This window comes from Bacillus sp. 37MA (assembly GCF_000372765.1).
GTDB lineage: Bacteria > Bacillota > Bacilli > Bacillales > Domibacillaceae > Domibacillus > Domibacillus aminovorans.
This window is the reverse complement of sequence record NZ_KB889752.1, coordinates 2118849-2176519: the sequence shown is the minus strand read 5'-3', so window position 1 is coordinate 2176519 and position 57671 is coordinate 2118849. Positions and strand designations below refer to the sequence as shown.

The following is a 57671-nucleotide window of genomic DNA, read 5'->3' as shown; positions in this document are numbered from 1 at the left end:
GGTATGGAAGGTCGTGATCCGTATGAAGATTACATCACGATTAATAATGAATTGAAAGAATACAATCTCCGTTTGACGGAGCGTCCGGAAATTATTGTCGCCAATAAAATGGACATGCCGGATGCGGAAGAAAATTTAGCGGCATTTAAGAAAAAAGTTGATCCAGATGCAGTTATTTTTCCGATTTCAGCGTTAACACAAAACGGTTTGCGTGATCTATTGTTTGCCATTGCTGATAAAGTGGATGAAACACCGGAATTCCCACTTGATTACGAAGAAGAAGATTTGTCCGTAAACCGTGTTGTATACCGCCACGAAAAACAGGAAGCGGAATTTATTATCACTCGTGGCCTGGATGGTGCATTCGAATTGACAGGCAGCAAAATTGAAAAGCTGTTTAAAATGACCGATTTTTCGCGTGAAGAATCGATTCGCCGATTTGCGCGGCAACTCCGTTCGATGGGGGTCGATGATGCTTTGCGTGAACGTGGAGCAAAACATGGTGAGATCGTACGTCTCATGGACTATGAGTTTGAATTTATTGACTAACAGCTGACAGCGGTTTGGAAAATGGGGGATGGACTTGGGGAAAAAAGAGCAAAATGAAAAATTTTATCTCGTACGTGAAGATGTGCTTCCAGAAGCGATGAAAAAAACGCTCGACGCAAAAGAGCTGATTGAGCGAAAAAAAGCCGATTCAGTATGGGAAGCTGTTCAGAAAGTGGACTTGAGTCGGAGCGCTTTTTACAAATACCGCGATACGGTGTTTCCTTTTCATACGATTGTTAAAGAACGGATTATTACGCTGTTTTTTTATCTGGAAGACCGGTCCGGTACCCTATCTGAACTGCTGGCGGTTGTGGCGGGCTGCGGTGGAAACATCTTGACGATACATCAGACTATTCCACTGCAGGGGCGCGCAAACGTAACGATTTCTTTAAATGTTACCGATATGAAAGTGGGGCTCGATGAACTGCTAGTCCGCTTGAAAAAACTTGAATTTGTCGATACGGTGGAAGTACTCGGTTCGGGTGCTTAACGTGTTTTAACAGAGACTATAGGAGTGAATGGTTTGAGAAAGATTGCTTTTTTAGGACCAGCAGCGACATTTACTGATATCGCTGTGTCAGATGCGTTTCCAGATGATGAACGTATTCCATGTGTTACAATTCCGGAATGTATGGATTTTGTGTTAGAAGGAAAAGCGGATCTGGCTGTCGTACCAATTGAAAATGCACTTGAAGGCACAGTCAATATGACGATTGATCATCTTTTTCATGAAGCAGATTTGACGATTGTCGGAGAGTTGACAGCGCCGATTCAGCAGCACTTACTCGTGCATCCTGATCATGCGCCACAATGGAAAGAGGTAGGACGTGTGCTGTCGCATCCGCATGCCATTGCACAATGTCATAAATTTTTGAACCGTGAATTATATGGAATCCCGACTCAACAAATGACATCAACGGCCGCCGCCGCGAAATATGTAAACGAACATCCAGAGCAATGTATTGCAGCTATTGCGAATTCATTGTCGGCAGAAGAGTATGGTCTTGTTGTCGTACAGACGGATATTCATGATTATCATTTTAACCATACACGTTTTCTTGTATTGTCGAAAACACATGAAGAATTGACATTTCCTTTGCCGCAAACGGGTGGGAAAACGACGATCGTTGTGACGCTGCCGACAGACCGACCGGGTTCGCTACATCAAGTGCTGGCGACGTTTGCATGGCGTAACTTAAACTTAGAAAAAATCGAGTCGCGGCCGCTTAAAACGGGTCTCGGTAACTATTTTTTCATCATCGATGTCGCACAGCGAATCGATGATGTGCTCGTTCCAGGCGCATTCGCTGAAATGGAAGCACTTGGCTGTAAAGTACAAGTGCTTGGCAGCTACTACGGATATGAAGTAGGACAAACTCCAAGTAAAATATAAAATAAGACTGCCTGGGAAAAGGCAGTCTTATTTTATATTTTACTCCAGCAAAAGCCCTGCTTTATCCAGCACCTGTTCTGCTTCATCAAGTGTCGCTTCATCTTTTGCAGAAATGGTGTGCAAGTGAACGCCGCTTGTTAGTTCAGACAAATAAGCAGCGTTCGTTTCGTTAATTTTTTCTAAAAAGTGGAGGGCTTCTTTTCGGTTTGATACCATAATGGAAGCCGTTAAATCTCCGTAAACAGGATGTTCAATTTTTACATCTTTCACAAGAACGCCAAGATCGACAAGCAGAAGTAGTTCTTCCTCTGTCTTGTCCGGTGGATGAACACAGGCGACAATTCGTTCATACCCGGTTTCTTCTTGGTTAGTTAAGTACAAATATCCTTGGCTTGTTGCCATAATCGGAACACCGCTTGCTTTTAATAATGTGATATCACCAACGATTACTTGACGGCTTACGCTTGCTTTTTTAGCTAACTCACTGCCAGTCAGAGGTTTATTTTCATGTTGAAGCCAGTTTAAGAGCAACGAACGCCGCTCTTCACCAGCGAGTTTCTTTTTATCTGTCATCCGTTATCCCTCCACTAGTATCATATCATAGCCGCCTCCGTTGCGACATGAGCGAGTGATCGGGCGAGTTCCAGCACTTCTTCTTCTGTCGTCCCGTAGCCAAGTGAAATACGGAAAAACTGCCGTGCTTCATCGATTGACAGGGCCATTGCGATAGCTGCTTTCGTCCCTGCAGCAGCAGATGTATCGCATGCGCTTCCAGTCGAAATATATATATTTTTTGCATTTAATGAGAGCATAACGAGCTGACCTTCTATGCCAGGAATACACATCCCAATTACACCAGGAAACTGTTCTGCTTCATCAGCTTCAATCCATTTACAAACCGTTCCATTCAGTTCTTTTTTTAACAAGTTTCTTAAATGGGCAAGATGTTTCAGGTCAATCGGAAATTGGGAAGCTTCGGCAAAGGCAGCGATCGCAGGGGTGTCTACTGTACCGCCTCTTACTCCTTTTTCATGTGTTAGTCCAGGAAAGACCGGTGTGATTAAACAATGCGGTGACAGATAAATAGCACCGCATCCTTTAGGGCCGCCAATTTTATGAGCTGAAAATGTCATTGCATCGGCTTCAATCCCCGTTACATCTATTTTCCCGAAAGATTGTACACAATCTGTATGAAATAAAATCCCGTGTTTTTTTGCCAACTTGGCGATTTGTTTAACAGGCTGAATGGTGCCGATTTCAGGATTAATGTGTTGAATGGAAATGAGTACTGTATCAGGACGAATGGCTGCTAAAACATCTTCTGCGGAAATAACGCCTTTTTCATTCATCGGCAATTTTGTTACTTCGAATCCTTCAGCTTCAAGTAACGCCATGGCAGAATGAACGGATGTATGTTCTGCCATCGATGTGATCACATGCATTCCTTTTCGATTTCTAGCCATCGATAAAATGGACAGTATGTTTCCTTCAGTGCCGCTTCCTGTGAAGTAAATCCCGTCTGCCGGCACACCCGCTTTTTTGGCAATTTGTTCACGGCATCGCTGCAACAATAAATGAGCTTTCGTTCCTTCATCATGAGGACTGGATGTGTTTCCAGGAAAATGCATTGCTGCTTCTATATAAACGTCAATGGCTTCTTTTCGCATTGGTGAAGTAGCTGCATAGTCAAAATACATTATTTACACTTCTCTCTATCGTAAATTTAATCTTGTCATATTGTTTATTTTATGTGAAGATAGGTGTCAAGACAACTGTAAAGTGAGGGTAAGCGATGAAATTTACGTCACAGGTCGTCATTATTGGATCAGGCATTGCCGCTTTGCAGGCAGCCAAACATTTAGCATCGCAATTAAATGTGATTATTATCACAAAGTCAACGATAAGGGATAGCAATTCGTATTATGCACAGGGAGGCATCGCAGCTGTGATGTCTACAAATGATACGTACCGTTCTCATATAGAAGATACATTAAAGGCAGGGGAACATCATCATAACTTGTCTGCTGTCGAACAACTTGTAGAAGAAGGGGCACGAAGCGTACAACAGCTTTTAAAGGGGGGATTTCCAGCAGACCGCCATTCAACGGGCACGCTTTCTCTCGGTTTAGAAGGAGCACATAGTGAACATCGGATTGTTCATTCTGGCGGTGACGCGACTGGAAAAATGACAATCGAGCATTTATTAAAGTCTATGCCGGATAATGTACGCATTGTGGAACAAGAAATGGCATTTGAACTTATTGTGTCAAATGAAAGATGCACCGGTGTGAAAACGAAAACGATTGACGGCACGATACACACATATGAAGCGGATCATATAGTGCTGGCAACGGGCGGAGCAGGAGCGCTCTATCCATTTACCTCAAATAGGAAAACGTTAACAGGTGACGGGATTGCGCTTGCTTACCGCGCAGGTGCAGTCGTGACAGATATGGAGTTTGTTCAGTTTCATCCGACTCTTTTATATATAAATGGTGAAGCAAAAGGGCTTGTGTCAGAAGCGGTTCGCGGAGCAGGAGCAGTACTTGTAGATGAAAGTGGACGCCATATTATGGAAGGAATTCATCCGATGAAAGATCTTGCTCCCCGGCACATTACCGCGTTTGAACTATACAAAGCACGCAAAAACGGTCATGATGTGCTTCTCGATATTTCCATGATTGATCATTTCGAGAAGAGCTTCCCAACCATAACCGCTCTGTGTATTAAAAATGGAATTGATATAAAAGACGGATTCATCCCCGTTGCACCAGGCAGCCATTTTTTAATGGGCGGAGTAAAGGCGGATTCGCAAGGGAAAACGTCCATTAATGGTTTATATGCAATTGGTGAAACAGCCTGTACGGGTGTACACGGAGCAAATAGGCTTGCAAGTAACTCCCTTTTAGAAGGAATCGCTTTTGGAAAACGAATGGCGGCGTATATATTGTCTTGTGATCAAAACGTGCAGGTCAAAAAGAGGGCCGCGATTGCTTTTCCATTAACTGTTCCACCGCTTTTTGAAATAGATGAATTGCAAGCGATGATGATGGACAACGTAGGTATTACTCGAACGAAAGAAGGGCTTAATCGTATAGTAGATTGTTTGAAGGTTGTGGAAAATACAAACGGAGATATAAGTCACTTATCCGTTTCAGAAATAGAACGATTGTTTATGCATACGACAGCGTATTTAATTGCAAGGTCAGCACTTGAGCGAACTGAGACGCGAGGTGCCCATATTCGAGCAGATTTTCCGGAAGCGAGAGAACAGTGGGGGCAAAGCTGGGTGACATTTGAAAAAGGAAAAATATCGGTGAGGAGTGGAGAACATGAATGGAATCAAACTCGATCAACTGCTTACAGCATTTTTTATTGAAGATATTGGCGATCGGGATGTATCAGGAGAAAGCATCTTTTCTGAAGAGGAGATGGGATCATTTACATTTACAGCGAAAGAAGCTGGTATTTTTTGCGGACGGGCTATCATTGAAAGAGGATTTCGGTTAGTCGATGAACATGTAACGGTGTCGGTTTTGAAAAAAGATGGCGACGTTGTGAGGCAAGGTGAAGTGATTGCTCGTATTCAAGGTTCATTGCGCGCGCTGCTTTCTGGGGAACGGGTCATATTAAATCTTGTGCAGCGAATGTCAGGCATCGCGACAGCAGCGGCGCAGGCAGTGAAAGAAACAGAAGGAACGAATGCGCGCGTCTGTGATACGAGAAAAACGGTGCCTGGATTGCGCATGATAGAGAAATACGCAGTGAGAACAGGGGGTGCTTTTAATCATCGCACCGGTTTATACGATGCTGTTATGTTAAAAGATAATCATATTGCTTTTGCTGGAAGCATTTCGAGTGCTGTAGAAAAAGCACGTTCTGCTTGCGGCCATACGATGAAAATTGAAGTGGAAATTGAAACGAAAGAGCAGCTGATAGAAGCAGTGGAAGCGGGCGCGGATATTGTCATGTTTGATAACTGCACGCCTGAACAGATCAAATCATGGCTGCCGATTGTACCGGCGCATATTGCAACAGAAGCATCCGGGGGGATTACGATTGAAAATATACGCGACTATGCGTTAACGGGTGTTGGCTGGATTTCTCTCGGTGCATTAACGCATTCAGTGAAAGCACTTGATATAAGTGCACGAGTGGACATGAAAGGGGCTGTTTTAAATGGCATTAAATGAACTGTTAAAGACGAATGAAGGAATGCTTCCGGAAATATACCGGCATATGGAGCGGGGGGCAATGGAACAGCGGGTGCGCGAGATTAAACAAGAACTTGGCTCTGCCCTGTTCATTCCAGGTCACCATTATCAAAAGGATGAAGTGATTCAATTTGCCGATGCAATTGGGGATTCATTGCAGTTAGCACAAGTGTCGGCGGCGAACCAGGCAGCAGAGCACATTGTCTTTTGCGGCGTGCATTTTATGGCAGAAACGGCTGATATTTTAACGAATGACGACCAAACGGTCTATTTGCCTGATATGCGTGCGGGCTGCTCGATGGCGGATATGGCAGATATTTATCAAACTGAACGGGCTTGGACGACTCTCCAGCAAACATTCGGTGATACGATCATTCCGCTCACGTACGTGAATTCAACCGCTGCTATTAAAGCATTTACCGGAAGAAATGGCGGTTCATGCGTTACATCATCGAATGCGCGCTCGATGGTAGAATGGGCATTTACGCAAAAACAACGTATTTTATTTTTGCCGGATCAGCATCTTGGCCGGAATACGGCATTTGACATCGGTGTGCCGCTTGACCATATGGCGGTTTGGAATCCGATCACAGATACGCTTGAATATGACGGAGATATCGCGAATGTTCAAGTTATTTTGTGGAAAGGACATTGCTCTGTTCACGAAAACTTTACCGTTTCCAATATTGAAGAACTACGCCGGACGAGACCGGACATGAACATCATTGTGCATCCGGAATGCCGCCGGGAAGTGGTGGCATTATCTGATGATAATGGGTCCACGAAATACATTATTGACGTAATCGAAAAGGCGGAACCTGGTACGTCCTGGGCGATCGGAACAGAAATGAATCTAGTGAAACGGATTATTGCGAATCATCCTGATAAAGACATTATCTCGCTGAATCCAAATATGTGTCCATGTTTGACGATGAACCGAATTGATTTGCCACATTTGCTCTGGTCGCTAGAAACAATTAAGGCAGGTAAAAAAGGCAATATTATTAAAGTAGACGAGAAAACAGCATTACAGGCAAAGATGTCACTTGACCGGATGCTGGCACGGGCAAACTGACATTTTTTCGGCACAGCAGGGTACCGGGCGCATACAATATGTTGAATGCTCATTGAGGAGGGAAACAATGAAAATCCATATTGTTCAGCGCGGTGACACACTCTGGTCGATTTCTGAAAAGCACGGTGTTTCGTATGAAGAAGTAAAGAAGCTAAACGCTCATCTGGCAAATCCGGATATGATTGTACCGGGTATGAAAATTAAACTGCCTGATACTGTCAGTCATAAGGGCGGCGAGCGTCCATATAAGGGCAGTGAGCGTCCATATAAGGGCAGTGAGCGTCCATATAATGGTAGCGAGCATCCATATTCGAACGAGAAACCGAATGGCCGTCCGCCGCTACTAGAATCGGAAATGGACGAGATGAAGGAACCAAAGATGCCATCGATGCCGATTCCGCCGATGTCAGAATCGCCAATGCCATCGATGCCGATGCCAGAATCGCCAATGCCATCGATTCCGCCGATGCCGGAATCGAAACTGCCGGTACCGCCGATGCCGGAATCGACACTGCCGGTACCGCCGATGCCAGAATCGCCAATGCCATATCCATCGATGCCAGAATCGCCAATGCCATATCCATCGATGCCATGTCCGCCGATGCCAGAACAGTGGATGACACAACCCGTTCCAGCACCATCTCCTGCTGAACATGGATATGAACAGGGATATGAGCACGAAATGATGATGCCATGTCCACCAATGCCATGCTATTTTTACCCGATGCCTTTTCCGATGCCTCATGCAATGCCTTATGCAATGCCTCAAATGCCTCATGCAATGCCTTATGCAATGCCTCAAATGCCTCATGCAATGCCTTATATGCATGAGATGGAAACAGAGCAAGAAGAAAATGAAATGAAAGAAAATGAAATGAATGAAAATGAAATGAATGAAAATGAAATGAATGAACATGGATTTCCGCATATGATGCCGCATTGTCCGTACTGCAATCGATGAAGTGAAACGTAATGGTGAAGACGCGCAATATGTGCGTCTTTCTTTCATATGAACAAATGAAAAAGACCAAGAAGGGAATGCTACCTTTAATCAGAATTTTAAAAGGGGGCAGTGAAGTGAAAACGCTATTTGCCGAATTAACATTTGACGAAACGAAAATTTCAGGTGATATTCAATCTAAATTAAAAAGTGCTCTTTTGAAACACGGGATAAACGTTATCGCTGTAACAGATAAACAGCTAGAGGGTACGCTCCGAGAAAGCGAAATGGATAAAAAAGACGGCATTCAAGTGCAGTCTGATTTGAACTCAGCAGGTGCAGGCGGCATGGTTTCACCTTAATAGAGAAGAGAAGTCGATCAGCATCATGCTGATCGACTTTTTTAGTGTAAACAATCAATATGTATGGATTATTGGTTTGTCTTGATTGATTTTGAATTAATTTGATTGAAAATGATTGTTTTCTTATAAAAGCGGTTGTATAATGAAGGAAACAAAAAGAACAGGGGAATGAAGGCAATGTTGACGGAAGAACGTCATTTGACCATTTTAAACCTTTTAAAAGAAAAAGAAGTAGTCAAAATTCATGAATTGACTGAATTGACAGGTGCCTCAGAGTCGACAATACGCAGGGACTTGACCGATTTAGAAGATAAGGGTCTACTTAGACGTGTTCATGGCGGTGCAGCGAAAGTATCAAGAAAACGCACAGAACCGTCGATGAACGAAAAAACGAACCGATTTTATGAAGAGAAAAGTGTGGCTGGCCGTCTTGCTGCATCCCTCATCGAGGACGATGATTGTATTTTCATTGATGCGGGCACAACGACATTAGCCATTATTCCTTACATTCAAGCAAAAAATATTGTGGTTGTGACGAATGGATTTGATCATTTGCGACTGCTTGCTGAACGGGGAATTGAAGCATATGGTACAGGCGGCAGGCTGAAAGAATCGACAAAAGCATTAACTGGCACCGGTGCTGTTCACAGTTTGCAGCAATATTGGTTTGATAAAGCATTTCTTGGCGTAAACGGCATTCACATGGTGGCTGGCTACACAACGCCGGATCCGGAAGAAGCAATAGTTAAGAGAGAAGCACTAAAACGAGCACAGCAGCCTTTTATTGTAACCGATGCATCGAAATTTCAGGAAAGCACGTTCGCCTATATAGCAAAATTGGAAGACGCGGTCATTGTGACAGGTAAAATAACTGATAAAATGAGGCGGATGTTTGCAGAAAAAACGGACATTAAGGAGTCGTTAATATGATTTACACGTGTACGTTAAATCCAGCCGTCGACTATGTTGTGCGAGTGGAGGATTTTCAAGCAGGCGGCTTGAATCGATCGGAGAGTGCCGATTTATATGCGGGTGGGAAAGGGATCAACGTGTCACGCCTATTGAAGAGGCTTGGCAGCGATACGTGTGCTATCGGATTTGCGGGCGGATTTATAGGCGATTTTATTAAAAGTGAACTTGACCGTGAAGGTGTTTTCCACCGATTTACATCCGTTCATGGCGTCACACGTATTAACGTGAAACTAAAATCAGGTACCGAAACAGAAATTAATGGACCGGCTCCGTCTATTTCGGAAGAAGAGGCGAATCGACTAGTGCAGTTGACGGGAGAGTTGACAGAGCATGATTGGTTTCATATCGGCGGCAGCGTACCATCGTCCCTTCCAGCAGATTATGTAGGTACATTAATGGACACCGCACGCAAAAAAGGAGCACGTGTTGTCGTGGATACGAGCGGTGCGGCATTAAAAGCTTTACTGCCATACAACCCTTTTTTTATTAAACCAAATCATCACGAGTTGAGCGAACTATTTAATACAGATGTTAATACGAAGGAAGAAGCGGCATTTATTGCGAAAAAATTAGTCGATGGCGGTATTGAAAATGTTATCGTTTCTATGGGCGGTGATGGAGCGGTTTTTGTTAACAATGAATCAATTTATTTTGCCGTATCACCAAAAGGAACGGTGAAAAATACAGTCGGGGCAGGCGATTCAATGGTTGCCGCGTTTATGGCGAAAATTGATGCTGGACTTGCACCGCATGAAGCATTTCACTGGGCAGTTGCAGCCGGCAGTGCGACGGCCTTTTCTGATGATCTATGTACGAAAGAAGAGGTAGAAGATGTCTATAGCCATGTGAAAATTGTAAACGTAGAATAGGAGGGACGGTCAAAATGAAAATCACTGATTTGTTGAAAAAAGATACGATGATCCTGGACCTTTCAGCGACAGATAAAGTTTCTGTCATTGATGAGCTCGCAGCGAAATTAGATCAAGCAGGCCGCTTGAATGACCGTGTCATTTTTAAAGAAGCGATTTTAGCGCGCGAGGCACAAAGTACAACCGGTGTCGGCGAAAGTATTGCGATTCCACATGCGAAAACAGCTGCTGTTAAAGAAGCGGCGGTCGCATTCGGTCGTTCAAAAGCAGGTATTGACTATGAATCACTTGATGGACAGCCGGCACATCTATTCTTTATGATTGCAGCTCCAGATGGCGCAAATGAAGCACATCTTGAAACATTATCAAGCCTTTCTTCTTTCTTAATGGACCCTGAATTCCGTCAAGTATTGATGAACGCGCGTACAGAAGAAGATATCATCCGTGCATTTGAATCGAGTGAAGATGCGCCTGTTGAAGAAGAAACAGCCGCACCTGTTCAATCGGGTGCACCGTCTGTTCTCGCTGTGACAGCCTGTCCAACTGGGATCGCACATACTTATATGGCAGCGGATGCATTAAGGGCAAAAGCGAAAGAAAAAAATATTCATTTTAAAGTGGAAACAAATGGGTCAAGTGGTGTGAAAAATGCGCTGACAGCCGATGAAATTGCGAACGCAACAGCGATCATCGTGGCGGCGGACAAGCAAGTGGAGATGGAACGCTTTAAAGGTAAGCATGTCATTCAAGTACCGGTCGCACAAGGGATACGCAATCCAGATGGACTTCTTGACCGCGCTGTAAAGCAAGATGCGCCTGTGTTTCAAGGGGGAGGCGGCTCATCGTCAGCTGATTCATCCGGTGGCAACTCAGCGGGAAACGCTTTTTATAAACATTTGATGAGCGGCATATCTATGATGCTTCCGTTCGTTGTCGGCGGCGGTATTTTAATTGCCCTTTCTTTTGCATTTGGTATTGATGCGGTGAATCCAGATGATCCATCCTACAATGCGTTTGCGAAAGCACTTTCTGACATAGGCGGTGGCAGTGCCTTTGCGCTTATGATTCCAGTATTAGCAGGCTTCATTGCGATGAGTATAGCGGATCGTCCAGGTCTCGCGCCTGGGATGGTCGGCGGTATTTTAGCGGCAAGTGGCGGTTCTGGATTCCTCGGCGGTTTAATTGCCGGTTTCCTTGCTGGTTATGCCGTTGTAGGTTTCAAGAAATTGTTTAGCGGTCTTCCGCAGTCACTTGACGGAATAAAACCGGTTCTCTTGTATCCGCTTTTCGGTATTTTTATTACGGGTATCATTATGATTTATATCATTAACGGTCCGGTTGGTGCATTGAATACATGGTTGGTCGAAGTACTAGGTAATATGGGTACAAGCAACCTTGTTCTTCTTGGTATTGTTCTTGGCGGTATGATGGCTGTTGATATGGGCGGACCAGTGAACAAAGCGGCGTTCACATTCGGTATTGCGATGATCGATGCAGGAAACTACGCACCACACGCAGCGATTATGGCTGGTGGTATGGTTCCGCCATTAGGTATTGCTCTTGCAACCACATTTTTTAAATCAAGATTTACAACACAAGAAAAAGAAGCGGGTAAAACAAACTATATTATGGGACTTTCATTCATTACGGAAGGGGCGATTCCATTCGCGGCGAAAGATCCGGCACGTGTCCTCCCGTCAGCGATTGTCGGATCAGCTATAGCTGGAGCGCTGACGATGATGTTTGGCATCGGGCTTCCAGCACCGCATGGCGGACTTTTCGTCTTCCCGATTGTGCAAGGTAACCCATTTCTTTATCTCGCGGCCGTTATAATCGGATCTCTAGTTACAGCTGTACTGCTTGGTATCTTGAAAAAACCAATTAAGTAAGTAATGATGGAATGGGACGGTTCAACAATACGTTGAACCGTCTTTTTTATGGAAAAATGCAAGTGAAAAAGATAGTATTAAAAGAAAAGAGAAACGGGGAGAAAACGTGGGAAACTTACATGAGAAGCGAATTGCGATTACGGGTTCAAGAAAAATGGATGAAATGTGTACGATGGTTGAAAAAAAAGGCGGCATCCCGCTTGAGCGTCCGTTGCAGGAAACGATTAAATGTACACCGGAAGAAATGAAAGCAGCCATTGAGTCTGTTACGCAAAAAGGGACGGACTGGAGCATATTCACAACAGGAATTGGTACTAATACGTTATTTGAGGCAGCTGACTCACTCGGATTGCTTGATGAATTAACACAAGTCGTTGGAGCCTCACGTATTGCCAGTCGTGGATATAAAACGGTGCAAGCGTTGAAGAAGTATGGATTTACATCTGAAATTGTTGATGGGGATGGAACAAATGCTGGATTGCTTCACGCGCTTCAGGATGTTTCATTTAGCGGTCATAATGTTTTTTTGCAGCTGCATGGCGAACCTGTCCCTGCTCTTGAAAATACATTGGCCGAAAAAGGAGCAGATGTATCACGCGCATTGCCCTATAAAACGACTGTTCCGAATCCAGCGATTGTCACACAGCTTGTCGATGAGGTAATTGCAGGTGAGATCGAAGCGGTACTATTTACTGCTACCCCGCAAGTACGCGTGCTGTTTCAAGAGGCGGAAAAACGCCATTTGTCAACTGATTTGGCAAAAGCATTTAACGAAATAGCCGTTGCTGGATCAGTTGGAAAAGTGACGACAGGTACGTTAAATGAGTATGGGATCACGCGTGTCGTCGCACCAGAGCGTGAACGGATGGGAGCATTAATTGTGGCCATCGACGAGTATTACAAAACTAACTGAATATTCACGGAACGGACGTTCCTTTTTTAGTTCGTGTATGGTATGATAGAATGAACGAATCGTGTTTAAAGGAGACAAAAAATTGTACGAGTACATAAAAGGTACTATTTCATTCATTGGACCAGAATACATTGTGATTGAAAACAACGGAATTGGATACCGGCTGTTAACGCCAAATCCATTTGCATTTTCAAAATACGAACAAACGACTGTGACTGTTTATGTGTATCATCACGTGCGGGAAGATGCGCAGCTTTTGTTTGGTTTTATGATATCGGAGGAAAAGCGGTTGTTTGAAAAGCTGATCAGCGTATCTGGCATCGGACCAAAAGGAGCGCTTGCGGTACTTGCATCAGGTGAGCCGTCACATGTAGTCGGTGCCATTGAACGGGAAGACGAACCGTATTTAATAAAGTTTCCGGGTATCGGGAAAAAAACAGCACGCCAGATGATTCTTGATTTAAAAGGGAAACTGGATGGTGTGACAAGTGATACGCTTTCAGGTTTATTTCAGCCTGAAAAAGAAGCGGTTGCCGCGGCGTCCGGTAATATAGAGTTGGAAGAAGCTCTTCTCGCACTGGAAGCACTCGGCTATTCTGTGCGGGAAATTAACCGTATTTCCGCACGCCTTGAAAAAGAAGAGGCCATGCCAACGGATGAATACATTCGAAAAGGGCTGCAGATGCTGCTTGGATAAAAAGGGGGTTCTTTCCATATGATAGGGGATAATCGTGTACTCTCAGGTGATGCCGGAGCTGATGAACGGTTTGAAGAGCAGTCGCTCCGTCCGCAGACACTGAATCAATATATCGGACAGGATCAAGTGAAACAAAACTTGTCCATTTTTATCGAAGCTGCTTTAAAGAGAGAAGAAACACTGGATCACGTGTTATTATACGGACCGCCGGGACTCGGAAAAACGACGATGGCTGCCGTCATCGCGAACGAAATGGGTGCTGGATTCCGAACAACATCGGGACCGGCGATTGAACGACCAGGGGATCTAGCCGCTGTATTAACGGCTCTTGCACCAGGCGATGTGCTGTTTATTGATGAAATTCATCGCCTGCCGCGCTCAATAGAAGAAGTGCTGTATCCGGCGATGGAAGATTTTTGTCTTGATATTGTGATTGGTAAAGGACCGGAAGCACGCTCTGTTCGCCTTGATTTGCCGCCGTTTACGCTTATCGGTGCAACGACGCGTGCAGGTGCCCTGTCTGCACCGCTTAGGGATCGGTTTGGCGTTCATTCACGGCTCGAATATTACACGACGGAACAGCTGACAGATGTCGTGCTGCGGACAGCTGATATATTTGGAACAACGATCGAAGCAGATGGAGCAGAAGAACTGGCACGCCGCTCACGAGGTACGCCGCGAATAGCGAACCGTTTATTAAAACGTGTACGTGACTATGCGGAAGTACGCGGTGATGGGAATATTACGCTTGAAAAAGCAAATGAAGCACTTGAGCTGCTGCAAGTCGACCGGCTCGGACTTGATCATATTGACCATAAACTGCTCACGACCATTCTTAGCCGTTTTAAAGGTGGTCCAGTCGGGCTTGATACACTTGCGGCAAGCATCGGTGAAGAATCAACGACGATTGAAGATGTGTATGAACCGTATTTATTACAAATTGGCTTTTTACAAAGAACGCCGCGTGGGCGCGCTGCGCTGCCGGCTGCCTATGAACATTTTCATATGGAGATACCGGCACAATGACTGGATTGGGTAAACTATTCATGATCATTGGAGCCGTTCTGCTTGTCATCGGCATTTTGATGCAGTTTACAAAGCTTGGCCGGCTTCCCGGCGATATTATCATAAAAAAAGAAAATGCGACTATTTACTTTCCGATTGTCACATCGATTGTTGCAAGCATTGTGCTGTCGCTTATTTTTTATCTAGTTGGAAAATGGAAATAATTAGAGGTGTGAATATGAAAGTAGAAGATTTTGATTTTGATTTACCGGAAGAACTAATTGCGCAGATACCGCTTTTAGAACGTGCAGAAAGCCGGATGATGGTGCTGGACAAACAAACGGGCAACATACAACATGACGTTTTTAAACATATTGTTGAGTACATACAACCTGGCGATTTGCTTGTTTTGAATGACACAAAAGTGCTACCGGCCCGTCTTCATGGTGTGAAGGAAGAGACAGGCGCAAACATTGAAGTTCTTCTTTTAAAGCAGGATGAAAAAGATGTATGGGAAACGCTCGTTAAACCGGCGAAGCGTATTAAAGAAGGCAGCATCATTTCATTCGGCGATGGAAAGCTTCGCGCTGTGTGCACCGCTGAAAAAGAACACGGCGGACGTATGCTTCGCTTTGAATATGAGGGGATTTTTTATGAAGTGCTTGATGAACTTGGCGAAATGCCGCTTCCTCCCTATATAAAAGAACAGCTTGAAGAAAAAGACCGCTATCAGACGGTCTATGCAAAAGAGCGTGGATCTGCTGCTGCTCCGACGGCAGGGCTTCATTTTACAGAACAGCTGTTAAATGAGATAAAGATGCGCGGTGTACGTGTTGAGTTTATTACGTTGCACGTCGGTCTCGGAACATTCCGCCCGGTTTCAGTAGATATGATTGAAGAGCATGATATGCATGCGGAGTATTATACTATTTCGAAACAGACGGAAGACGCCATTCGTGAAACGAAAGAGAATGGTGGACGTGTGATTGCTGTCGGAACTACGTCTGTCCGAACGCTGGAAACAGCAGCGCTTGATCACGGTACTGTAAAAGAATCAAATGGCTGGACGGATATTTTTATTTATCCAGGGTTTGAATTTCGTGCAATTGATGGGATGATTACGAACTTTCATTTGCCGAAATCAACGCTTATTATGTTAATCAGTGCGCTTGCAGGACAAAAGGAAGTGCTAAAGGCATACGCTGAAGCGGTAAAAGAACAGTATCGCTTTTTCAGCTTTGGTGATGCGATGCTTATTATCGATTCGAAAGGTGGGACTGAATATGACAGCCATTAAATATGAACTCATTAAAACGTGCAAGCAGACGGGTGCACGGCTAGGCCGCGTTCATACGCCGCATGGAAGCTTTGAAACACCCGTATTTATGCCCGTCGGCACGCTCGCAACGGTAAAAACAATGTCACCGGAAGACATTAAGCAAATGGGGGCGAACATTTTACTGAGCAACACGTACCACTTATGGCTTCGCCCGGGTCATGACATTGTACAAGAAGCAGGTGGCCTCCATAAGTTTATGAATTGGGATGGCGCTATTTTAACGGATTCTGGTGGCTTCCAGGTCTTTTCATTAAGTGAATTTCGGAAAATTGAAGAAGAAGGTGTTCATTTCCGCAACCATATAAACGGAGACAAATTATTCTTATCCCCGGAAAAAGCGATGGATATCCAGAATGCACTCGGTTCTGATATTATGATGGCGTTTGATGAGTGTCCGCCGTATCCAGCTGAATATGAATACATGAAAAAATCGGTCGAACGTACATCCCGTTGGGCAGAACGCTGTTTAACTGCGCATAAGCGTCCTGAAGACCAAGGATTATTCGGCATTGTGCAAGGGGGAGAATACGAGGAACTGCGCCGTCAAAGTGCGCGTGATCTCGTATCGCTTGATTTCCCTGGCTATGCGATCGGTGGTTTGTCCGTTGGCGAACCGAAAGATGTCATGAATCGTGTGCTTGATTTTACAACGCCGCATTTGCCGACAGATAAGCCGCGCTATTTAATGGGTGTCGGTTCACCTGATTCATTAATTGATGGGGCGATGCGCGGCATTGACATGTTTGACTGCGTACTGCCAACACGCATTGCCCGTAATGGCACATTAATGACAAGTGAAGGCCGTCTCGTTGTGAAAAATGCAAAATATGCGCGTGATTTCGGTCCGCTCGATCCAAATTGTGACTGTTATACGTGTAAAAATTATTCGCGTGCTTACATTCGCCATCTGCTTCATTGCAATGAAACGTTTGGAATTCGACTAACTACTTATCATAATCTTCATTTTCTGGTAAACTTAATGGAAAACGTACGTCAAGCGATCCGAGAGGACCGGCTTGGTGATTTCCGCGAGGAGTTCTTTGAGCAATACGGTTTCAACCGTCCGGATGCAAAAAACTTTTGACGTCTTCTGTTTTTGGAAAGGAGTGAAAAAAGAATATGAATCAATTATCACAGTTTTTACCATTAATTGTTATGTTTGCACTGTTTTATTTCCTGTTGATCCGTCCACAGCGAAAACGCCAGCGTCAAGTGTCAGAAATGCAAAACAACCTGCAAAAGGGAGATAAAATCGTCACGATTGGTGGACTTCACGGTAGGATCGAATCCTCTGATGAAAAAACGATCACGATCGTATGCGGCGATGGCACACGCTTAACGTATGACCGCGCATCTATACGTGAAATTGTCGATAAAGGCACCATTTAATCAAAAAACAGCCTCCAGAGCTATTACTTCTGGAGGCTGTTTTTGTTAAGAACGCCAGAACAGCAGTGTAGATATATCTTTTTTCTTGAAAATACCAAGAGCAGCCGCGCCGAATAAATACATAATGAAACAAAAGAGGATGCCGCTTAAAAGATGGGGAACGGGTGTTGTATATAAAAATGGCATAACTGCGTCCATTGCAAGATATGTAAAGACAACAAGGAGCATCATTTTTATATAAAGACCATATTGCAATTTCATCGGAACGGCTTTTAGCATGGATGCTGTATGAAGAAGTGTGACGAGCACGATACTTGATGCAATTCCGATAGCGGCGCCGGTAATGCCAAACTGGGGCTCCTTAGCGAATAAAAAGATGACGCATAGTTTTACAGCATTACCGAAAAAGCTGTTCATCATCGCAGCACGGGACAAATTTAATGCTTGCAGGACAGCTTGCAGAGGTCCTTGGCAGTAATATAAAAGGAAAAACGGTGCCATAAGTTGAATTAAATCGGCTCCTTTTTCGGTATGATACATAATGGACATGAGCGGTTTTGAAAATAAAAACAGAACAATCACCGCGAAGCCGCCTGAAAAAAAACAAAACCGAATGGATTCATTAATACGCCAGGCAATCGCGCTGTACTTTTTTTTACTGAATGATTCACTAATATCCGGTACGAGTGAAGAAGATAGGGCAAGTGTTAAAAAAGACGGCAAAAACATAAGTGGGAGTGCATAGCCGGTTAACACACCATATTCCTTCATTGCAGCGCCTGCTGTCAGTCCGGCAATCGCTAAACTTTTGACGACAACGATCGGTTCTAAAAACCAGGCACCAGATCCGATCAGCCGGCTGCCAACTGCCGGCAGAGCGGTTTCAGCTAGTTCGTTGGTCAACTGACGATTTGTTCTTTTTCCGGGCCATTTGCGTAGCTTCCGCCAATCTGAACGAAAAGCCCCAAGTAAATAAAGAAGTGAAGCGAGTTCACCGGCAGAAGCAGCGGCCATCGCGCCGGCGGCCGCATATTCAATCCCGTATGGCAGGAACATGCGTCCGGAGACGATAATGAGCGCAATCCGCACGATCTGCTCTATCAGTTGTGATAGTGCGGCGGGTTTCATATTCATCACACCGTGAAAATAACCACGCAAAATCGATGAAATGGCAATGATCGGAATAGATGGTGCAATCGCATAAAGAGGAAAAACAGCACGTTTGTCATGAAAAAGCGTTTCAGCAAGATATGGTGCAAGCAAGCAAAGAAGCGGTGTGAAAATGCATGCAAGCGATAAGGTGAAAAAAAGGGAACTCATTAAAATGTGTTTTCGCTGTTGATCATTTTCAGCAGCCGCAACACTTCTTGTGACAGCAATAGGCAATCCAAATTGGACAGCCGTGACGGTTAAAATAAATGCGGGAAATACGGCCATATACAGACCGATCCCTTCTTCGCCGATTAAACGGGCAATGATCATTCTGTTCACGAAACCGAGTATTTTTACGAGGAAAATGGCCCCTGCCAGCCACATCGTTCCTTTTATAAATGATGACAATGTGCCACCGCCTTTTCTGAAAAAGTAATTGTAAAGAAAATATTGTATAATGAGATATATGTACAAAGAGGGACGAGCATGACAGGGGGACACGATTGATGGACAAACATCCGTATGACACATATTACCGAAAACTTTTACCTGCATTGGTTAGTAAAGTGGAAGAATTTAAGCTATTTGAATATCATACAGTCAGTATTCAAACGCTCTGGCATTATTTAACGAAAAAGAAATGGAAAGTCGTACAGGAAGAACCGGCAGTCTCCAAATTGGTCTCAGATGTATTATCCGTGAAGCCCGGTGATTATATGAGTTTCACACAAGTAAGTGCTTACAAATCACCAGAATGGGGTACGCCGCTTTCAGATGAAGAAATGACGAAATTATTTGAACCGCGTAAAAATAGTGAGTAAATTGACAGTCTCTTTTATCTCATTCATAATGAATTGTGCTGATGAATTCTGGTGTTCGTTACCGGAATTTTTTTAATCAATTATATTTTTACATAAATTAAGGAGTGGGAATTGACATGGTAAAGCGGAGCCGGATCATTGCATTTCTCCTCGTTGTGCTCGTCTTGTTTGGCACGATGAGTGGGACAGCGAACGATATCGTCAAAAATATTAAACTCGGTCTGGATTTGCAGGGCGGGTTTGAAGTATTGTATGAAGTACAACCTGCAAAAGAAGGACAAAAAATTACGGAAAGTGTTGTAGCGGATACAGCAGAAGCACTTGATAAACGAATTAACGGTCTCGGGGTGAGCGAACCGAGCATTCAAGTGGAAGACGGGAACCGGATCCGGGTTCAGCTGGCTGGTGTAGAAGATCAGGATCAGGCGCGAAGTATGCTGTCAACACAGGCGAATTTATCGTTTCGTGATGTAAATGACACATTAATGATGGATGGAAGCGATTTATCTGAAGGCGGCGCTGCGCAGTCTTTTACCGAAACAGGTCAGCCGAATGTAGCTATTAAACTAAAAGACAGTGGGAAATTTAAAGAGGTTACTGAAAAAATCGTTGCCATGACGCCAAATAATCAGCTTGTCATCTGGCTTGATTTTGAAGAAGGAACCGATTCTTACGCAGCTGAAATTCAAAAAAAAGATCCGAAATTTTTATCTGCACCAAATGTAAGGGAAGTATTTAATACGAAGGATGTCACCATCGAAGGCGATTTTACTGTGGAAGAAGCACAGGATTTAGCGGCAATGCTCAATGCAGGTGCATTACCGGTTAAGCTGAATGAAATTTATTCAACATCTGTCGGAGCCCAATTTGGTGAACAGGCACTAGATCAAACGATTTTCGCTGGTATTATCGGAATTGCATTCATTTTTCTATTTATGTTCTTCTATTATCGGCTTCCTGGTGTTGTTGCTGCTATCACATTGTCTGTCTTTCTTTATTTGACATTGCTGTTATTTGAATTAATAAACGCAGTTATGACACTTCCTGGGATTGCTGCGATTATTCTCGGGGTCGGAATGGCTGTAGATGCGAACATCATTACATTCGAACGGATTCGTGAAGAAATAAAAATTGGCCGATCGATTCGCGCGGCGTTTCAGACAGGCAGTAAGAATGCATTCTTAACCGTCGTGGATGCAAACCTTACGACACTTTTGGCTGGTGGCGTCCTGTTTTATTTTGGGACAAGTTCAGTGAAAGGATTTGCGACAACACTTATCATCAGTATTTTAGTCAGCTTTATTACGGCGATCTGGGGTGCACGTGTTTTGCTCGGTATGCTTGTAAACAGCAATTGGCTAAAAGATAAGCCGGGATTATTCGGAGTGAAAAAATCAGATATTCACCCGATTAGTGAAGGATATGACGCGCTCGATTTGCCGACGCGCTTCGATAAAATTGATTTTGTTAAGCCACATAAAAAATTGTTTGCAGCTTCCGCTATTGCCATCATTGCTGGGATGATTGTGCTCGGTATTTTCCGTTTGAATCTAGGGATTGATTTCTCAAGCGGATCGCGAATGGAATTGCTTGCTGATGAACCGTTAACAGAACAAGTTATTCAAACCGAGCTTGAAGATCTTGGTTATGATGCGAATGTGACGATTGGCGGGGAAGAAAGTAATATTGCTTCTGCCCGGTTTAAAGAGGCGCTGACTCAAACAGAAATTGCTAAAGTGAAAGCGCAGTTTAAGGAAGCCTTCGGTGCGGAACCGAATATTAGCACGGTTTCGCCGGTAGTCGGAAAAGAACTCGCTAAAAATGCCGTTTTCGCGCTTCTCATTGCAGCACTAGGCATCATTTTATATGTTGCTTTCCGATTTGAGCTTTACATGGGTGTAGCCGCAGTCTTGGCGCTCTTACATGATGTGTTTTTCATCGTTGCCTTCTTCAGCTTAACGCGTCTTGAAGTAGATATTACATTTATTGCGGCCGTCTTGACGATTGTCGGTTATTCGATAAATGATACGATCGTGACATTTGACCGTATGCGTGAAAATATGGCGAAGAAGCGGAGAATTAAAACACCAGAAGAATTGGATGAGATTGTAAACAAAAGTATACGTCAAACGTTGACACGTTCTATAAACACGGTCTTAACCGTTGTCATTGCCGTTATCGCGCTTATTATGTTCGGCAGCCCATCTATTTTGAACTTCTCGATAGCCCTGCTTGTCGGCTTAATCGGTGGTGCGTATTCATCCATCTTTATAGCTGCTCAATTGTGGCTCATCTGGAAAAAGAAAGAATTGAAGAAAAAAGGAACGCTTATTACGTATAAAGAAAAAAATACGAATAAAGATGAACTTCAAGTGTAAGTAAAAAGCGAGGGAGAGTAACTGCCCTCGCTTTTTTTATGTGAACAAATCGTTCATTTGAATTGATTTTTCCGAATAGGATACTTGCTTTCTTTATTTCAAAAAGAAAGCAGTTGTTATGTTTTAAATGCATGCAAAATAGGGAAAAGAAAGGCAGGTGAGGAGGGGAAAGATGAAAATTCAAACAACATTTATTTTCGGATTAATTTTTGCACTCGCTATTGCTATTTTTGCTGTTATTAATGTGGATTCTGTCACAGTGAACTATTTATTTGGTCAGGCGCAGTGGCCGCTAATTCTTGTTATTTTATTTGCTGTTTTAATGGGTGGCCTTGCGATATTTATGTTCAGCTTGTTCCGGACGATGGCATTAAAACGTCAAAATAAAGAGATCATCCGTCAAAATGAGCGGTTGAAAAAAGAAATGCATGAATTAAAGCTAGAGCACCGTAAAATGGATTTTCCTGAAGCGAATTCAACTCGGTTAATCCCGGACGGTGAATAATAAACCGGTGTCAAGACGAATGAAAATCCGTTTTGACACTGGTTTTTTCTCGTTGTTGTCAATTGGGGAAGTGCGCCGTATAATGATAGGGTTATGGGGTGAAATTTATGTTGAAATCGAAAATGCGCTGGATCGTTCGTGATATGGATCGGCAAAAAAGTGAAAAATTCGCCGCAGAAATCGAGATGAGCCCACTTGCGGCTTCATTGCTTTTAAGCCGCGGCATTGATAATGTTTCAGCGGCACGTGCATTTTTATTTGAAGAAGGCGTTTCATTTCACGATCCATATTTATTAAAAGATATGGACAAAGCAATTGACCGGATTAAGCAGGCGAAAGAACACAATGAGCCTGTTCTTGTTTTCGGTGATTATGATGCAGATGGTGTAAGCAGTACGGCTGTCTTAATGACAGCTCTTCGTGATTATGGTATTCGCGCAGAGTATTACATACCGAACCGATTTACAGAAGGATATGGACCGAATGAACAGGCTTTCCGCAATGCGAAAGAAAGTGGATTCGGTTTAATTATGACAGTTGATACAGGCATTTCAGCTATTCATGAGGCGCAAGTAGCAAAAGAAATCGGCATTGATTTAATCATTACCGATCACCACGAACCAGGTCCCAAACTACCCGAAGCACTTGCAATTATCCATCCGAAACATCCCGATGGATCGTATCCATTTGGTTATTTAGCGGGAGTTGGTGTTGCTTTTAAAGTCGCGCATGCACTTTATGAATATGTCCCGGAGCAATTATTGGATCTTGCAGCTATCGGTACGATTGCGGATCTTGTGCCGTTGAATGGGGAGAACAGATTGCTGGCGAAAAAAGGACTAGCGGCTCTTCGCCAATCCGAGCGTCCGGGGATCGTTGCCATGTGCCAGCAAATGGGGACAGAACAGTCTTCGATTGATGAAGAAACAGTCGGCTTTATGATCGGACCGCGGATTAATGCAGCGGGGCGTCTAGATGATGCTGGACCTGCCGCTGATTTAATGATGACCGAAGATATGGAAGAAGCGCTCATGCTTGCAGAAGAAATTGATGCAATGAATAAAGAACGGCAGTCCATTGTAAACGAAATGGCGAAAGAAGCGATTGACATCGTGAATCGTGATTTTCCACCTGATCAATTTCCAGTTATTATCGTTGGCAAAGAAGGCTGGAATCCAGGTGTCGTCGGCATTGTGGCTTCACGATTGACGGACACGTTTTATCGCCCGGCAATCGTGCTTGGCTTTGATCGTGAAAAAGGCATCGCTAAAGGTTCAGCCCGAAGTATTAATGGGTTTGATCTATTCCAAAGCTTATCTACTTGTCGTGATATTTTGCCTCACTTTGGCGGCCACCCTATGGCTGCAGGGATGACATTATCGATTGATGATGTGGATGAATTGCGCAGCAGAATGGTTAAAATTGCTAATGAAACATTAACAGAAGAAGATTTTATACCTATTGTGAATGTTGATGCGGAAGCGGATATAGTTGATGTATCTGTACAGAGCATTGAAGAACTGCGAAAATTAGCACCATTCGGTATGAATAACCCGAAGCCGCTTTTTTTTATTAAAGATGCGAAACTGGCAACGATGAAAAAAATCGGAGCGAATCAGACGCATTTAAAAGTAGCACTGGAACGAGAGGGACAGACGATTGATGGTGTCGGATTCGGCATGGGTGAATATGCCGATCAAATTGCCAAAGCGTCCGACGTCTCGGTGATCGGTGAGCTGTCAATCAACGAATGGAATAATATGCGCCGTCCACAGCTTATGCTTCGTGATATGCGCGTGGATGACTGTCAATTGTTTGATATGCGTGGTGGACAGCCGGTATCAAAATGGTATGTGGATGTACCGGAAAACCGAATTGGCATTGCATTTTCAACAAAAATAAAAACAGCAGATCCATCTATTTATACGTTGACGACAATCGCTGAAGCGGCTGCCTTATCAATTGATGAAAAGAATATTGTATTTATTGATTTACCGGAAGACGAATCGATCATTCAAGCCCTTCTCGGGGGTAAAAATCCGGCTCGTATTTATGCGCATTTTAATAGCCGTGAAGGCCATTTTTTCAGTACAATACCGACGCGTGATCATTTCAAACGATATTACGCCTTTTTGCTTCAAAGAGAATCGTTTGATGTGAAAAATCAAGGTGATTTATTCGCCAAAAAGCAAGGCTGGTCATATGATACGATTCGTTTCATGTCAAAAGTGTTTTTGGAGCTTGGGTTTGTTAAAATAAACGAAGGAAAGATTGAAGTGCAAAAAGGGGCAGAAAAGCGTGATTTAAGCGAATCACCTGCATATAATCGTAAGCAGACGCAATATAAGCTAGAACAGAAGCTTCTATATTCATCCTATCGTGAACTGAAAGACGTAATCGATAAATGGATCAAACAGCCTGCTTCATACAGGGAGGAACGAGAGAAATGAATTTACAAGACTATATTAAAATCGTGCCAGATTGGCCAAAGCCAGGCGTGCAATTTAAAGATATTACACCGTTAATGGACAATGGCGATGCGTTCCGTTATGCGACGGATCAAATTGTTGAGTATGCACGTAAAAAAGAAATTGATCTCGTAGTTGGTCCGGAAGCGCGTGGTTTTATCGTCGGCTGTCCGGTAGCGTACTCTCTTGGTGTTGGTTTCGCTCCCGTTCGAAAAGAAGGTAAATTGCCGCGTGAAACGATCAAAGTGGAATACGGCCTTGAGTACGGAAAAGATGTATTGACGATTCATAAAGATGCGGTGAAACCCGGTCAGCGCGTGTTGATCACGGATGATTTACTTGCGACAGGCGGTACGATCGATGCAACAATCAAACTCGTTGAGCAGCTAGGCGGCGTTGTAGCTGGCGTTGCATTTTTAATTGAATTACACTATTTGAATGGCCGTGCGAATCTGGATGGATATGATATTTTAACCCTCCTTACTTACGATTGATTTGACAAAATAAGCCCGATTCATAAAAAAAGTGCAGGATAGCTTTACATCCTGCACTTTTTTTTCGATAATAAGAACAATTAGTTTTTTCTGAAAGGGCGAAGGTGAACAAAGCATATGGCGAAAGACCAGATATTAACCGCCGATCAGGTCATTGACTTGACTCGTACCTATTTGAACGTGGAACACGTCGAATTTGTCCGTAAAGCATATGAATATGCAAAAGAGGCTCATAAGCACCAGTTCCGCAAATCAGGTGAGCCATATATTATTCATCCGATTCAAGTAGCCGGTATTCTTGCAGATTTAGAAATGGACCCGGCGACGGTGGCTGCAGGCTTTCTGCATGATGTAGTGGAAGATACGGAGGTTACATTGCAGGATTTGACGGATGTGTTCAATGCGGAAGTGGCGATGCTTGTCGACGGTGTGACGAAGCTAGGAAAAATTAAATACAAATCAAAAGAAGAACAGCAGGCGGAAAATCACCGGAAAATGTTCATCGCCATGGCACAAGATATCCGGGTTATTTTAATTAAGCTCGCTGATCGTCTTCATAATATGCGGACGTTGAAACATTTACCGCAGGAAAAACAGCGCCGCATTTCCAATGAAACATTGGAAATTTTTGCGCCGCTTGCTCATCGTCTCGGAATGTCGAAAATTAAATGGGAACTTGAAGATATAGCACTCCGTTATTTAAATCCGCAGCAATATTACCGGATTGTGAATTTAATGAAGCGAAAGCGCGATGAACGAGAGCAATATTTAGACGATGTTATTGATGAAATGCGGACTGGCCTTAAAAATATGGATATTACAGCCGAAATTTCTGGTCGACCTAAACATATTTATAGTATTTACCGGAAGATGGCGATGCAGCATAAGCAGTTTAATGAAATTTATGATTTGCTCGCAGTCCGGATCGTTGTGGACAGCATTAAAGACTGCTATGCAGCACTCGGCATTATTCATACGTGCTGGAAACCAATGCCTGGAAGGTTTAAAGATTATATTGCGATGCCGAAAACGAACATGTACCAATCGCTCCATACGACGATCATCGGTCCAAAAGGTGACCCGCTTGAAGTACAGATCCGTACGAAAGAGATGCATCGTATTGCCGAATTTGGGGTAGCGGCACATTGGGCGTATAAAGAAGGTCGCACAGTAGATGAACATTCATCGTTTGAAAAGAAAATGACGTGGTTCCGGGAGATTCTTGACTTCCAGAACGAATCACAGGATGCCGAAGAATTTATGGAATCGTTGAAAATTGATTTATTTTCCGATATGGTATTTGTTTTTACACCAAAAGGCGATGTGCTGGAACTGCCTGCAGGTTCTGTGCCTATTGACTTCGCGTACCGAATTCACTCGGAAATTGGCAATAAAACGATCGGTGCAAAAGCGAATGGTAAAATGGTTACGCTTGATTATAAATTAAAAACAGGCGATATTATGGAAGTGCTTACGTCAAAGCATTCGTACGGCCCAAGCAAAGATTGGATTAAAATGGCCCAGACGTCGCAGGCGAAAAATAAAATCCGCCAGTTTTTCAAAAAGCAAAACCGTGAAGAAAATGTTGAAAAAGGCCGCGACATGGTGGAACGTGAAATTAAAGCCATGGAATTTGATGTAAAAGACGTGATAACGCAGCAAAATTTAAAACGTGTCGCAGAAAAATTTAACTTTTTAAATGAAGAAGATATGTATGCGGCAGTCGGTTACAATGGCGTTACTGCCTTGCAAGTCGCAAACCGCCTAACAGAAAAATTGAGGAAGCGGCGCGATCAAGAAGTGGCTAATCAAGAAGTTGTCAAAGAAATTAAAGTGCCGCCGAGTCCTTCCGCTCAAAAGAAAAATGCTGGCGTGACGGTGAAAGGGATCGACAATTTACTTATTCGTTTATCCCGCTGCTGTAATCCGGTTCCAGGTGATGATATTGTTGGGTATATTACGAAAGGTCGGGGTGTTTCTGTTCACCGTAAAGATTGTCCGAACGTCCAGGCAGAGAATGATACGGAAAACCGGCTTATTTCAGTTGAATGGGAATCGGGTGCGGCAAATCAGAAAGAGTATTTGGTGGATATCGAAATTTCTGGCTACGACCGCCAGGGACTTCTCAATGAGGTACTGCAGGCAGTCAGTGAAGCGAAAACGAATATTTCCGCAGTATCAGGACGGTCTGATCGCAATAAAATGGCGAAAATTGATATGTCCATCTTCATACGCAACGTGAATCATTTGCAAAAAGTGGTTGAACGTGTGAAGCAAATTCCAGAGATTTATGCGGTCCGTCGAATTATGAATTGATCGAAGGTGTTATGTAAATGAAAATTGTCTTACAGCGAAGTAAACAAGCGTCTGTAGCAATAGATGGAGAAGTAGCGGGTAGTATTGAATCGGGTCTTGTTTTGCTTGTTGGCATTACACATGACGATACGGACAAAGACGCCGCCTGGCTTGCTGAAAAAATCATCAACTTGCGCATTTTTGAAGATGAAAGCGGCAAAATGAATGAATCCCTGCTTGACCGTGGCGGTTCGATTTTATCCGTTTCGCAGTTTACGCTTTATGGTGACTGCAAAAAGGGCCGCCGTCCGAACTTTATGGCGGCAGCTGGCGGTGAACGGGCTAACATTTTATATGAACAGTTTAACGACATGATACGTGGAAAAGGTATACACGTGGAAACGGGTGTATTTGGTGCTATGATGGATGTGTCGCTTGTCAACGATGGACCTGTCACGCTCATTCTCGATAGTAAAGCGTAAAACGTGCTTGAAAAATAGGCAAAAGTTTTTTATAATTCTTTCATCATACTAAATAAAAGCCATTGACGAAGAAAAGTAATGAAAGTTTGACCGGACAGAGAAAAATGCCAAGACTGAGAGCATTTACGGTGCATCTTCATGAAAAGACACTTCCGAGGCGTTTTTCTGAATAATAGTAGGAAAAACCGCGTATTGCGTTATCAAAAAAGTGAAAGCTCCGGCTTTAACGAGGGTGGCACCGCGGAAAACTTCCGTCCCTGCAAATTTTTGTAGGGATGGAAGTTTTTTTATGTGCTTATACATACATGAGGAGGAATGAACATGTCAGTGAAAGTTCCACGCGGCACGCAAGATATTTTACCGGGGCAATCGGAAAAATGGCAGTACATTGAGTCGATTGCAAAAGATGTATGTCGCCGTTATCACTATAAGGAAATTCGGACACCAATTTTTGAACATACAGAACTATTTACGAGAAGTGTCGGGGATACAACCGATATCGTTCAAAAAGAAATGTACACGTTTGAAGATCGTGGCGAAAGAAGTTTAACTCTTCGTCCAGAAGGTACGGCCGCTGTTGTTCGTTCATTTGTTGAAAACAAAATGTTCGGCATACCGGATCAGCCGACTAAATTATTTTATACAGGTCCAATGTTCCGCTACGAACGCCCGCAGTCCGGCCGCTATCGTCAGTTTGTCCAGTTCGGTGTCGAAGCAATCGGCAGTGAAGACCCAGCGATTGACGCTGAGGTAATTGCGCTCATCATGGATATCTATAAGTCAGCGGGTCTGAAAAAGCTCAATCTTGTCATCAATTCACTAGGCGATGCTGAAAGCCGGAATGCGCACCGCAAAGCGCTCATTGCACACTTTGAGCCGCGCATCGATGAATTTTGTACAGACTGTCAGACGCGTCTTGCAAAAAATCCGCTTCGCATTCTTGATTGCAAAAAAGATCGTGATCATGAACTGATGGCAACGGCACCGTCGATTCTTGATTATTTAAATGATGAATCAAAAGCGTATTTTGCGAAAGTGACGAGTTATTTAGATGCAATCGGCATAGCGTATACGATTGATCCGAAGCTCGTTCGTGGTCTTGATTATTACAATCACACCGCTTTTGAAGTGATGAGCGAAGCGGAAGGATTCGGTGCGATTACGACGCTTTGCGGCGGCGGCCGTTACAATGGCCTCGTACAGGATCTTGGCGGACCAGAATCACCGGGGATCGGATTTGCGTTCAGTATTGAACGGTTTATTGCTGCAATGGAAGCAGAAAGGATCGAGTGGCCAGTGGACAACGGATTGGACTGTTTTATCGTCGCACTCGGTATTGAGGCAAAAGACCATTCTGTCGCTCTCGTACACGAACTTCGAACGGCTGGATTTTCAGCAGACCGCGACTATCAGGACCGGAAAATGAAAGCACAACTGAAAGCATCTGACCGCCAAAAAGCAAGATTCACAGCTATTCTCGGTGAAGATGAGCTGGCTGAAAACCGTATTACAGTAAAAGATATGGCAGAAGGGTCGCAGGACAATGTTCTACTTTCAGAGCTGACAGATTATTTAAAAACAAAAATGGAGGCGAAATAAATGTTTGGAAGATCATATTATTGCGGTGAAATGACCGAGCAGCATATTGGAGAAGAAGTAACGTTAAAAGGATGGGTGCAGCGTCGCCGTGACTTAGGAAGCGTCATCTTTATCGATTTACGCGACCGTACAGGCATTATGCAAATCGTGTTTAACCCGGAAATTTCCGGAGCAGCACTTGCCATCGCTGAAAAAGTACGGAATGAATACGTGCTTGATATTAAAGGGAAAATTGTGAAGCGTGATGCGGAAACGATTAATGAAAACATTGCAACAGGTACGATTGAAGTACACGTAACAGAAATCAACGTATTAAGCGAAGCGAAAACACCGCCATTTATGATTGAAGACGGTATGGAAGTATCAGAAGACATCCGTTTGAAATATCGTTACATGGATCTTCGCCGTCCGGTTATGTTTGATACGTTGAAAATGCGCAGCGACGTAACAAAAACAATCCGTGATTACTTGGATGACAGTGGCTTTCTTGATGTTGAAACACCGATTTTAACAAAATCAACACCGGAAGGCGCACGTGACTATTTAGTGCCAAGCCGTGTTCATCCAGGTGAATTTTATGCATTGCCGCAGTCGCCGCAAATTTTCAAACAGTTATTGATGGTATCAGGTGTTGACCGTTACTATCAAATCGCCCGTTGCTTCCGTGATGAAGATTTGCGTGCAGATCGTCAACCTGAATTCACGCAAGTCGATATTGAAGCGAGCTTTATGAGTCAGGAAGATATTATGCAAATGACAGAAGAAATGCTGAAACGTGTTGTGAAGCGCGTGAAAAATGTTGACATTACGGATTCATTCCAGCGCATGACATACGACGAAGCGATGAATCGTTTCGGATCTGACAAGCCTGATACACGTTTCGGTCTTGAGCTCATTGATATGGCGGATGTTGTTCGCGGCTCCGGTTTTAAAGTATTTGCGCAGGTTGTTGAATCCGGCGGTCAAGTAAAAGCACTTAACGTACCAGGTGGTGGCGTGAAATATTCACGTAAAGACATCGATCATTTGACAGAATTTGCAGCGATATATGGCGCAAAAGGTCTTGCATGGCTTAAAGTCGAAGAGGATGGATTAAAAGGACCGATCATTAAATTCTTTACAGAAGAAGAACAGGCAAAAATGCTTGAAACAGCCGGCGCAAAAACAGGCGATTTAATTATGTTTGTAGCTGATAAAAAGCAAATCGTTGCAGATGCTTTAGGTGCTCTTCGCTTGAAGCTTGGAAAAGAACTTGGCATGATCGATGAATCAAAATATAACTTCCTTTGGGTGACAGATTGGCCGCTTCTTGAGTATGACGAAGAAGAAGGACGCTACTATGCGGCTCACCATCCGTTCACGATGCCTGCCCGTGAAGATTTGGACAAACTCGAATCAGATCCAGGGGCTGTTCATGCGCAAGCGTATGACATCGTCTTGAACGGCTATGAACTTGGCGGTGGTTCAATTCGTATTTTTGAACGCGATATTCAAGAAAAAATGTTTAAACTGCTTGGTTTTACAGAAGAACAGGCAAAAGAGCAATTTGGTTTCTTACTTGACGCATTTGAATACGGCACGCCTCCACATGGCGGTATCGCGCTAGGTCTTGATCGTATGGTCATGCTTCTTGCTGGCCGTACAAACTTGCGTGATACGATTGCCTTCCCGAAAACAGCAAGCGCGTCATGTGTATTGACAAACGCACCGGGTGAAGTATCTGAAGCACAGCTGGAAGAATTGCATTTGCGTGTACGTCAAACAGCTAAATAAAAAGAATGAGATAATAATTTAAATTTTCTGATTAATTAAGTTATCTAGAGTTGACTGCTGAAAAAGCGTATGATAATATGTAATCAGAAAGGCGAATCCTGATGTGTACGTTAGTTTTTCTATCTGTTTTGACCGAACGCAATATGTTTAGGGAGTCCGGGTTTTTGGACAGCGCACATGCCCTTTGCGGGGACTTGCAACGCCTGAAGCAGGACACCCACCTGCGAGTGAGCGGGTTCAAAACATATAATCTTACACGACGGCATAATTGGGATTCGCCGTCTTTTTTTTATGTCCAAAACAGGAGTGAGTGTATATGCTTCATCAATTTTCACGCAATGAACTAGCCTTTGGCAAAGAAGGGCTTGATTTATTAAAACATACAACAGTGGCTGTGCTCGGAATTGGTGGCGTTGGCTCGTTTTCAGCAGAAGCCCTCGCCCGCTCCGGTGTTGGCCGTTTAATTCTCGTTGACAAAGACGTTATTGATATTACAAATATAAACCGCCAGCTGCCTGCGCTATTATCAACAGTCGGCCAGCCGAAAGCGGATTTAATGAAAGAGCGTATTGCTGATATTAATCCAGACTGTGAAGTCATTGCGCTAAAAATGTTTTATACTGAAGAAACGTATGAACAATTTTTCAACTATAGCCTTGATTTTGTTGTGGATGCATCTGATACGATTTCATACAAAATTCATTTAATGAAAGAATGTTTAAAACGCGATATACCGATTATTTCAAGCATGGGTGCAGCCAATAAAATGGATCCAACTCGTTTTACCATTGCTGATATTTCCAAAACGCACACGGATCCGCTTGCGAAAGTGATTCGGACACGTCTTCGAAAAGAAGGCATTAAAAAAGGTATTCCCGTCGTCTTTTCTGACGAAAGCCCAATTGTTATTCGCGAAGATGTACGCAAGGTTGTCGGCAATGATGACGCGGAAATTCGCAAAGCGAAAATGCCGCCGGCGTCCAATGCATTTGTTCCATCTGTTGCTGGATTAATTATGGCTAGCTACGTCGTGCGGGAAGTATTAAAAGACATTAAAATAGCCCGTGTAAATGATTAATGACCATTCTTTAAAACAGAATGGTTTTTTTGTTGATTTAAAAGCACGTCATTGGACAAAGGAATGAAATGAGCCGTCAACCGTTTAATAAGAATGAAACTATACATGCTGAAGTCCGTTGACGTGTTTATTATAGCAACAATGGCGTTTATGATTTCGGCTGTGTTCCGAAACAGTTCGCTCGCAATCGGTGTTTCATTGTTCCTTCTGTTCATGGGACCGAATGTGACATATTTACTTGCGATGCGCTATGAATGGACCAAATATATTTTGTTTGCCAATACAAATTTACTTCAATATGAAACAGGCAGCGCAATAGTCGAAGGAATGAATTTTGGCTTCTCAATAGCTATACTTGCCGTGTATTATACTGCCTTTCAATTGCTCGCGTTTTTCGTTTTTTCAAAACGTGATGTCGCAGCATAATGAAAATCCTGGATGCGGCATATAGCGTCCAGGATTTTATTGTTTAGGCTTATTTGAATTTAGTCATAAAGCATTTGTTCACACTTTTTTCCCTTTTTCAATTTTCTCATATACACTGGCTAAAGCCTGTTCAAATTTACCGGTCATTTTTGGATCATAGTAGCGCTTGTTTTTTAGCGTATTCGGTAAATATTGCTGAGAGACCCAGCCATTTTCAAAATCATGCGGGTACTTGTAATCTACACCGCGGCCAAGTTTGCTAGCACTTTTATAACTTGCGTCTTTTACGTGAGCGGGTATTTCGCCTGCGCGTCCAGCACGGATGTCAGCAAGGGCTGCATCAATCGCTTTATAAGCCGTGTTTGATTTTGGGGATAAACAAAGTTCAATAACGGCATTGGCAAGTGGAATGCGTGCTTCGGGAAAGCCAGTTCTTTCCGCCGCTTCAATGGCCGCAAGCGTACGGGGACCTGCCTGAGGGCTTGCAAGACCGATATCTTCATAGGCGATGATCAGTAGACGGCGGGCAATACTGACGAGATCACCCGCTTCAATCAGCCGCGCCAAATAATGAAGCGCTGCATTGACATCGCTGCCTCTAATTGACTTTTGAAAGCCGCTTAATACATCATAGTGTGCATCTCCATCTTTATCGTGCGCAAAGCTTTTTTGCTGCAAACATTCTTCGGCTGCTTCAAGTGTAATCGGAATGACGCCATCCGAGTTTGACGGTGTTGACGTGACGGCAAGCTCGAGCGCATTTAATGAACTGCGCACATCACCTCCAGATGCTTCGGCAAAATGATTAAGTGCTTCGTCTGTCACATCGGTTTTGTAGGAACCGAGACCGCGCTCTGAATCGTCAAGTGCGCGCAAAAGCAGTTTTTTCACTGCATCAGGTGTGAGCGGCTTCACCTCGAAAATTTGACAGCGGCTGCGGATCGCCGGGTTGATCGCATGATAAGGGTTACTTGTCGTCGCACCAATCAGCGTAATCATCCCGTTTTCTAAAAAAGGCAGTAAATAATCTTGTTTCGCTTTATCCAAACGATGCACTTCGTCTAACAGCAAAATGACTTTGCCTGACATTTTTGCTTCAGCAGCCACAATTTCCATATCTTTTTTGTTACTGGTGACGGCATTTAGCATCCGGAACGCATATTTCGTGCTGCCGGCTATTGCGCCTGCAATGGACGTTTTTCCAGTGCCAGGTGGTCCATATAAAATCATCGATGACAATTGCTTTGCATCTGTCATGCGGCGAATAATTTTTCCATGTCCAGTTAAATGATCTTGACCGGCAACTTCATCAATCGTACGCGGTCGCATTCTGTAGGCAAGTGGCTTCATAAAAACTCCCCTATTTATTGTATTTTGTCTCACTGTATCACAATCCACAGTATTCCGGCATGTTTTTTGTCTATATGAAATGATATACTATGATAAGCATGTGATTAGAGTTATTATGTAATGAATAAAAAATGTGAAAGAATTTCGAATAAAACAATAGCAAAATACTCGAATTGAAAAGAAGAGGTGTAACAATATGAGGATATCTACTAAAGGACGTTACGGATTAACCATTATGATTGAACTCGCCAAAAGACACGGTGACGGACCGACATCACTGCGCGTGATTGCGGGAGCACACAATTTATCAGAACACTATTTAGAGCAGCTTATTGCGCCGCTCCGCAATGCAGGGTTTGTCCGCAGTATTCGCGGTGCGTACGGCGGTTACGTGCTCGGTCATGAACCGGAAACGATTACAGCGGGCGACATTATTCGTGTGCTCGAAGGACCGATTACGCTCGTTGAAGGAATTGAAGAAGAAGAGCCGGCGAAACGCGAGCTTTGGATTCGGATTAGTGACGCCATTAAAAATGTGCTTGAAAATACAACGCTTGATGACCTGGCGAACCATACGACAACCGGCGAATCCGATGCGTACATGTTTTATATTTAACGGGGTGTAAAAATGGACCGAATTTATTTAGATCACGCTGCCACGTCTCCCATTCACCCGGATGTTGCAAAAGCGATGCTCGATGTGTTATCCGGCACGCATGGCAATCCATCAAGCATTCATTCTTTCGGACGCGACGCCCGCCGTATTGTGGACGAAGCGCGGACGATGATTGCAAGCACAATACATGCAGGACATAATGATATTATATTCACCGGAAGCGGCACAGAAGCAGACAACTTAGCTATTTTTGGCACAGCCCGTTTGAAAAAAGCAGGTCATATCATTACAACAGCGATAGAACATCATGCCGTCCTGCACGCGTGCGAAGCACTTGAAAAAGAAGGATTTGACATGACGTATTTGCCAGTAGATGAATCAGGTGTTGTCAGCGTTCAGGACGTAGAAAAAGCGCTCCGAGAGGATACAATTCTTGTTTCAATTATGTATGGAAACAATGAAACAGGTGCCATTCAGCCTGTGAAAGAAATTGGAGAACTTCTCCGTGACCATTCGGCAGTATTCCACGTGGATGTCGTTCAAGCGTATGGTGTTTTACCAATTAACGTTCAGGAATTAAATGTTGATTTTCTAGCCATCTCGGGCCATAAAATTAACGGGCCAAAAGGAATTGGTGTCTTGTATGCAAAGGCAGGTTTGCCGCTATCACCTCTTTTATACGGCGGTGAGCAAGAGCGGAAACGTCGGGCCGGAACAGAAAATGTCGCGTCCATTGCTGGAATGGCTGCGGCAGCATCCATTGCGATCCAATCGATGGAAAAACGAACGGACCAATACAAAGAATTAAAATCGATTTTCATTGAAACATTAGAGAAACAGGACATCAACTTTTCTGTAAACAGTAAAGTTGAACAGTCACTTGTACATGTGCTAAACTTATTTTTTCCAAGGGTGGATGTCGAAGCTTTTCTTGTTAATCTTGACATGGAAGGAATTGCGGCATCAAGCGGTTCGGCTTGTACAGCAGGGTCCATCGAGCCATCTCACGTATTAACGGCGATGTTCGGTACAGATTCTGATAAATTACGCTCATCGATCCGGTTCAGCTTTGGATTAAACAATACAAAAGAACAAATTGAGCGAGCTGCGGTAAAAACGGCTGAAATTGTCAAGCGGCTATCATAGAAAGAGAGTGAAGAAATGAAAGCACCGAAAGATACACGAGTTGTAGTCGGCATGTCCGGTGGTGTCGATTCTTCGGTTGCGGCTCTGCTACTCAAAGAGCAGGGGTACGACGTCATCGGCATCTTCATGAAAAACTGGGATGATACAGATGAATTTGGCGTCTGCACGGCGACGGAAGATTATGATGATGTCATCCGCGTCTGCAATCAAATTGACATTCCATATTATGCAGTCAATTTTGAAAAGCAGTACTGGGACAAAGTATTTACGTACTTTTTAGATGAATATAAAGCAGGACGTACGCCAAATCCGGACGTCATGTGTAATAAAGAAATTAAGTTTAAAGCCTTTTTAGACCACGCTATGAAGCTAGGTGCTGATTATCTTGCAACAGGTCATTACGCAAGAATTGACCGCAGCGGCGGCGAAGTCAAAATGCTGCGCGGTATTGATAGCAATAAAGACCAAACGTATTTTTTAAATCAATTATCGCAAAGTCAGCTTGATAAAGTCATGTTCCCGATTGGTGAGCTTGAGAAAAAACGCGTCCGTGAAATCGCGGCTGAAGCAGGACTTGCGACTGCTGCGAAAAAAGATTCAACGGGCATTTGTTTTATCGGTGAACGCAATTTTAAAGAATTTTTAGGTCAGTATTTGCCGGCACAACCGGGTAATATGGTGACCTTTGCTGGTGCCAAAATGGGCCATCACGACGGGTTAATGTACTACACAATCGGTCAGCGCCACGGTCTTGGCATCGGCGGCTCCGGTGATCCTTGGTTTGTTGGCGGAAAAGATCTTGAGAAAAATGAATTGTACGTTGTGCAAGGATTTGATCATGAAAAGTTATACTCCGATTCATTGAATGCTGTAAATATTGGCTTCACAACAGAGAGGGATATGCCGGATACATTTCGATGCACGGCAAAATTTCGCTACCGCCAGGCAGATACAGGCGTGACGGTTAAGTTGATTGGCAACGGCCAGGCGAGTGTTGCATTTGACGAACCGGTACGCGCCATCACACCGGGCCAGGCTGTCGTCTTTTACGACGGAGATATCTGTCTTGGCGGCGGTACGATTGATGAAGTATTTAAAGAAGGAAAACAGCTTGATTATGTAGGATAAAGTAATCCCGCCACTTATGTTGGCGGGATTTATCCATTTCATGGCGAGATAACGAATCTGCCATCCTAAAGTATTTTTGGGACATTTACTTGTCTTTGTTATAATGAAAGAAACAACTAACAACTTTTTTCGGAGGATACGATGGACAAAAACCAGCAAGGTATTGAATTTTTACAAGAAGGAAAATGGGAAGAAGCACTAAAATTATTTACAGAGCAAATTGAAGAAGAGCCGAATGATCCGGCCGCGTACATTAATTTCGGTCATGTATTAGCTGAAATGGGTGACTACGCGCGCGCAGTGAAATTTTATGAAAAAGCAGTAGAAGTGGATCCGGCTGCTGGAGCTGCTCATTATGCACTTGGTTCTTTTTACTTCAGTCAGGAGCAGTTTGAAGAAGCGGCAAAATCATTTGAAAAAGCAACCCGAAATGGCATGGACGAAGCCGATGCATTTTTTATGCTAGGGCTGTCGTTTGTACAGCTTGAACAGACCGTTATGGCGCTTCCCTTTTTAATGCGGGCAGTTGAATTGAATGAAGAAGATACAGAAGCACGTTTTCAATTTGCGCTGGCACTTGCCAAAACGGAGCAATATGCAGAAGCGAAAAGTCAGCTTGAAACCGTTATCGAACAGGATCCAGATCATGCGGATGCGTATTATAATCTTGGCGTCCTATTTGCGGGACACTATGAAAATGCAGAAAAAGCATATGAATGTTTCGACCATGCACTGGAGATTCAGCCGGATCATATGCTCGCTGGATATGGAAAAAAACTGCTTGAAAAAGCAGAATAACGGAGTGGATGTACGTGGCGCAGGAGAAAAGGGATTTATTTACAGAAGATGAACAGTTTCTTAAAGGCCGGCATATTGTGACGGTTTTCCGAAATGCTGAAAACTTTTACACTGTTCTTCGAGTCCGCGTCACGGAAACGGACGGGAATTACGAAGAAAAAGAAGCGGTCGTGACCGGCTATTTCCCCGCTGTTCATGAGCACGAAATGTATATGTTTCACGGTCAATTTAAAGATCATCCGCGGTTCGGCCGCCAGTTTATTGCCCGGACGGCACAAAAAGAAATGCCACAGACGAAACAGGGTGTGATTACGTATTTATCCGGCGATTTGTTTAAAGGAATCGGCAAAAAAACAGCGGAAACGATTGTCGAAACACTCGGTGAACAAGCCATTTCGAAAATTATCGCAGATCGGACTTGTTTAAAGGAAGTGCCGCGGCTTCCCGCAGAAAAAGCCGACATGTTATACGACACGTTAATGAAACACCAGGGACTAGAGCAAATTATGATGACGCTCAATGATTTTGGCTTCGGCCCGCAACTATCGATGAAAATTTATCAAATGTATTTCGATGAATCGTTAAACATCATACGTGAAAATCCGTATCGTCTCGTGGAAGATATCGAAGGGATCGGCTTTATAAGAGCGGATGAAATTGGTGCGAAAATTGGCATTAGCGGAGAGCACCCCGATCGGTTGAAAGCCGCCATTTTATACACGCTTGAACAGCAATGTCTTCAGGAAGGACATTGTTACGTTGAAGCAGAAGCCCTTTTACATACAGTAAAAGAACTGCTTGATAGAAGTGCAAATGGGACAGGAGAGTTTGATGCAATTGCAAAGCGTCTGATTGAACTTGAAGAAGAAGGAAAAGTATCAGGCGAAGACAAACGGGTATATATGCCGTCTCTTTATTTTTCTGAAAAAGGACTCGTCACAAACGTGCAGCGTGTACTCGATCAGGACCTAAATTCCTTTCCAGAATCCGAATTTTTACTAGCGCTCGGTGAACTTGAAGATCGTACGGGCATGTCATACGCTCCTTCGCAAAAGAGTGCGATTCAAACGGCACTGTCGTCTCCGTTAATGATTTTAACAGGAGGGCCAGGTACCGGAAAAACAACCGTTATTAAAGGAATCGTCGAATTATACGGCGAATTGCACGGATTGTCACTTGATCCGAAGCGCTATGATAAGGAAGAGCCATTTCCCATTAAATTGTGCGCGCCGACTGGACGTGCGGCCAAACGGATGATGGAATCGACCGGTCTGCCTGCGGTGACCATTCATCGGCTGCTCGGCTTTAATGGACAGGAAGAGCCAGAAGAAGAAGGAAAAGAAATTGCAGGAAGGCTGCTTATTGTCGATGAAATGTCAATGGTTGATATTTGGCTTGCGCATCAATTGTTTAAAGCAGTGCCGGACGATATGCAAATTGTACTCGTCGGTGATGAAGATCAGCTGCCGTCGGTCGGTCCTGGACAAGTGTTAAAAGATATGCTGGCATCACAGGTGATTCCGTCTGTCCGCTTAACGGATGTTTATCGTCAGGAAGAAGGCTCGTCTATTATTAGCCTGGCGCATAGCATAAAAGATGGGCGTGTGCCGGATACGCTTACGCAGCCACAAAAAGACCGGTCATTCCTTCGCTGTCGGACCGAGCAAATTCCGGAAGTCATTGAAAAAGTAGTCAAAAATGCAGCTGGAAAAGGATACGAACCGCGCGATATTCAAGTGCTCGCGCCGATGTATAAAGGACCTGCGGGCATTGATAAATTAAATGAAGTGCTGCAAAATGTACTGAATCCAAATGTAGATGGCCGTCGGAAAGAACTGCTATTTGGTTCCATCAAATACCGGATAGGCGATAAAGTACTACAGCTCGTCAACCAGCCGGAACAAAATGTCTTTAACGGTGATATTGGCGAAATTATTTCAATCTTTTTCGCAAAAGAAAATACGGAAAAAGAAGACATGGTCATTGTCTCATATGAAGGTAATGAAGTAACGTATACACGTAATGACTTAAATCAAATAACACACGCATTTTGCTGCTCGATTCATAAATCGCAGGGAAGTGAGTTTCCAATCGTCATTTTACCGGTTGTTAAAAGCTATTACCGGATGCTGCGGCGCAATTTGCTTTACACAGCGATTACGCGAAGCAAACAATTTCTTATTTTATGTGGGGAAGAAGAGGCCTTTAACATAGGTATCGCAAGAAACGACGATCTCATTCGAAAAACGGCGCTGGCAGAGCGGCTTACAGAAGAGGAACCTTCCTCTGTGCTGTCTGCTGCCGGGAAGTTAACGGAAGAGACATGGATGAATGTCGACCCGATGATCGGCATGGATCATGTCACACCATACGATTTTTTGCAGCTTGAAGCATAAAAACGCGTCGTTCGGACATACTGCTTTTAAAAGAAGTAGGAGTGAACAGTATGATATCTTGTCCGAACTGCGGCAGCCGGGAAGTTGGGAGAATTGGAGCTGGCCAGTTTTATTGCCACGACTGTTGTGTAGAAATGTCTGAACTAGAAGGTGGTCTCGTTATTCATCAAGTGGAAGAAGACGGTTCGCTTAGTCCAATTGACGAATGGTCGTGAGTTTCATTGACAAATGGCGCAATCCTTTTTATAATTCGGTTATCAATCTATTTTGACAAATCGGAGAAGGACAAAAGTACATCATAGCCCATTCTACTAGAGAAGAGTTCCCTAGGCTGAAAGGAATTCTGAATGAAGAATGATGGAAAGCTAGGTCTCGAGTGCAGGAATTACTGTCGTATGCCGCGTTAAGGCGTTTGAGAGGCGAGTCGTAAAGTTGATTCGCAATCAGGGTGGTACCGCGAAGAAGCCTTCGTCCCTGTTAGGGGATGGGGCTTTTTTTGCTGTCTTTTCGTTCTTTTCCGGGAATTATGTATACATATTTTGAGGAGGAATTTTTAATGAGAACATTAACTGGCGCAGATATTCGCCGCCTGTATTTAGAATTTTTCCAGGAGAAAGGTCATCGCGTGGAACCGAGCGCACCGCTCGTTCCAATTGACGATGCGAGCCTGCTCTGGATCAATAGTGGAGTGGCGACATTAAAGAAGTATTTTGACGGACGAATTATTCCTGATAATCCACGCATCACCAATGCTCAAAAATCGATTCGTACGAACGATATTGAAAACGTCGGAAAAACAGCCCGACACCATACATTTTTTGAAATGCTAGGTAACTTTTCAATCGGAGAATATTTCAAAAAAGAAGCCATTTACTGGGCTTGGGAGTTCCTTACAGATGAAAAGTGGATTGGCTTTGAAGCAGATAAGTTATCTGTGACGATTCATCCGGAAGATGAAGAAGCATATTTAATCTGGAAAAATGAAGTTGGTGTGCCGGATGAACGCATCATTCGCCTTGAAGGAAACTTCTGGGATATCGGAGAAGGTCCAAGTGGCCCAAATACGGAAATCTTCTACGATCGAGGCGAAGAATATGGTGCGGATGAAAATGATCCCGAATTGTATCCTGGAGGCGAAAATGATCGTTATTTAGAAGTGTGGAACCTCGTATTTTCCGAGTTTAACCATAATCCAGACGGCACATACACACCGCTTCCGAAGAAGAATATTGATACAGGGATGGGTCTTGAGCGAATGGCATCGGTCGTTCAAAACGTGCCAACAAACTTTGATACGGATTTATTTATACCGATCATCCGTGCGACAGAACGTATTTCCGGCGAAAAATATCACGTAGATGCAGAAAAAGACACAGCGTTTAAAGTGATTGCCGACCATATTCGTACGGTTGCTTTTGCCATCGGCGACGGTGCGCTTCCATCGAATGAAGGGCGCGGCTATGTCCTTCGCCGCTTACTTCGCCGTGCGGTGCGTTATGCAAAACAAATTGGCATTAACCGTCCGTTCATGTATGAACTTGTACCGGTTGTTGGCGACATAATGAACGATTATTATCCCGAGGTCACGGAAAAATCGGCGTTCATTCAAAAAGTGATTAAAAATGAAGAAGTAAGATTCCACGAAACGCTGAATGAAGGGCTTGCAATTTTGTCGTCTGTCATTGAAAAAGCGAAAGCATCCGGATCTGATACTATTGCCGGTGCAGATATATTCCGTTTATATGATACGTATGGTTTCCCGGTTGAGTTGACAGAAGAATATGCGGAAGAAGAAGGCATGAAAGCCGATCACGCGGGATTTGAACAAGAAATGAAGCAGCAGCGTGACCGCGCCCGTGCAGCTCGTCAAGATACTGATTCGATGCAAGTTCAAGGCGGAATTTTATCGACAATTACGACGGAAAGCACGTTCACATACGATCGTCTCACTGTTGACACGACAGTCGCTGTCATCATGAAAGACGGTGTGATGATTGATGAAGCACATGAAGGCGATGAAATTCAATTTATTTTGAAGGAAACACCGTTTTATGCTGAAAGCGGCGGACAAATTGCTGATAAAGGTGTGCTTGAATCTGATGAAGTACGCGTTGCGGTGAAAGATGTGCAAAAAGCACCAAATGGTCAAAATGTGCATAATGCAGTTGTAGAAAGCGGCATATTAACAGCAGACAGCAGTGTGACAGCGAAAGTCGACGTATTGTCACGCGGGAAAATTATTAAAAACCATACAGCGACACATTTAATGCATCAAGCGTTAAAAGATGTACTTGGCACACATGTAAACCAGGCAGGATCACTCGTTGATCCAGACCGTCTCCGTTTTGACTTCTCGCATTTCGGACAAGTAACAGCGGAGGAACTCGCGCAGGTCGAAACAATCGTCAACGAAAAAATTTGGCAAGGAATTGCAGTGGAAATAGCCTTTAAACCAATTGCAGAAGCGAAAGCAATGGGCGCGATGGCACTGTTCGGTGAAAAATACGGAGATATTGTCCGTGTTGTATCTATAGGCGATTACAGCTTAGAGTTGTGCGGCGGCTGCCATGTCGTCAATACAGCAGAAATTGGTCTATTTAAAGTGTTATCTGAAAGTGGTATTGGCGCAGGTACACGCCGTATTGAAGCGGTGACAGGTGAAGGGGCGTTCCTTTATTTGAACAACCAAGCACAAGTGTTGAAAGAAGCAGCAATGAAACTAAAATCAAACACGAAAGATATTTTAGTAAAAGTGGAGAGCATTCAGACAGAGTTAAAAGAATTGCAGCGTGAAAATGAATCACTTTCAAAAAAGTTGTCAAACATAGAAGCAGGAAGTTTAACAGATCAAATTCAAACGATTAACGGTGTCCAACTGCTTGCGGTAAGTGTACAGTCCCCGGATATGAATACATTGCGTACAATGGCGGATGAACTGAAGCAAAAAGTGACTCCTGGTATCATCGTGCTTGTTGCTGAAGCAGATGGCAAAGTGAATGTCGTGACCGCTGTTACTGGCGATTTAACAGAAAAAGGATACCATGCCGGTAAACTTGTGAAAGAAGTAGCAGGACGTCTTGGCGGTGGAGGAGGAGGGCGTGCAGATATGGCGCAGGCCGGTGGAAAAGATCCGTCAAAAATGGACGAAGCATTAAAATGTGCTGAGGAATGGGTTAAATCCATTTGAATATATCGTCATTTGTTGTACAATGAACATAACGTACAGGAAGCGGGCTAAATTCACCCCCGCATGAAGTGAGGTGCTGACAGTGAGTTCTTTTGACAAGACAATGCGGTTTAACTTTCCTGAAGAACCGTATGACGAAAATGTAAAAGAAGTATTATTTAAAGTGCATAGTGCGCTTGAAGAAAAAGGCTACAATCCGATCAACCAAATTGTCGGATATTTGCTTTCCGGTGACCCGGCCTACATTCCGCGCCATAATGATGCGCGTAACTTAATCCGGCGTCTGGAACGGGATGAAATCATTGAAGAACTTGTCAAAACGTACTTGAAAGAACAGCAGGAGGATCCGACATCATGAGAACGATGGGCCTTGATTCCGGCACGAAAACAGTAGGCATCGCGATCAGTGATGCCTTTGGCTGGACAGCGCAGGGCATTGAAACAATAAAGATCAACGAAGAAGCCGGTGAATTTGGCATTGAGCGGATCGGCGAACTTGTATGCGCGCATGACGTGAGCAAATTTGTCGTCGGCTTTCCAAAAAACATGAATAATACAGTTGGTCCCCGTGGAGAAGCAGCGCAGCGCTTTGCTGCTCTGCTTGAAGAAACATTCGGGTTTCCTGTCATTCTTTGGGATGAACGATTAACTACAATGGCAGCGGAACGTGTATTATTAGAAGCGGATGTCAGCCGGAAAAAACGTAAAAAAGTGATCGATAAAATGGCAGCGATGATGATTCTGCAAGGATATCTCGACAGCCAAAAATAATGAGGTGACCATTAATGGAACATGGCGAAAAACACATTACAGTAATTGATGAAAACGGTAACGAGCAGCTTTGCGAAGTGCTTTTCACTTTTAATTCAGATGAATTTGAAAAATCGTACGTTCTTTATTTCCCTGTAGGCGCAGAGGAAGATGATAATGAAGAAATCGAAATACATGCATCATCGTTCCTTCCAAAAGAAGACGGAGAAGACGGAGAACTTGAACCGATCGAATCGGATGAAGAGTGGGAAATGATTGAAGAGATGCTCAACACATTCCTTGATGACGAAGAGCAGGAATAATTTTTAGAGGAACAGGCAGCTATTAAGCACCTGTTCTTTTTCTTTTGATCACATTCTTGTATAATAAGAAAAAATGCAAGATGTTGTCGAAAGGGGATTTTTATGTCGAATAAGCTATATCCGCCAGCCGGTCGAAAAAAAAAGCGGCTGAAACGGGCTGTATTATTTGTGCTTGTTTTTTTCCTTCTGATCATGGTAGGAGGAGCAGCGGGTGCGTATTATGTATGGCAAAGTGCCGCTAAACCGGCCGATGAAATAAGCGAGGAAGAAGTAGCAGTATCCATTCCGCTAGGATCAAGTTTATCATCAATATCACAGAAACTTGAAGAAAGCGGAGTTGTTAAAAATGCGACTCTCTTTAAATATTATGTGAAGTATATAGGAGAAGGCGATTTTCAGGCAGGTGAATATATACTGTCTCCTTCGATGACGCCTGAAGAAATTATCGCAGCGTTAAAAGAGGGCAAAGTGACGGGTTTAGCAGATGGAAAGATCTCGATTCCAGAAGGTTATCAATTGACACAAATAGCTGAGATCATAGCTTCTGCAACCGACCATGATCCGGAAGATGTGATGAAGTCACTTAATGATGATGCATTCGTCAAAAAAATGATAGCAACTTATCCAGCTGTCGTCACAGAAGCAGTACTCAATGAAAATATTCGCTATCCGCTTGAAGGCTATCTATACCCGGCAACATATGAAGTGACGCCCGGGGCGCAATCTGTTGAAGAACTTGCGGAAGAAATGGTCGCGAAGACGGATGAAGTTGTCAAAAGCTATACAGATCAAATTAAAGTATCTGGCATGAAGATTCATGAATTTTTAACAATTGCTTCGCTCGTTGAGGAAGAAGCAACTGGCAAAACAGACCGTAAAAAAATCGCCAGCGTCTTTTTCAACCGAATGAAAAGAGATATGCCATTGCAAACAGACCCTACGATTTTATACGCAAAAGGTGCACATCAGGATCGCGTTTTATATAAAGATCTTGAAGTTAATTCACCTTATAACACGTATCAGGTAAAAGGGCTAACACCGGGACCGATCGGTAACAGCGGAAGGGACTCAATGGAAGCAGTTCTAAAACCGGCACAGACGGATTATTTATATTTCCTCGCTTCACCTGCAGGGGATGTATATTATTCAAAAACATTGGATGAACATAATGCATTGAAACAAAAATACATTACAAATAATCAATAAGAAACGTGCATGGATTTTCTTTCTTTTCTATGATAGAATAATCCGGGCACAGAAGACTCGGGAAAGCTAATACAGCTTTCTCTTTTTCTTAGAAAAGAGGTCATATTTTCATGAAAGACGAGATACACCGCTACATTGAATCGCTGCTGCCGGCACGCGTGAAATTGTTTGCGGAAATGGAGCAGTACGCACTAAAACACCGCGTACCTATCATGGAACCTGTTGGTATGGAGACATTAATTGCAATGTTAAAGCTTCAAAAACCTGAACGTATGCTCGAAATCGGAACAGCGATTGGTTACTCAGCGCTCAGGATGGCAGATGCTGTACCTAGCCTTCATATTACGACAATGGAGAGGGACAGTGAACGGCATGAGCAGGCACTCCAAAACATCGGCCGCTCAAATGATGAGGAACGCATACACGTATTGTTTGGCGATGCGCTTGAACTGGCAGAAGAAGCGGAAAAGTATGGACCGTTTGATGCGATTTTTATTGATGCAGCAAAAGGACAATACCGACGCTTTTTTGATTTATATGCACCGATGCTTGCACCGAACGGCGTCATTTATTCCGATAATGTATTATTTAAAGGATATGCTGCAGGAATAGAAACACCGTCGAAACGAATAGAGAAAATGGTACAAAAAATTATGGATTATAATGAATGGCTGATGACACATCCCGATTTCCAGACAATGATTTTGCCGTCTGGTGATGGGATTGCTGTCAGCATAAAACGGAGTGAAGAAAAGTGACAAAGCCAGAATTACTAGTGACACCGGGCAGTATCAGCGAGATGAACCGACAAATTGAAGCGGGTGCTGATGCTTTTGTTCTAGGTGAGCAGCGGTATGGTCTTCGCCTTGCTGGGGAATTTAGCCGTATGCAAATACAAGAAGCCGTTACATTGGCACATGCGTACGGGAAAAAAGTATACGTCGCAGTGAATGCGATTTTTCATAATAAAATTGCTGATGAACTGGATGAATACGTACAATTCGTCAAAGAATCAGGAGCTGACGCCATCGTGTTTGGCGATCCGGCGGTCTTAATGGCAGTTCGCGCATCTGCACCAGGCTTTCCCCTTCACTGGAGTCCTGAGACTATTGCGACAAACTGGTATACAGCGAACTACTGGGGGAAACGTGGTTCTGTCCGTGCGGTGCTTGCACGCGAACTCAGCATGGATGCGATCATTGAAACGAAAGAAAATGCTGAAGTCGCGATTGAAGTGCAAGTGCATGGCATGACATGTATGTTCCAATCAAAACGGCCGCTTCTTGGTCATTACTTTGAATATATGGGCAAAAAGATGGAAATCAAAAAGCGGCAAGGTGCGCAAAATATGCTTTTGCATGACGAAGAACGAAGCAATAAGTACCCTATTTATGAAGATGAAAATGGTACGCATATTATGAGTCCAAATGATATGTGCATTATTGATGAGCTGCAGGAGATGATTGAAGCAGGCATCGATTCATTTAAAATTGACGGTGTTCTTCAAACAGAAGACTATCGTGTTGCGGTGACAAAATTGTATCGAAAAGCAATCGATTTATGTGTTGAAAACCCGGATCAATATGAAGATGAAAAAGAAGAATTGCTTGAAGAAGCTGAAGCACTCCAGCAAGATCATCGGCCGTTGGACACGGGCTTTTTCTTTAAAGAAACGGTTTATTAAAGAAGGAGGAAACAATGATGGCAGCACTCAAAAACGGCAGCATTTCAACGATTGTCGATGGTAAACGAGTCATTGTGAAAAAACCGGAACTGCTCGCACCGGCCGGAACACTTGAAAAATTGAAAATTGCTGTCCGCTATGGAGCAGATGCGGTGTATATCGGTGGTCAGGAATACAGTCTCCGTTCCAATGCAGGTAACTTTACATTTGACGATATGAAAGAAGGCGTCGCATTTGCACGACGTTACGGAGCAAAAGTATATGTGACAACGAATATTTTTGCACACAATGAAAATATTGACGGTCTTGAAGAATATTTGCATGGTCTCGGAGAAGTAGGTATAGCAGGCATTATCGTTGCGGATCCACTTATTATCGAAACGTGTCGCCGCGTTGCACCAAATGTGGAAGTACATTTAAGCACACAGCAGTCGCTGTCTAACTGGCGAGCGGTTCAATATTGGAAAGAAGAAGGGCTGGACCGTGTTGTTTTAGCACGTGAGACGACAGGGGAAGAAATGCGTCTCATGAAAGAAAAAGTCGATATTGAAATCGAAACGTTTGTTCATGGTGCTATGTGCATCGCGTATTCAGGGCGTTGTGTGCTAAGCAATCACATGACAGCGCGCGATTCAAATCGCGGGGGCTGCTGTCAGTCATGCCGTTGGGATTACAATCTTGTTGAGATGGAAGATGGCGAAGAAATGGCCTTGACAATAGACGGTGATTCACCATTTGCGATGAGCCCGAAAGATTTACGATTGCTTCAGTCGATCCCCGGGCTTGTTGAACTTGGCATTGACAGCTTAAAAATTGAAGGACGAATGAAATCGATTCATTACATCGCAACAGTTGTCAGTGTGTACAGGAAAGTTATTGATGCTTATTGCGCGGACCCGGAAAACTTCACCATTCAGCCTGAATGGTTAGAAGAGCTTGAGAAGTGTGCAAATCGTCCAGCAGCACCAGCGTTCTTTGAAGGTACACCGGGTGCAGATGAGCAGTTGTTTGGTGTTCATGGTAAAAAAGCGTCTCATGACTTTACTGGTCTTGTCGTAGATTATGATAAAGACACACAAATCGTCACGTTGCAGCAACGTAACTTTTTTCGTCCGGGCGATACAGTAGAATTTTTTGGTCCGGACATGGACGCCTTTACACAAGTCGTTGGAATTGTTGTCGATGAAGATGGCAATGAGCTCGACGCTGCCCGTCATCCACTTCAAATCGTTCAATTTAAAGTGGATCATCCTGTATCAAAAGATGATATGATGCGGAAAGGGCTGTGACATTCATTTGTGCACCATAATGAATAGTAAGTTGTTCGTAAATACGGATGCTGATCTCTAGTTTATTACGTGCAAAAATACAAACAAATCTTGAACAAAAAGATATTTTATAGTATGTTTTTATGAAACAGGCATATAATTTGGAAAACGCGCGCTCTCTTTAAGAGGGTGCGCGCTCATATTTCAATGCCTTTTTTGAACATTAAAGGAGTGGAAAAAGTTGTCGAACGAAAAAGTATACATGATGACACTGGAAGGTAAAGAAAAATTAGAACAAGAACTGGAACACTTAAAATCAGTAAAGCGTAAAGAAGTAGTCGAGCGTATTAAAATTGCCCGCAGCTTCGGCGACCTGTCTGAAAACTCCGAATATGATTCGGCAAAAGAAGAGCAGGCGTTTGTAGAAGGACGGATTGGTACGATTGAAACGATGATCCGTAACGCGAAAATTATTGAAGAAAATTCGGTGAATTCCGACGAGGTTTCACTTGGCAAGACTGTTACATTCATTGAGTTGCCGGACGGAGAAGAGGAAAGTTATACAATTGTTGGCAGTGCAGAGGCGGATCCATTTGAAGGGAAAATTTCAAATGATTCACCGATTGCGAAAAGCTTGATTGGCAGACGTGTCGGCGATAAAGTGATCGTTCAAACGCCAGCTGGCGAAATGAATGTGAAAATTGTTTCGATCGGTTAAATGAAAAAGCGCTTAAGGCTTGAGCCTTTTGCGTTTTTTTTATGTAAATTCATTTATCCTGTAAAGAAGACGTGTTAAAATGGAGGCGTAACGAGGAGGAGAAAAAAATGGAACAAACGTCGCGTGCAGAACGCAAAACAAAGCGGAGAAAAACAAACCGTATTTTAAATACAGCTATTGCGGTTGTCGCGCTGCTTATCATTATTGTCGGATTTACGATTTTTGCGGGTGGGAATAATGAAGAACCGGCCGCTCCGGAAGAAACAAAAACGACACAAGAGCAGACAGCTGCTGTAACAGATGAGGATGAAAAGAAAGAAGAGGAACCAGAATCAGTTGGAACAAAAGAACCTGTTAAAGAAGAGCCCGTTAAAGAAGAAGAACAGACTGAGAAAGTTATTGTAACAGAAGGCTCGGAGTCAAATGTAGAACAGGATATAGTTGATCCGAATTGGGAAGGTGTTGGTACATCTCAATCAGGCACTCATACATCTTCATTTGAAATGGACTCAACAGACTGGCAGGAAAAAGTGAAGGCACTCTCCTATGCAACAGGTATCGCTTCTGATGACATGACAGTATGGTACATAAGCGGGAATGGACCTAAAGGAGCGATCGGTACCGTTTCGCCTAAAGCGGATCAAAATGATGCGTACCGAGTTTACATTGAATGGGTAGAGGGACAGGGATGGAAACCGGTCAAAGTGCAGAAGCTAGAGCAAAACGATAAAGGACGTTAATAAAGGACCCCGCTTTGACGGCGGGTTTTTTTGCGGGAGAAAGAGAAGAGGGGGCGGTTTATAATGAAAATAGCCATTATTGGTGCTATGGAAGAAGAAGTATTGATTTTACGTGAAGCGATGGAAAATAAAGAAGTAAAGACAATTGCAGGCAGCGAGTTTACAACAGGTACGTTACGTGGTGTTGATGTCATCTTGCTTCGTTCGGGAATTGGAAAAGTAAATGCGGCGATGACAACATCTGTACTTATTCACGAATTCCAACCGAATGTTATCATTAATACGGGATCTGCAGGTGGACTCTCTCCAGAATTACAGGTTGGGGATATTGTTATTTCTTCTGAAGTGCGTCATCATGATGTTGATGTGACAGCATTTGGATATGAATACGGCCAGGTGCCACAGCTGCCGGCGGCGTTTATAGCAGACGCGCGTCTCGTTCAAATCGCTGCTGCTTGTGCAGAAGTCGATCAAAAAGTGAAAACAGTGAAAGGATTAATTGCGACAGGAGATTCATTTATGAATGATCCGGTGCGTGTACAGGCTATTGCTGAAAAATTTACGAATTTGCAGGCGGTTGAAATGGAAGCAGCAGCGATCGCACAAGTGGCCCATCAATTTAATGTTCCATTTGTCATCATTCGTGCGCTTTCTGATATTGCGGGAAAAGAGTCGGATATTTCATTTGAACAGTTCTTGCCAAAAGCAGGTCTTCATTCGGCGAATCTCGTCATGAAAATGACAGAAGAACTCGGAAAAGAGTAAGAAAACGATAACAAAACAGTCATTTTATGATAAAGTAATAGAAATGATAGAAGTGGACTTGAAAAGGAGTGTTGCAAGAATGGTTATGATGATTTTAGGATTGTTGCTGGCGACTGTAACAGGTGTTATGATTTCTGCATCAATCGACTGATGGCAGACGAGTGGAAGGGTGCTCCGAAAGAGTTTCTTTGGGGCCTCTTTTTTGTTTTGTCGAAAGTTTCTTGAACTCCTGCATCATTTTGGCAAGTGCCCGCTTTTCGATTCGTGACACATAGCTGCGCGAAATATTCATCTCGGCGGCAATTTCCCGCTGTGTTTTATCATTGCCGCTGCCAATCCCGTAACGTGCAGCGATGACTGCTGTTTCCCGCGCATCTAAAACAGAAAGACAGCTTTTCATCTGTTCGATATCCATCTCAAGCGACAGACGTGCAGCGATGTCTTCATCTTCTGTTTTTAATAGATCGAGCAAGCTGATTTCATTTCCTTCTTTATCGCGTCCAACTGGGTCGTATAAAGAGATGTCCTTTTTCGTTTTCTTTAATGTGCGAAAATACATGAGAATTTCATTTTCAATACATCGTGCTGCGTAAGTCGCCAGTTTCGTTCCTTTTTTGCCAGAGTAGCTTTCAATGCCTTTAATTAGCCCGATCGTGCCGATAGAAATCAAATCTTCTGTGTCTTCATTTGTCTTTTCGAATTTTTTGACAATGTGAGCTACGAGTCGCAAGTTATGCTCAATCAGCTTTGTCCGGGCATGGCGGTCTCCCTGCTCATGTAGCGCCAGATATTTCTTTTCGTCTTCGGCAGAAAGTGGATGTGGAAAAGCATTATGTTTCACGTACGAAACGAAAAAAACCGCTTCTTTCAATAAAAAAGAGAGAGCGGCGGCTAGTTCAATCATGAAGATCCCCCCTTTATCGATTATCGTATGCGGGAGATCAGGTTATATTACTTTTTAGGTTGTTTTTCTTGTTGATGAACAACGCGGCGTTTCATTTCTTGTTCCATTAAAGCAATGAATTCGTCATTCAATTTAAGCTCTGTCGCTTTTTTGTAGGAAAAAAGAAGTAAATGATCGGACAGTGTACGCATAGATACTCATCTCCAAAAAAGTAATAGTGAAGCTTTGTTCTAGTGTACCAAAAAAACAATTATAGAACAATCGTTCTTTTTTCCACAGGTAGGCGTGGATAAGTAATGGCAAGCTGTATAATAAGTGGAAAAAGCCTATATATATAAGCTGTTGATTTGTGCATAACGTTATCCACAGAACGGGAATAAGAAAATTGTCGAAACATTTTTGGACTTATTATTGTTTTGTCACATATGAAAAAATCAGCTATGATAGGATGGTAAGACTGAAATTAGAGGTGTAAATTGTGCTAAAATTATTTTTGCCAAATGAGCAAGTGAATAGTATTCTGGAAATAAAACCGGAACATCTGGTGCAACAAGGGATTAAAGCGATTATTACGGATCTAGATAACACGCTTGTAGCATGGGATCGTCCAGATGCAACGCCGGAATTATTAGACTGGTTTAATAAAATGCGCGATGCAGGCATTAAAGTGCTCATCGTTTCCAATAATAATCGAAACCGGGTCAGCTCGTTTTCAACGCCGCTCGATTTGCCCTATATTTTTGAAGCGCGAAAACCGATGGGGCGTGCATTCAGAAAAGCAATCGAGTTGTTGAATGTACAAAAAAGTGAAGCGGTTATGATCGGTGACCAACTGCTAACCGATGTGTTCGGTGGCAATCGGAGCGGGATTCACACAATTTTGGTTATTCCTATTGCGGCAACGGACGGTTTCTGGACACGAATTAACCGGAAAATCGAACGTCAGTTAATGAACTTTTTTCGGCGTAAAGGAATGATTCAATGGGAGGAAAGACAGTGAGCAATGAACAAATAACGTGTGATGGATGTGGTGTTACCATTCAAACGACAAATCCGGATGATCTTGGTTATGCACCTGCATCAGCACTTGAAAAAGAAATTGTCGTCTGCAAACGTTGCTTCAGACTGAAACATTACAATGAAGTGCAAGATGTCGCTCTTACAGACGATGACTTTTTAAAGATTTTAAATACGGTTGGCGATACAGAATCACTAATCGTGAAAATTGTTGATATTTTTGACTTTAACGGAAGCTGGCTGCCAGGTCTGCATCGTTTCGCTGGGAAAAATCCGGTGCTTTTAATCGGGAATAAATCTGATTTACTGCCGAAATCTGTGAAACGGGAAAAACTGATTCATTGGATGCGCTATGAAGCGAGTCAACTCGGTTTAAAACCAGTAGATGTACTTCTAATTAGTGCGTCGCAAGGAAAAGCAGTTCGCGATGCAGCGGATGCCATTGAGCATTACCGGAACGGAAAAGATGTATACGTTGTCGGTTGTACAAATGTTGGAAAATCAACGTTTATTAACCGTATTATTAAAGAGATTACTGGCGAAGGCGATATTATTACAACGTCTCATTTTCCGGGTACGACGCTTGATATGATTGAAATCCCGCTTTCGGATGGCCATGTACTTGTTGATACACCAGGTATCATTAACCATCATCAAATGGCACATTTCGTTGACAAAGAAGAGTTGAAAGTGCTTTTGCCGAAAAAAGAAATTAAGCCGAAAGTCTTTCAATTAAATGAAGGGCAGACGCTGTTTTTCGGCGGTCTTGCCCGGTTTGACTATGTAAGCGGCGGAAGACGTTCATTTATCTGCCATTTGTCTAATGACATTGACATACATCGGACAAAAATAGATAAAGCTGATGAGTTGTATGAGAACCATGCAGGTGAGCTGTTAAAACCGGCTGGAAAAGGTGGAGAAGCACTTGAATTTGTGCGGCAGGAATGGACAATTAAAGAAGCAAAAACCGATATTGTATTCTCCGGTCTCGGTTGGATTACAGTGAATGAATCAGGATCAAAAGTGGCTGCGTACGTGCCAAAAGGAGCGGCGGTTACACTTCGCAAGTCCTTAATTTAAAGGTGGAGAAAGTCAGATGGAAAAATTGTATGGAATAATCGGGGATCCAATTGGGCATTCAATGTCGCCGGTGATGCAAAATGATGCCTTTACATCACTTGGAATGGATGCTCATTATCAGCCATTTCACATTATGAGAGAAAATTTGCCAACAGCCGTCAAAGGCATGAAGGTGCTCGGTGTTGCGGGATTTAACGTAACCGTGCCGCACAAAACAGCAATTATACCCCTTCTGGACGAAGTAGATCCGCTGGCCGCTGCGATTGGTGCCGTCAATACAGTCGTGAATATAGAAGGACGCTTTATTGGCTATAATACAGACGGTGAAGGGTTTATTCGTGGTTTGCATGAAGAGTATGGCCAGTCTGTTTTGGATAAACGCATTTTAATTATTGGTGCAGGCGGCGCAGCGCGAGCTATTTATTACACACTCGGACAGCAGGGTGCTAAACAAGTTGATATTGCGAATCGTACGCTTGATAATGCGCTTCAGCTAAAAGAACGCTGTCCATACTTGGTTGAAACAGCTGCTTTTACAATGGAAGAAGCAGAAAAGAACTTAGCTAATTACGATATAATTATTCAAACAACGTCTATTGGCATGTCTCCGAAAGTAAACGCGTCACCGATTCAATTAACGAACATTCGCTCGGATGCTTTTTTATCAGACATTATTTATAATCCTGCCGAAACATTGATTATGAAAGAGGCTAGAGAGCATGGTGCGCGTGTGCAAAATGGTATGAAAATGTTTGCATACCAAGGAGCGCTTGCGTTTGAAAAATGGACAGGCACATTTGCAGATCCGAAACGGATGATGAAAATAGTGCAAGAAAGACTTGGAGGATAAACATGTTAACAGGAAAACAAAAACGATTTTTGCGTGCAGAAGCGCATCATATTACACCTATTTTTCAAGTAGGCAAAGGCGGCGTGAATGATAACATGACGGCGCAAATTGCGGAAGCACTTGAAGTACGCGAACTAATTAAAATTAGCATTTTACAAAACAATGAAGACGATAAACATGACGTTGCAAAAGCACTTGCAAAGGGCGCAAAAGCAGAGCTCGTTCAATTAATTGGCCATACGGTCGTCCTGTATAAAGAATCAAAAGAAAACAAAAAAATCGTCTTACCGCGATGAGAAAAGTCGGGATAATGGGCGGAACATTTAATCCGCCTCATATCGGACATTTAGTGATAGCAAACGAAGTGCTGCATGCGTTAGATCTTGATGAAGTGCGGTTTATGCCGAACTCGGTACCGCCACATAAAAAGTTAGACGGTCATGTAAGCGATGAAGCAAGGCTCCGGATGACAGAACTGGCGATAAAAGGAAATAAGCTTTTTCGGTTGGAAACAGTTGAAATAAACCGTGCCGGTGTTTCGTATACAATTGATACGATGAGGGAATTAATGATGAAAGAACCGGATGCGTCATTTTATTTTATTATTGGCGCAGACATGATCGAATATTTGCCGAATTGGCAAGAGATTGATGAATTAGTCCAAATGATCAATTTTGTCGGTGTGAAGCGTCCAGGCTATTCGACAGAGACCTCATACAGGGTTACTCTTATTGAGACGCCAGAAATTCATCTGTCATCCACTATTCTGCGTAAAAGAGCAGCAAATGGAGACTCGCTTTTGTATTTACTACCAGATGATGTCATTCGCTATATAGAGGAGAATGGTCTTTATGGAGCAGAGTAAAGCGCTTGAACTTGTCAAAGCACAGTTGACAGATAAAAGGTATGAACACACACTCGGTGTAATGGAAACAGCGATCCAGCTTGCTCAAACGTATGAAGCAGACATGAAAAAAGCGGAACTAGCGGCTATTTTTCATGATTACGCGAAATTCCGTCCGAAAGAAGAAATGAAGCAGTTATTAATCGAGGAAAAGATGGATGAACGACTGCTGCGCTTTCATCATGAATTGTGGCATGCACCGGTGGGAGCATTTCTTGTTCAAAAAGAAGTGGGTATCATGGACGAAGAGGTATTATCAGCAATTCGCTGGCATACGACTGGACGCCCGGGTATGACGCAATTAGAGAAAATCGTTTATCTTGCTGATTACATTGAACCGGGCCGCCGCTTTCCGGGAGTAGATGATGTTCGTGCTTTGGCTGCTCTTCATTTAGATAAGGCAGTCCTTGCCGCTGTGAAAAATTCAATCTTTTTTTTAATAAGCAAACAACAACCGGTATTCCCGGTGACAATGGATACGTACAATGACCTTATTCAGAATGGAGACGATGTTTAATTGACAGAACAACAAATGATTTTACATGCAGTGACAAAAGCAGCAGATGATAAGCGGGCGGAAAACATTACCGCACTGGATATGGAGGGAATCTCGCCAGTTGCTGATTACTTCGTTATTTGCCATGGTAATTCCGACAAGCAAGTGCAGGCCATTGCCCGTGAAGTAAAAGAAAAAGCAGAAGAATTTGGCGTAGACATTAAACGTATGGAAGGGTTTGACGAAGCACGCTGGATATTAATTGATATTGGCGATGTCGTCGTGCATGTTTTTCACCGTGATGAGCGCGTGTATTACAATTTGGAACGTCTATGGGGCGATGCACCGCACATTGATGTTTTAACGTCATGAGTTACAATCGGTTTGCGTCTGTCTATGATTCGCTTATGAAGGACGCACCGTACGATGAGTGGACAGCAATGCTATGTTCAGAAGCACAGGCAGGACGCCTGCTTGATATTGGCTGCGGGACAGGGGAACTGTCTGTCCGTTTTGTGCAAGCAGGCTTTGATGTGACAGGTATTGATTTATCTGACGATATGTTAGCGATCGCCCGTGAAAAAGCAGATGAACAAAAGCTGTCTATTCCACTATATCAACAAGATATGAGAGAACTTGACGGTATCGGCCTATTTCAAACGGCGGTTATTTTTTGCGATTCGCTTAATTATTTAGAGACAGAAGATGATGTGAAAAAAACGTTTCAATCCGTGCATAATCATCTTGAAAAGGGCGGATTGTTTTTATTTGATGTGCATTCTACACATAAAATCAATCACGTATTTCAATCACAGACATTTGCGGATGCGGCGGAAGATATTTCGTTTATATGGAATGCTTTTCCCGGAGAAGCATCAAATAGTGTTGAACATGAATTAACATTTTTCATACAAACAGAAAACGGCTTATATGAGCGATTTGATGAGCTTCATCAGCAGCGTACATTCCCGCCTGACTTGTATAAAAAGTGGCTGAATGAAGCGGGTTTTACGATCGAAGCAGTCACCGCTGATTTTACAAATGATGCACCAACAAATAAATCAGAAAGAATTTTCTTCAAAGCGAAAAAGAGCAGCTAAACAGCCGCTCTTTTTTTGCTTTGTAAAGAATTTGTAAAGAAGAAGGACATGAATTAATCTTGTCGAATTGATGTATCAATGCCAAAAGTGGCAGATGCCTCTTTTCTGTCTTCAGCGGCTTTTTGCTGCGTCATTTTGCATAGCGATGAAAACAGGTCGCCCGCAAAT

General features: G+C 43.3%; 61 protein-coding genes, 1 other RNA gene and 2 other annotated features (2 of these 64 cut by a window edge). Of the genes, 55 read left to right on the top strand and 7 right to left on the bottom strand.

Translation table 11 applies throughout. The features are described from left to right. The 3 genes in view from obgE to pheA are tightly spaced (at most 33 nt apart) and all read left to right on the top strand, a layout consistent with a single transcriptional unit that may run on beyond the window. Window positions 1-549: the end of a GTPase ObgE gene (gene obgE / locus A3M5_RS0112135; protein WP_018394052.1), read on the top strand. The gene continues 741 nt to the left of window position 1, outside the view; only the last 549 of its 1290 coding nucleotides appear in the window; its start codon lies off the left edge, out of view; the stop codon is at window positions 547-549. A gap of 28 nt (window positions 550-577) precedes the next feature. Beyond that, a complete protein-coding gene (gene thrR / locus A3M5_RS0112130) occupies window positions 578-1039 on the top strand; it encodes a transcriptional regulator ThrR (RefSeq protein WP_034286227.1) in 462 nt (153 codons plus the stop codon). A 33-nt stretch (window positions 1040-1072) separates the two neighbouring features. Then, the gene (pheA, locus tag A3M5_RS0112125) at window positions 1073-1942 is read left to right on the top strand and encodes a prephenate dehydratase (RefSeq protein WP_018394050.1); all 870 of its coding nucleotides are present in this window, start codon (window positions 1073-1075) and stop codon (window positions 1940-1942) included. A gap of 39 nt (window positions 1943-1981) precedes the next feature. Here pheA and A3M5_RS0112120 read toward each other — a convergent pair whose 3' ends face one another. Together A3M5_RS0112120 and A3M5_RS0112115 are read right to left on the bottom strand one after the other, a co-directional pair. Beyond that, window positions 1982-2515, bottom strand: coding sequence for a transcription repressor NadR (locus tag A3M5_RS0112120; protein WP_018394049.1), 534 nt, complete (start codon window positions 2513-2515; stop codon window positions 1982-1984). Window positions 2516-2535: 20 nt separating this feature from the next. After that, the gene (locus tag A3M5_RS0112115; protein WP_018394048.1) at window positions 2536-3639 is read right to left on the bottom strand and encodes a cysteine desulfurase family protein; all 1104 of its coding nucleotides are present in this window, start codon (window positions 3637-3639) and stop codon (window positions 2536-2538) included. 95 nt (window positions 3640-3734) lie between these two features. Here A3M5_RS0112115 and nadB point away from each other — a divergent pair, with 95 nt between their 5' ends. The 15 genes from nadB to yajC all read left to right on the top strand — a co-directional run bounded on the left by nadB (window position 3735) and on the right by yajC (window position 17606). Beyond that, entirely contained in the window at window positions 3735-5321 is a 1587-nt protein-coding gene (gene nadB, locus A3M5_RS0112110; protein WP_018394047.1) for an L-aspartate oxidase, read from the top strand. Beyond that, complete coding sequence (nadC, locus tag A3M5_RS0112105) at window positions 5275-6135, top strand: carboxylating nicotinate-nucleotide diphosphorylase (protein WP_018394046.1); 861 nt, start codon at window positions 5275-5277, stop codon at window positions 6133-6135. Before nadB ends, nadC begins: the two co-directional genes overlap by 47 nt. Further along, a complete protein-coding gene (gene nadA, locus A3M5_RS0112100) occupies window positions 6122-7231 on the top strand; it encodes a quinolinate synthase NadA (RefSeq protein ID WP_018394045.1) in 1110 nt (369 codons plus the stop codon). The genes nadC and nadA overlap by 14 nt, the downstream gene beginning before the upstream one ends. A 67-nt stretch (window positions 7232-7298) precedes the next feature. Next, a complete protein-coding gene (locus A3M5_RS25825; RefSeq protein ID WP_018394044.1) occupies window positions 7299-8192 on the top strand; it encodes a LysM peptidoglycan-binding domain-containing protein in 894 nt (297 codons plus the stop codon). A gap of 116 nt (window positions 8193-8308) precedes the next feature. Continuing rightward, window positions 8309-8533, top strand: a complete 225-nt coding sequence (locus tag A3M5_RS22940) for a hypothetical protein (protein WP_026221702.1) — start codon at window positions 8309-8311, stop codon at window positions 8531-8533. 177 nt (window positions 8534-8710) lie between these two features. Next, on the top strand, window positions 8711-9463 hold the full coding sequence (locus A3M5_RS0112085; RefSeq protein WP_018394042.1) for a DeoR/GlpR family DNA-binding transcription regulator: 753 nt from the start codon (window positions 8711-8713) through the stop codon (window positions 9461-9463). Next, entirely contained in the window at window positions 9460-10374 is a 915-nt protein-coding gene (gene pfkB, locus A3M5_RS0112080) for a 1-phosphofructokinase (protein ID WP_018394041.1), read from the top strand. The genes A3M5_RS0112085 and pfkB overlap by 4 nt, the downstream gene beginning before the upstream one ends. Window positions 10375-10388: 14 nt before the next feature. Further along, window positions 10389-12263: a PTS fructose transporter subunit IIABC gene (locus tag A3M5_RS0112075; protein WP_018394040.1), complete on the top strand. Its 1875-nt coding sequence runs from the start codon at window positions 10389-10391 to the stop codon at window positions 12261-12263. A 106-nt stretch (window positions 12264-12369) separates the two neighbouring features. Further along, on the top strand, window positions 12370-13176 hold the full coding sequence (locus tag A3M5_RS0112070; RefSeq protein ID WP_018394039.1) for a uroporphyrinogen-III synthase: 807 nt from the start codon (window positions 12370-12372) through the stop codon (window positions 13174-13176). A gap of 82 nt (window positions 13177-13258) precedes the next feature. Next, the gene (ruvA, locus tag A3M5_RS0112065) at window positions 13259-13873 is read left to right on the top strand and encodes a Holliday junction branch migration protein RuvA (protein ID WP_018394038.1); all 615 of its coding nucleotides are present in this window, start codon (window positions 13259-13261) and stop codon (window positions 13871-13873) included. A gap of 18 nt (window positions 13874-13891) precedes the next feature. Next, window positions 13892-14899 carry a Holliday junction branch migration DNA helicase RuvB gene (gene ruvB / locus A3M5_RS0112060; RefSeq protein WP_018394037.1) on the top strand — a complete coding sequence of 336 codons (1008 nt, stop codon included), beginning with the start codon at window positions 13892-13894 and terminating at the stop codon, window positions 14897-14899. Then, window positions 14896-15102: a DUF2905 domain-containing protein gene (locus tag A3M5_RS0112055; protein WP_018394036.1), complete on the top strand. Its 207-nt coding sequence runs from the start codon at window positions 14896-14898 to the stop codon at window positions 15100-15102. Before ruvB ends, A3M5_RS0112055 begins: the two co-directional genes overlap by 4 nt. Window positions 15103-15116: 14 nt before the next feature. Continuing rightward, complete coding sequence (gene queA, locus A3M5_RS0112050) at window positions 15117-16175, top strand: tRNA preQ1(34) S-adenosylmethionine ribosyltransferase-isomerase QueA (RefSeq protein ID WP_018394035.1); 1059 nt, start codon at window positions 15117-15119, stop codon at window positions 16173-16175. Continuing rightward, the gene (gene tgt, locus A3M5_RS0112045; protein WP_018394034.1) at window positions 16162-17301 is read left to right on the top strand and encodes a tRNA guanosine(34) transglycosylase Tgt; all 1140 of its coding nucleotides are present in this window, start codon (window positions 16162-16164) and stop codon (window positions 17299-17301) included. The genes queA and tgt overlap by 14 nt, the downstream gene beginning before the upstream one ends. 35 nt (window positions 17302-17336) lie before the next feature. Beyond that, window positions 17337-17606: a preprotein translocase subunit YajC gene (gene yajC, locus A3M5_RS0112040; protein ID WP_018394033.1), complete on the top strand. Its 270-nt coding sequence runs from the start codon at window positions 17337-17339 to the stop codon at window positions 17604-17606. A gap of 45 nt (window positions 17607-17651) precedes the next feature. Here the strand turns inward: yajC and spoVB are convergent, their stop codons facing one another. Next, on the bottom strand, window positions 17652-19166 hold the full coding sequence (gene spoVB, locus A3M5_RS0112035; RefSeq protein ID WP_018394032.1) for a stage V sporulation protein B: 1515 nt from the start codon (window positions 19164-19166) through the stop codon (window positions 17652-17654). A gap of 98 nt (window positions 19167-19264) precedes the next feature. Here spoVB and A3M5_RS0112030 point away from each other — a divergent pair, with 98 nt between their 5' ends. From A3M5_RS0112030 to A3M5_RS0111980, 12 genes are all read left to right on the top strand, one after another. Next, window positions 19265-19579: a post-transcriptional regulator gene (locus tag A3M5_RS0112030; protein WP_018394031.1), complete on the top strand. Its 315-nt coding sequence runs from the start codon at window positions 19265-19267 to the stop codon at window positions 19577-19579. 116 nt (window positions 19580-19695) lie between these two features. Next, window positions 19696-21957, top strand: a complete 2262-nt coding sequence (gene secDF, locus A3M5_RS0112025; protein WP_018394030.1) for a protein translocase subunit SecDF — start codon at window positions 19696-19698, stop codon at window positions 21955-21957. 172 nt (window positions 21958-22129) lie between these two features. Further along, a complete protein-coding gene (locus tag A3M5_RS0112020; protein ID WP_018394029.1) occupies window positions 22130-22462 on the top strand; it encodes a LapA family protein in 333 nt (110 codons plus the stop codon). A gap of 107 nt (window positions 22463-22569) precedes the next feature. Next, window positions 22570-24912 (top strand): single-stranded-DNA-specific exonuclease RecJ, encoded by a 2343-nt coding sequence (recJ, locus tag A3M5_RS0112015; RefSeq protein ID WP_018394028.1) that lies wholly within the window; start codon window positions 22570-22572, stop codon window positions 24910-24912. After that, window positions 24909-25424, top strand: coding sequence for an adenine phosphoribosyltransferase (locus A3M5_RS0112010; RefSeq protein WP_018394027.1), 516 nt, complete (start codon window positions 24909-24911; stop codon window positions 25422-25424). The genes recJ and A3M5_RS0112010 overlap by 4 nt, the downstream gene beginning before the upstream one ends. 117 nt (window positions 25425-25541) lie before the next feature. Further along, entirely contained in the window at window positions 25542-27740 is a 2199-nt protein-coding gene (locus A3M5_RS0112005; RefSeq protein WP_018394026.1) for a RelA/SpoT family protein, read from the top strand. Window positions 27741-27757: 17 nt separating this feature from the next. Further along, complete coding sequence (dtd, locus tag A3M5_RS0112000; RefSeq protein WP_018394025.1) at window positions 27758-28201, top strand: D-aminoacyl-tRNA deacylase; 444 nt, start codon at window positions 27758-27760, stop codon at window positions 28199-28201. Between the two features lie 53 nt (window positions 28202-28254). Then, window positions 28255-28463 (top strand) — a binding site (T-box leader). 59 nt (window positions 28464-28522) lie between these two features. Then, a complete protein-coding gene (gene hisS / locus A3M5_RS0111995) occupies window positions 28523-29800 on the top strand; it encodes a histidine--tRNA ligase (protein WP_018394024.1) in 1278 nt (425 codons plus the stop codon). Further along, on the top strand, window positions 29801-31573 hold the full coding sequence (aspS, locus tag A3M5_RS0111990) for an aspartate--tRNA ligase (RefSeq protein ID WP_018394023.1): 1773 nt from the start codon (window positions 29801-29803) through the stop codon (window positions 31571-31573). A 92-nt stretch (window positions 31574-31665) separates the two neighbouring features. Beyond that, window positions 31666-31852, top strand: a non-coding RNA gene (gene ssrS, locus A3M5_RS24075) — 6S RNA. A gap of 37 nt (window positions 31853-31889) precedes the next feature. After that, window positions 31890-32651 (top strand): tRNA threonylcarbamoyladenosine dehydratase, encoded by a 762-nt coding sequence (locus tag A3M5_RS0111985; protein WP_018394022.1) that lies wholly within the window; start codon window positions 31890-31892, stop codon window positions 32649-32651. A 105-nt stretch (window positions 32652-32756) separates the two neighbouring features. Next, on the top strand, window positions 32757-33077 hold the full coding sequence (locus A3M5_RS0111980) for a DUF2705 family protein (RefSeq protein WP_018394021.1): 321 nt from the start codon (window positions 32757-32759) through the stop codon (window positions 33075-33077). A 78-nt stretch (window positions 33078-33155) separates the two neighbouring features. Here the strand turns inward: A3M5_RS0111980 and A3M5_RS0111975 are convergent, their stop codons facing one another. Continuing rightward, window positions 33156-34427, bottom strand: coding sequence for a replication-associated recombination protein A (locus tag A3M5_RS0111975; protein ID WP_018394020.1), 1272 nt, complete (start codon window positions 34425-34427; stop codon window positions 33156-33158). 196 nt (window positions 34428-34623) lie between these two features. Here A3M5_RS0111975 and cymR point away from each other — a divergent pair, with 196 nt between their 5' ends. The 17 genes from cymR (at window position 34624) to mtnN (ending at window position 51152) form a co-directional block, all read left to right on the top strand. After that, complete coding sequence (gene cymR / locus A3M5_RS0111970; protein ID WP_018394019.1) at window positions 34624-35043, top strand: cysteine metabolism transcriptional regulator CymR; 420 nt, start codon at window positions 34624-34626, stop codon at window positions 35041-35043. A 12-nt stretch (window positions 35044-35055) separates the two neighbouring features. After that, window positions 35056-36189 carry a cysteine desulfurase family protein gene (locus A3M5_RS0111965; RefSeq protein WP_018394018.1) on the top strand — a complete coding sequence of 378 codons (1134 nt, stop codon included), beginning with the start codon at window positions 35056-35058 and terminating at the stop codon, window positions 36187-36189. A gap of 15 nt (window positions 36190-36204) precedes the next feature. Next, on the top strand, window positions 36205-37317 hold the full coding sequence (mnmA, locus tag A3M5_RS0111960; protein ID WP_018394017.1) for a tRNA 2-thiouridine(34) synthase MnmA: 1113 nt from the start codon (window positions 36205-36207) through the stop codon (window positions 37315-37317). Between the two features lie 141 nt (window positions 37318-37458). Next, on the top strand, window positions 37459-38115 hold the full coding sequence (locus A3M5_RS0111955) for a tetratricopeptide repeat protein (protein WP_018394016.1): 657 nt from the start codon (window positions 37459-37461) through the stop codon (window positions 38113-38115). 8 nt (window positions 38116-38123) lie between these two features. Further along, window positions 38124-40511, top strand: a complete 2388-nt coding sequence (gene recD2 / locus A3M5_RS0111950) for an SF1B family DNA helicase RecD2 (RefSeq protein WP_026221701.1) — start codon at window positions 38124-38126, stop codon at window positions 40509-40511. 50 nt (window positions 40512-40561) lie between these two features. Further along, a complete protein-coding gene (locus tag A3M5_RS25435) occupies window positions 40562-40726 on the top strand; it encodes a YrzR-like zinc ribbon domain (protein WP_018394014.1) in 165 nt (54 codons plus the stop codon). A 54-nt stretch (window positions 40727-40780) separates the two neighbouring features. Next, window positions 40781-40990, top strand: a binding site (T-box leader). Window positions 40991-41067: 77 nt separating this feature from the next. Then, window positions 41068-43698 (top strand): alanine--tRNA ligase, encoded by a 2631-nt coding sequence (alaS, locus tag A3M5_RS0111940; protein WP_018394013.1) that lies wholly within the window; start codon window positions 41068-41070, stop codon window positions 43696-43698. A gap of 82 nt (window positions 43699-43780) precedes the next feature. Further along, window positions 43781-44056, top strand: a complete 276-nt coding sequence (locus tag A3M5_RS0111935) for an IreB family regulatory phosphoprotein (protein ID WP_018394012.1) — start codon at window positions 43781-43783, stop codon at window positions 44054-44056. After that, window positions 44053-44469 carry a Holliday junction resolvase RuvX gene (gene ruvX / locus A3M5_RS0111930; protein ID WP_018394011.1) on the top strand — a complete coding sequence of 139 codons (417 nt, stop codon included), beginning with the start codon at window positions 44053-44055 and terminating at the stop codon, window positions 44467-44469. The genes A3M5_RS0111935 and ruvX overlap by 4 nt, the downstream gene beginning before the upstream one ends. A 14-nt stretch (window positions 44470-44483) precedes the next feature. Continuing rightward, the gene (locus A3M5_RS0111925) at window positions 44484-44771 is read left to right on the top strand and encodes a DUF1292 domain-containing protein (protein ID WP_018394010.1); all 288 of its coding nucleotides are present in this window, start codon (window positions 44484-44486) and stop codon (window positions 44769-44771) included. A gap of 102 nt (window positions 44772-44873) precedes the next feature. Continuing rightward, entirely contained in the window at window positions 44874-45977 is a 1104-nt protein-coding gene (gene mltG / locus A3M5_RS0111920) for an endolytic transglycosylase MltG (RefSeq protein WP_018394009.1), read from the top strand. A gap of 110 nt (window positions 45978-46087) precedes the next feature. Beyond that, the gene (locus A3M5_RS0111915) at window positions 46088-46735 is read left to right on the top strand and encodes an O-methyltransferase (RefSeq protein ID WP_018394008.1); all 648 of its coding nucleotides are present in this window, start codon (window positions 46088-46090) and stop codon (window positions 46733-46735) included. Continuing rightward, a complete protein-coding gene (locus tag A3M5_RS0111910; protein ID WP_018394007.1) occupies window positions 46732-47661 on the top strand; it encodes a peptidase U32 family protein in 930 nt (309 codons plus the stop codon). The genes A3M5_RS0111915 and A3M5_RS0111910 overlap by 4 nt, the downstream gene beginning before the upstream one ends. 17 nt (window positions 47662-47678) lie before the next feature. Continuing rightward, entirely contained in the window at window positions 47679-48950 is a 1272-nt protein-coding gene (locus A3M5_RS0111905; RefSeq protein WP_018394006.1) for a peptidase U32 family protein, read from the top strand. Window positions 48951-49170: 220 nt separating this feature from the next. Continuing rightward, window positions 49171-49647 carry a transcription elongation factor GreA gene (greA, locus tag A3M5_RS0111900; RefSeq protein WP_018394005.1) on the top strand — a complete coding sequence of 159 codons (477 nt, stop codon included), beginning with the start codon at window positions 49171-49173 and terminating at the stop codon, window positions 49645-49647. A 107-nt stretch (window positions 49648-49754) separates the two neighbouring features. Further along, window positions 49755-50387, top strand: a complete 633-nt coding sequence (locus tag A3M5_RS0111895; RefSeq protein WP_018394004.1) for a DUF1510 family protein — start codon at window positions 49755-49757, stop codon at window positions 50385-50387. Window positions 50388-50450: 63 nt separating this feature from the next. Next, on the top strand, window positions 50451-51152 hold the full coding sequence (mtnN, locus tag A3M5_RS0111890; RefSeq protein WP_018394003.1) for a 5'-methylthioadenosine/S-adenosylhomocysteine nucleosidase: 702 nt from the start codon (window positions 50451-50453) through the stop codon (window positions 51150-51152). Window positions 51153-51291: 139 nt separating this feature from the next. Here mtnN and sigK read toward each other — a convergent pair whose 3' ends face one another. After that, window positions 51292-52056 (bottom strand): RNA polymerase sporulation sigma factor SigK, encoded by a 765-nt coding sequence (gene sigK, locus A3M5_RS22935; RefSeq protein WP_018394002.1) that lies wholly within the window; start codon window positions 52054-52056, stop codon window positions 51292-51294. 47 nt (window positions 52057-52103) lie between these two features. After that, entirely contained in the window at window positions 52104-52247 is a 144-nt protein-coding gene (locus tag A3M5_RS22930) for a sporulation histidine kinase inhibitor Sda (RefSeq protein ID WP_018394001.1), read from the bottom strand. Between the two features lie 287 nt (window positions 52248-52534). On the opposite strand from A3M5_RS22930, the gene A3M5_RS0111875 reads away from it, so the two are divergent. From A3M5_RS0111875 to A3M5_RS0111840, 8 genes are read left to right on the top strand one after another with little or no spacing between them, the layout of a single operon-like run. Next, on the top strand, window positions 52535-53056 hold the full coding sequence (locus A3M5_RS0111875) for a YqeG family HAD IIIA-type phosphatase (RefSeq protein WP_018394000.1): 522 nt from the start codon (window positions 52535-52537) through the stop codon (window positions 53054-53056). Next, window positions 53053-54153 (top strand): ribosome biogenesis GTPase YqeH, encoded by a 1101-nt coding sequence (gene yqeH, locus A3M5_RS0111870; protein WP_018393999.1) that lies wholly within the window; start codon window positions 53053-53055, stop codon window positions 54151-54153. The genes A3M5_RS0111875 and yqeH overlap by 4 nt, the downstream gene beginning before the upstream one ends. Before the next feature lie 16 nt (window positions 54154-54169). Beyond that, window positions 54170-55003, top strand: a complete 834-nt coding sequence (aroE, locus tag A3M5_RS0111865; protein ID WP_018393998.1) for a shikimate dehydrogenase — start codon at window positions 54170-54172, stop codon at window positions 55001-55003. A gap of 2 nt (window positions 55004-55005) precedes the next feature. Then, window positions 55006-55299 carry a ribosome assembly RNA-binding protein YhbY gene (yhbY, locus tag A3M5_RS0111860; protein ID WP_018393997.1) on the top strand — a complete coding sequence of 98 codons (294 nt, stop codon included), beginning with the start codon at window positions 55006-55008 and terminating at the stop codon, window positions 55297-55299. Window positions 55300-55313: 14 nt separating this feature from the next. After that, complete coding sequence (locus tag A3M5_RS0111855; RefSeq protein ID WP_018393996.1) at window positions 55314-55868, top strand: nicotinate-nucleotide adenylyltransferase; 555 nt, start codon at window positions 55314-55316, stop codon at window positions 55866-55868. Further along, on the top strand, window positions 55855-56424 hold the full coding sequence (yqeK, locus tag A3M5_RS0111850; RefSeq protein ID WP_018393995.1) for a bis(5'-nucleosyl)-tetraphosphatase (symmetrical) YqeK: 570 nt from the start codon (window positions 55855-55857) through the stop codon (window positions 56422-56424). Before A3M5_RS0111855 ends, yqeK begins: the two co-directional genes overlap by 14 nt. 15 nt (window positions 56425-56439) lie before the next feature. Continuing rightward, window positions 56440-56775 (top strand): ribosome silencing factor, encoded by a 336-nt coding sequence (gene rsfS / locus A3M5_RS0111845; RefSeq protein ID WP_026221699.1) that lies wholly within the window; start codon window positions 56440-56442, stop codon window positions 56773-56775. After that, on the top strand, window positions 56772-57503 hold the full coding sequence (locus A3M5_RS0111840) for a class I SAM-dependent DNA methyltransferase (protein WP_018393993.1): 732 nt from the start codon (window positions 56772-56774) through the stop codon (window positions 57501-57503). The genes rsfS and A3M5_RS0111840 overlap by 4 nt, the downstream gene beginning before the upstream one ends. 53 nt (window positions 57504-57556) lie before the next feature. Here the strand turns inward: A3M5_RS0111840 and A3M5_RS0111835 are convergent, their stop codons facing one another. Further along, window positions 57557-57671: the 3' portion of a pyrroline-5-carboxylate reductase dimerization domain-containing protein gene (locus A3M5_RS0111835; RefSeq protein WP_018393992.1), read on the bottom strand. It continues 728 nt past the right edge of the window; 115 of the gene's 843 nt are visible here — the last part of the coding sequence; the start codon falls outside the window, past its right edge — the gene reads right to left on this strand; the stop codon is at window positions 57557-57559.

Coding starts and splice junctions, on each gene's coding strand:
- thrR (WP_034286227.1), top strand. CDS start 578: ATGGACTTGGGGAAAAAAGAGCAAAATGAAAAATTTTATCTCGTACGT.
- A3M5_RS0112120 (WP_018394049.1), bottom strand. CDS start 2,515: ATGACAGATAAAAAGAAACTCGCTGGTGAAGAGCGGCGTTCGTTGCTC.
- A3M5_RS0112115 (WP_018394048.1), bottom strand. CDS start 3,639: ATGTATTTTGACTATGCAGCTACTTCACCAATGCGAAAAGAAGCCATT.
- nadB (WP_018394047.1), top strand. CDS start 3,735: ATGAAATTTACGTCACAGGTCGTCATTATTGGATCAGGCATTGCCGCT.
- nadC (WP_018394046.1), top strand. CDS start 5,275: ATGAATGGAATCAAACTCGATCAACTGCTTACAGCATTTTTTATTGAA.
- nadA (WP_018394045.1), top strand. CDS start 6,122: ATGGCATTAAATGAACTGTTAAAGACGAATGAAGGAATGCTTCCGGAA.
- A3M5_RS25825 (WP_018394044.1), top strand. CDS start 7,299: ATGAAAATCCATATTGTTCAGCGCGGTGACACACTCTGGTCGATTTCT.
- A3M5_RS0112085 (WP_018394042.1), top strand. CDS start 8,711: ATGTTGACGGAAGAACGTCATTTGACCATTTTAAACCTTTTAAAAGAA.
- pfkB (WP_018394041.1), top strand. CDS start 9,460: ATGATTTACACGTGTACGTTAAATCCAGCCGTCGACTATGTTGTGCGA.
- A3M5_RS0112075 (WP_018394040.1), top strand. CDS start 10,389: ATGAAAATCACTGATTTGTTGAAAAAAGATACGATGATCCTGGACCTT.
- ruvB (WP_018394037.1), top strand. CDS start 13,892: ATGATAGGGGATAATCGTGTACTCTCAGGTGATGCCGGAGCTGATGAA.
- A3M5_RS0112055 (WP_018394036.1), top strand. CDS start 14,896: ATGACTGGATTGGGTAAACTATTCATGATCATTGGAGCCGTTCTGCTT.
- queA (WP_018394035.1), top strand. CDS start 15,117: ATGAAAGTAGAAGATTTTGATTTTGATTTACCGGAAGAACTAATTGCG.
- tgt (WP_018394034.1), top strand. CDS start 16,162: ATGACAGCCATTAAATATGAACTCATTAAAACGTGCAAGCAGACGGGT.
- yajC (WP_018394033.1), top strand. CDS start 17,337: ATGAATCAATTATCACAGTTTTTACCATTAATTGTTATGTTTGCACTG.
- A3M5_RS0112030 (WP_018394031.1), top strand. CDS start 19,265: ATGGACAAACATCCGTATGACACATATTACCGAAAACTTTTACCTGCA.
- secDF (WP_018394030.1), top strand. CDS start 19,696: ATGGTAAAGCGGAGCCGGATCATTGCATTTCTCCTCGTTGTGCTCGTC.
- A3M5_RS0112020 (WP_018394029.1), top strand. CDS start 22,130: ATGAAAATTCAAACAACATTTATTTTCGGATTAATTTTTGCACTCGCT.
- recJ (WP_018394028.1), top strand. CDS start 22,570: ATGTTGAAATCGAAAATGCGCTGGATCGTTCGTGATATGGATCGGCAA.
- A3M5_RS0112010 (WP_018394027.1), top strand. CDS start 24,909: ATGAATTTACAAGACTATATTAAAATCGTGCCAGATTGGCCAAAGCCA.
- A3M5_RS0112005 (WP_018394026.1), top strand. CDS start 25,542: ATGGCGAAAGACCAGATATTAACCGCCGATCAGGTCATTGACTTGACT.
- dtd (WP_018394025.1), top strand. CDS start 27,758: ATGAAAATTGTCTTACAGCGAAGTAAACAAGCGTCTGTAGCAATAGAT.
- hisS (WP_018394024.1), top strand. CDS start 28,523: ATGTCAGTGAAAGTTCCACGCGGCACGCAAGATATTTTACCGGGGCAA.
- aspS (WP_018394023.1), top strand. CDS start 29,801: ATGTTTGGAAGATCATATTATTGCGGTGAAATGACCGAGCAGCATATT.
- A3M5_RS0111985 (WP_018394022.1), top strand. CDS start 31,890: ATGCTTCATCAATTTTCACGCAATGAACTAGCCTTTGGCAAAGAAGGG.
- A3M5_RS0111980 (WP_018394021.1), top strand. CDS start 32,757: ATGCTGAAGTCCGTTGACGTGTTTATTATAGCAACAATGGCGTTTATG.
- A3M5_RS0111975 (WP_018394020.1), bottom strand. CDS start 34,427: ATGAAGCCACTTGCCTACAGAATGCGACCGCGTACGATTGATGAAGTT.
- cymR (WP_018394019.1), top strand. CDS start 34,624: ATGAGGATATCTACTAAAGGACGTTACGGATTAACCATTATGATTGAA.
- A3M5_RS0111965 (WP_018394018.1), top strand. CDS start 35,056: ATGGACCGAATTTATTTAGATCACGCTGCCACGTCTCCCATTCACCCG.
- mnmA (WP_018394017.1), top strand. CDS start 36,205: ATGAAAGCACCGAAAGATACACGAGTTGTAGTCGGCATGTCCGGTGGT.
- A3M5_RS0111955 (WP_018394016.1), top strand. CDS start 37,459: ATGGACAAAAACCAGCAAGGTATTGAATTTTTACAAGAAGGAAAATGG.
- recD2 (WP_026221701.1), top strand. CDS start 38,124: ATGTACGTGGCGCAGGAGAAAAGGGATTTATTTACAGAAGATGAACAG.
- A3M5_RS25435 (WP_018394014.1), top strand. CDS start 40,562: ATGATATCTTGTCCGAACTGCGGCAGCCGGGAAGTTGGGAGAATTGGA.
- alaS (WP_018394013.1), top strand. CDS start 41,068: ATGAGAACATTAACTGGCGCAGATATTCGCCGCCTGTATTTAGAATTT.
- ruvX (WP_018394011.1), top strand. CDS start 44,053: ATGAGAACGATGGGCCTTGATTCCGGCACGAAAACAGTAGGCATCGCG.
- A3M5_RS0111925 (WP_018394010.1), top strand. CDS start 44,484: ATGGAACATGGCGAAAAACACATTACAGTAATTGATGAAAACGGTAAC.
- mltG (WP_018394009.1), top strand. CDS start 44,874: ATGTCGAATAAGCTATATCCGCCAGCCGGTCGAAAAAAAAAGCGGCTG.
- A3M5_RS0111915 (WP_018394008.1), top strand. CDS start 46,088: ATGAAAGACGAGATACACCGCTACATTGAATCGCTGCTGCCGGCACGC.
- A3M5_RS0111905 (WP_018394006.1), top strand. CDS start 47,679: ATGGCAGCACTCAAAAACGGCAGCATTTCAACGATTGTCGATGGTAAA.
- A3M5_RS0111895 (WP_018394004.1), top strand. CDS start 49,755: ATGGAACAAACGTCGCGTGCAGAACGCAAAACAAAGCGGAGAAAAACA.
- mtnN (WP_018394003.1), top strand. CDS start 50,451: ATGAAAATAGCCATTATTGGTGCTATGGAAGAAGAAGTATTGATTTTA.
- sigK (WP_018394002.1), bottom strand. CDS start 52,056: ATGATTGAACTAGCCGCCGCTCTCTCTTTTTTATTGAAAGAAGCGGTT.
- A3M5_RS22930 (WP_018394001.1), bottom strand. CDS start 52,247: ATGCGTACACTGTCCGATCATTTACTTCTTTTTTCCTACAAAAAAGCG.
- aroE (WP_018393998.1), top strand. CDS start 54,170: ATGGAAAAATTGTATGGAATAATCGGGGATCCAATTGGGCATTCAATG.
- yhbY (WP_018393997.1), top strand. CDS start 55,006: ATGTTAACAGGAAAACAAAAACGATTTTTGCGTGCAGAAGCGCATCAT.
- A3M5_RS0111855 (WP_018393996.1), top strand. CDS start 55,314: ATGGGCGGAACATTTAATCCGCCTCATATCGGACATTTAGTGATAGCA.
- yqeK (WP_018393995.1), top strand. CDS start 55,855: ATGGAGCAGAGTAAAGCGCTTGAACTTGTCAAAGCACAGTTGACAGAT.
- rsfS (WP_026221699.1), top strand. CDS start 56,440: ATGATTTTACATGCAGTGACAAAAGCAGCAGATGATAAGCGGGCGGAA.
- A3M5_RS0111840 (WP_018393993.1), top strand. CDS start 56,772: ATGAGTTACAATCGGTTTGCGTCTGTCTATGATTCGCTTATGAAGGAC.